Origin of the sequence: Caldivirga maquilingensis IC-167 (assembly GCF_000018305.1) — an archaeon.
In the GTDB taxonomy this organism is placed as follows: Archaea; Thermoproteota; Thermoprotei; order Thermoproteales; family Thermocladiaceae; genus Caldivirga; species Caldivirga maquilingensis.
Genome location: NC_009954.1, coordinates 1960829 through 2018499 on the forward strand (window position 1 = coordinate 1960829; position 57671 = coordinate 2018499).

General features: G+C 44.1%; 59 protein-coding genes (3 of these 59 only partly in view). 25 read left to right on the forward strand and 34 right to left on the reverse strand.

Annotated features, from left to right (window positions below; genetic code table 11):
* Positions 1 to 10, forward strand: the 3' end of a protein-coding gene (locus tag CMAQ_RS09695) for a hypothetical protein (RefSeq protein WP_012186919.1). The gene continues 659 nt to the left of window position 1, outside the view; the window shows 10 of its 669 coding nt (coding positions 660-669); the start codon falls outside the window, past its left edge; the stop codon is at positions 8 to 10.
* Positions 1 to 236 carry the 3' portion of a KEOPS complex subunit Pcc1 gene (locus tag CMAQ_RS09700; RefSeq protein ID WP_012186920.1) on the forward strand. 13 nt of this gene lie to the left of the window's left edge, so the window shows 236 of its 249 coding nt (coding positions 14-249); the start codon falls outside the window, past its left edge; its stop codon occupies positions 234 to 236. Before CMAQ_RS09695 ends, CMAQ_RS09700 begins: the two co-directional genes overlap by 23 nt.
* A gap of 91 nt (positions 237 to 327) precedes the next feature.
* Positions 328 to 1626, forward strand: a complete 1299-nt coding sequence (asnS, locus tag CMAQ_RS09705) for an asparagine--tRNA ligase (RefSeq protein ID WP_012186921.1) — start codon at positions 328 to 330, stop codon at positions 1624 to 1626.
* Positions 1627 to 1795: 169 nt separating this feature from the next.
* Here asnS and CMAQ_RS09710 read toward each other — a convergent pair whose 3' ends face one another.
* The 6 genes from CMAQ_RS09710 to CMAQ_RS09735 all read right to left on the reverse strand — a co-directional run bounded on the left by CMAQ_RS09710 (position 1796) and on the right by CMAQ_RS09735 (position 8057).
* Entirely contained in the window at positions 1796 to 2149 is a 354-nt protein-coding gene (locus CMAQ_RS09710) for a hypothetical protein (RefSeq protein ID WP_012186922.1), read from the reverse strand.
* Positions 2150 to 2191: 42 nt separating this feature from the next.
* Positions 2192 to 2884 (reverse strand): endonuclease III domain-containing protein, encoded by a 693-nt coding sequence (locus tag CMAQ_RS09715; protein ID WP_012186923.1) that lies wholly within the window; start codon positions 2882 to 2884, stop codon positions 2192 to 2194.
* Positions 2885 to 2968: 84 nt separating this feature from the next.
* Complete coding sequence (locus CMAQ_RS09720; protein ID WP_012186924.1) at positions 2969 to 3172, reverse strand: hypothetical protein; 204 nt, start codon at positions 3170 to 3172, stop codon at positions 2969 to 2971.
* Between the two features lie 111 nt (positions 3173 to 3283).
* Positions 3284 to 4117 carry an ABC transporter ATP-binding protein gene (locus CMAQ_RS09725; RefSeq protein WP_012186925.1) on the reverse strand — a complete coding sequence of 278 codons (834 nt, stop codon included), beginning with the start codon at positions 4115 to 4117 and terminating at the stop codon, positions 3284 to 3286.
* The gene (locus tag CMAQ_RS09730) at positions 4107 to 5072 is read right to left on the reverse strand and encodes an ABC transporter ATP-binding protein (RefSeq protein ID WP_012186926.1); all 966 of its coding nucleotides are present in this window, start codon (positions 5070 to 5072) and stop codon (positions 4107 to 4109) included. The genes CMAQ_RS09725 and CMAQ_RS09730 overlap by 11 nt, the downstream gene beginning before the upstream one ends.
* Positions 5073 to 5150: 78 nt before the next feature.
* The gene (locus tag CMAQ_RS09735; protein ID WP_012186927.1) at positions 5151 to 8057 is read right to left on the reverse strand and encodes a heparinase II/III domain-containing protein; all 2907 of its coding nucleotides are present in this window, start codon (positions 8055 to 8057) and stop codon (positions 5151 to 5153) included.
* 127 nt (positions 8058 to 8184) lie between these two features.
* On the opposite strand from CMAQ_RS09735, the gene CMAQ_RS09740 reads away from it, so the two are divergent.
* The gene (locus CMAQ_RS09740) at positions 8185 to 8742 is read left to right on the forward strand and encodes a 50S ribosomal protein L15e (RefSeq protein WP_012186928.1); all 558 of its coding nucleotides are present in this window, start codon (positions 8185 to 8187) and stop codon (positions 8740 to 8742) included.
* A gap of 57 nt (positions 8743 to 8799) precedes the next feature.
* Positions 8800 to 10212 (forward strand): phosphoglucomutase/phosphomannomutase family protein, encoded by a 1413-nt coding sequence (locus CMAQ_RS09745; RefSeq protein ID WP_156769897.1) that lies wholly within the window; start codon positions 8800 to 8802, stop codon positions 10210 to 10212.
* Here CMAQ_RS09745 and CMAQ_RS09750 read toward each other — a convergent pair.
* Together CMAQ_RS09750 and CMAQ_RS09755 are read right to left on the reverse strand one after the other, a co-directional pair.
* A complete protein-coding gene (locus CMAQ_RS09750; RefSeq protein WP_012186930.1) occupies positions 10209 to 10790 on the reverse strand; it encodes an endonuclease dU in 582 nt (193 codons plus the stop codon). The two genes, CMAQ_RS09745 and CMAQ_RS09750, sit on opposite strands and share 4 nt — an antisense overlap.
* Positions 10780 to 11892, reverse strand: a complete 1113-nt coding sequence (locus tag CMAQ_RS09755; RefSeq protein ID WP_012186931.1) for a hypothetical protein — start codon at positions 11890 to 11892, stop codon at positions 10780 to 10782. Before CMAQ_RS09755 ends, CMAQ_RS09750 begins: the two co-directional genes overlap by 11 nt.
* A 110-nt stretch (positions 11893 to 12002) precedes the next feature.
* Between CMAQ_RS09755 and CMAQ_RS09760 the strand changes: the two genes are divergently transcribed.
* Together CMAQ_RS09760 and CMAQ_RS09765 are read left to right on the forward strand one after the other, a co-directional pair.
* Positions 12003 to 12746 carry an SIS domain-containing protein gene (locus tag CMAQ_RS09760; protein WP_012186932.1) on the forward strand — a complete coding sequence of 248 codons (744 nt, stop codon included), beginning with the start codon at positions 12003 to 12005 and terminating at the stop codon, positions 12744 to 12746.
* A 17-nt stretch (positions 12747 to 12763) separates the two neighbouring features.
* Complete coding sequence (locus tag CMAQ_RS09765; RefSeq protein WP_012186933.1) at positions 12764 to 13921, forward strand: exo-beta-N-acetylmuramidase NamZ family protein; 1158 nt, start codon at positions 12764 to 12766, stop codon at positions 13919 to 13921.
* Here the strand turns inward: CMAQ_RS09765 and alaS are convergent.
* Complete coding sequence (gene alaS / locus CMAQ_RS09770; RefSeq protein WP_012186934.1) at positions 13915 to 16614, reverse strand: alanine--tRNA ligase; 2700 nt, start codon at positions 16612 to 16614, stop codon at positions 13915 to 13917. The genes CMAQ_RS09765 and alaS overlap by 7 nt on opposite strands.
* A gap of 130 nt (positions 16615 to 16744) precedes the next feature.
* Between alaS and CMAQ_RS09775 the strand changes: the two genes are divergently transcribed.
* The gene (locus tag CMAQ_RS09775) at positions 16745 to 17044 is read left to right on the forward strand and encodes an AbrB/MazE/SpoVT family DNA-binding domain-containing protein (RefSeq protein WP_012186935.1); all 300 of its coding nucleotides are present in this window, start codon (positions 16745 to 16747) and stop codon (positions 17042 to 17044) included.
* A 212-nt stretch (positions 17045 to 17256) separates the two neighbouring features.
* On the opposite strand, the gene CMAQ_RS09780 is transcribed toward CMAQ_RS09775, so the two are convergent.
* Complete coding sequence (locus CMAQ_RS09780; RefSeq protein ID WP_012186936.1) at positions 17257 to 18405, reverse strand: TIGR04053 family radical SAM/SPASM domain-containing protein; 1149 nt, start codon at positions 18403 to 18405, stop codon at positions 17257 to 17259.
* A 78-nt stretch (positions 18406 to 18483) separates the two neighbouring features.
* Entirely contained in the window at positions 18484 to 19188 is a 705-nt protein-coding gene (locus CMAQ_RS09785) for a uroporphyrinogen-III synthase (protein ID WP_012186937.1), read from the reverse strand.
* Positions 19189 to 19245: 57 nt separating this feature from the next.
* On the opposite strand from CMAQ_RS09785, the gene CMAQ_RS09790 reads away from it, so the two are divergent.
* Together CMAQ_RS09790 and CMAQ_RS09795 are read left to right on the forward strand one after the other, a co-directional pair.
* Complete coding sequence (locus CMAQ_RS09790) at positions 19246 to 19518, forward strand: hypothetical protein (protein WP_048062813.1); 273 nt, start codon at positions 19246 to 19248, stop codon at positions 19516 to 19518.
* Positions 19519 to 19765: 247 nt separating this feature from the next.
* Entirely contained in the window at positions 19766 to 20209 is a 444-nt protein-coding gene (locus tag CMAQ_RS09795; RefSeq protein ID WP_012186939.1) for a hypothetical protein, read from the forward strand.
* A gap of 22 nt (positions 20210 to 20231) precedes the next feature.
* On the opposite strand, the gene CMAQ_RS09800 is transcribed toward CMAQ_RS09795, so the two are convergent.
* The 3 genes from CMAQ_RS09800 to CMAQ_RS10605 all read right to left on the reverse strand — a co-directional run bounded on the left by CMAQ_RS09800 (position 20232) and on the right by CMAQ_RS10605 (position 22062).
* A complete protein-coding gene (locus tag CMAQ_RS09800) occupies positions 20232 to 20900 on the reverse strand; it encodes a YkgJ family cysteine cluster protein (RefSeq protein ID WP_012186940.1) in 669 nt (222 codons plus the stop codon).
* A gap of 3 nt (positions 20901 to 20903) precedes the next feature.
* Positions 20904 to 21755 (reverse strand): hypothetical protein, encoded by an 852-nt coding sequence (locus CMAQ_RS09805; RefSeq protein ID WP_156769898.1) that lies wholly within the window; start codon positions 21753 to 21755, stop codon positions 20904 to 20906.
* Between the two features lie 139 nt (positions 21756 to 21894).
* Entirely contained in the window at positions 21895 to 22062 is a 168-nt protein-coding gene (locus CMAQ_RS10605; protein WP_012186942.1) for a 30S ribosomal protein S30e, read from the reverse strand.
* 116 nt (positions 22063 to 22178) lie between these two features.
* Between CMAQ_RS10605 and CMAQ_RS09810 the strand changes: the two genes are divergently transcribed.
* Both CMAQ_RS09810 and CMAQ_RS09815 read left to right on the forward strand, forming a co-directional pair.
* Positions 22179 to 23090: a hypothetical protein gene (locus tag CMAQ_RS09810; protein ID WP_012186943.1), complete on the forward strand. Its 912-nt coding sequence runs from the start codon at positions 22179 to 22181 to the stop codon at positions 23088 to 23090.
* A gap of 117 nt (positions 23091 to 23207) precedes the next feature.
* Positions 23208 to 25028, forward strand: coding sequence for a hypothetical protein (locus tag CMAQ_RS09815; protein WP_012186944.1), 1821 nt, complete (start codon positions 23208 to 23210; stop codon positions 25026 to 25028).
* Here the strand turns inward: CMAQ_RS09815 and CMAQ_RS09820 are convergent.
* Entirely contained in the window at positions 25015 to 25971 is a 957-nt protein-coding gene (locus CMAQ_RS09820) for a hypothetical protein (protein WP_012186945.1), read from the reverse strand. The genes CMAQ_RS09815 and CMAQ_RS09820 overlap by 14 nt on opposite strands.
* 8 nt (positions 25972 to 25979) lie before the next feature.
* Positions 25980 to 27332 (reverse strand): ethylbenzene dehydrogenase-related protein, encoded by a 1353-nt coding sequence (locus CMAQ_RS09825; protein WP_012186946.1) that lies wholly within the window; start codon positions 27330 to 27332, stop codon positions 25980 to 25982.
* A 161-nt stretch (positions 27333 to 27493) separates the two neighbouring features.
* Here CMAQ_RS09825 and CMAQ_RS09830 point away from each other — a divergent pair, with 161 nt between their 5' ends.
* From CMAQ_RS09830 to CMAQ_RS09845, 4 genes are all read left to right on the forward strand, one after another.
* The gene (locus tag CMAQ_RS09830; protein WP_012186947.1) at positions 27494 to 28255 is read left to right on the forward strand and encodes a Rieske 2Fe-2S domain-containing protein; all 762 of its coding nucleotides are present in this window, start codon (positions 27494 to 27496) and stop codon (positions 28253 to 28255) included.
* 10 nt (positions 28256 to 28265) lie between these two features.
* Positions 28266 to 29681, forward strand: coding sequence for a cytochrome b (locus CMAQ_RS09835; protein ID WP_012186948.1), 1416 nt, complete (start codon positions 28266 to 28268; stop codon positions 29679 to 29681).
* Positions 29682 to 29716: 35 nt separating this feature from the next.
* Complete coding sequence (locus CMAQ_RS09840) at positions 29717 to 30478, forward strand: enoyl-CoA hydratase/isomerase family protein (RefSeq protein WP_012186949.1); 762 nt, start codon at positions 29717 to 29719, stop codon at positions 30476 to 30478.
* Between the two features lie 97 nt (positions 30479 to 30575).
* Positions 30576 to 31094, forward strand: a complete 519-nt coding sequence (locus tag CMAQ_RS09845; protein WP_156769899.1) for a DUF4382 domain-containing protein — start codon at positions 30576 to 30578, stop codon at positions 31092 to 31094.
* Between the two features lie 61 nt (positions 31095 to 31155).
* On the opposite strand, the gene CMAQ_RS09850 is transcribed toward CMAQ_RS09845, so the two are convergent.
* From CMAQ_RS09850 to CMAQ_RS09860, 3 genes are all read right to left on the reverse strand, one after another.
* On the reverse strand, positions 31156 to 31860 hold the full coding sequence (locus CMAQ_RS09850) for a queuosine precursor transporter (protein ID WP_012186951.1): 705 nt from the start codon (positions 31858 to 31860) through the stop codon (positions 31156 to 31158).
* A gap of 60 nt (positions 31861 to 31920) precedes the next feature.
* Complete coding sequence (ppcA, locus tag CMAQ_RS09855) at positions 31921 to 33459, reverse strand: phosphoenolpyruvate carboxylase (RefSeq protein ID WP_012186952.1); 1539 nt, start codon at positions 33457 to 33459, stop codon at positions 31921 to 31923.
* A 95-nt stretch (positions 33460 to 33554) separates the two neighbouring features.
* Entirely contained in the window at positions 33555 to 34814 is a 1260-nt protein-coding gene (locus tag CMAQ_RS09860) for a homocitrate synthase/isopropylmalate synthase family protein (protein WP_012186953.1), read from the reverse strand.
* A gap of 226 nt (positions 34815 to 35040) precedes the next feature.
* Here CMAQ_RS09860 and CMAQ_RS09865 point away from each other — a divergent pair, with 226 nt between their 5' ends.
* Complete coding sequence (locus CMAQ_RS09865) at positions 35041 to 36180, forward strand: acyl-CoA dehydrogenase family protein (RefSeq protein WP_012186954.1); 1140 nt, start codon at positions 35041 to 35043, stop codon at positions 36178 to 36180.
* A gap of 44 nt (positions 36181 to 36224) precedes the next feature.
* On the opposite strand, the gene CMAQ_RS09870 is transcribed toward CMAQ_RS09865, so the two are convergent.
* The 4 genes from CMAQ_RS09870 to CMAQ_RS09885 all read right to left on the reverse strand — a co-directional run bounded on the left by CMAQ_RS09870 (position 36225) and on the right by CMAQ_RS09885 (position 39177).
* Entirely contained in the window at positions 36225 to 36725 is a 501-nt protein-coding gene (locus tag CMAQ_RS09870) for an archaellin/type IV pilin N-terminal domain-containing protein (protein ID WP_012186955.1), read from the reverse strand.
* A gap of 172 nt (positions 36726 to 36897) precedes the next feature.
* Entirely contained in the window at positions 36898 to 37554 is a 657-nt protein-coding gene (locus tag CMAQ_RS09875; protein WP_012186956.1) for a hypothetical protein, read from the reverse strand.
* A gap of 24 nt (positions 37555 to 37578) precedes the next feature.
* Positions 37579 to 38214: a restriction endonuclease gene (locus CMAQ_RS09880; protein WP_012186957.1), complete on the reverse strand. Its 636-nt coding sequence runs from the start codon at positions 38212 to 38214 to the stop codon at positions 37579 to 37581.
* Between the two features lie 636 nt (positions 38215 to 38850).
* On the reverse strand, positions 38851 to 39177 hold the full coding sequence (locus CMAQ_RS09885; RefSeq protein ID WP_012186958.1) for a hypothetical protein: 327 nt from the start codon (positions 39175 to 39177) through the stop codon (positions 38851 to 38853).
* Between the two features lie 148 nt (positions 39178 to 39325).
* Between CMAQ_RS09885 and CMAQ_RS09890 the strand changes: the two genes are divergently transcribed.
* Complete coding sequence (locus CMAQ_RS09890; protein ID WP_012186959.1) at positions 39326 to 39991, forward strand: hypothetical protein; 666 nt, start codon at positions 39326 to 39328, stop codon at positions 39989 to 39991.
* Positions 39992 to 40368: 377 nt separating this feature from the next.
* Here CMAQ_RS09890 and pgsA read toward each other — a convergent pair whose 3' ends face one another.
* The gene (pgsA, locus tag CMAQ_RS09895) at positions 40369 to 40968 is read right to left on the reverse strand and encodes an archaetidylinositol phosphate synthase (RefSeq protein ID WP_012186960.1); all 600 of its coding nucleotides are present in this window, start codon (positions 40966 to 40968) and stop codon (positions 40369 to 40371) included.
* A 50-nt stretch (positions 40969 to 41018) separates the two neighbouring features.
* Between pgsA and CMAQ_RS09900 the strand changes: the two genes are divergently transcribed.
* Positions 41019 to 41366, forward strand: a complete 348-nt coding sequence (locus CMAQ_RS09900) for a PadR family transcriptional regulator (RefSeq protein WP_232203767.1) — start codon at positions 41019 to 41021, stop codon at positions 41364 to 41366.
* Here CMAQ_RS09900 and CMAQ_RS09905 read toward each other — a convergent pair.
* The 4 genes from CMAQ_RS09905 to CMAQ_RS09920 form a co-directional block, all read right to left on the reverse strand.
* Positions 41347 to 41802 (reverse strand): 30S ribosomal protein S19e, encoded by a 456-nt coding sequence (locus CMAQ_RS09905; protein WP_012186962.1) that lies wholly within the window; start codon positions 41800 to 41802, stop codon positions 41347 to 41349. The genes CMAQ_RS09900 and CMAQ_RS09905 overlap by 20 nt on opposite strands.
* A 102-nt stretch (positions 41803 to 41904) precedes the next feature.
* Positions 41905 to 42369 carry a YbhB/YbcL family Raf kinase inhibitor-like protein gene (locus tag CMAQ_RS09910; RefSeq protein WP_012186963.1) on the reverse strand — a complete coding sequence of 155 codons (465 nt, stop codon included), beginning with the start codon at positions 42367 to 42369 and terminating at the stop codon, positions 41905 to 41907.
* A 50-nt stretch (positions 42370 to 42419) separates the two neighbouring features.
* The gene (locus CMAQ_RS09915; RefSeq protein WP_012186964.1) at positions 42420 to 43070 is read right to left on the reverse strand and encodes a 50S ribosomal protein L1; all 651 of its coding nucleotides are present in this window, start codon (positions 43068 to 43070) and stop codon (positions 42420 to 42422) included.
* 43 nt (positions 43071 to 43113) lie between these two features.
* Entirely contained in the window at positions 43114 to 43743 is a 630-nt protein-coding gene (locus CMAQ_RS09920) for a trimeric intracellular cation channel family protein (protein WP_012186965.1), read from the reverse strand.
* A 103-nt stretch (positions 43744 to 43846) separates the two neighbouring features.
* Here CMAQ_RS09920 and CMAQ_RS09925 point away from each other — a divergent pair, with 103 nt between their 5' ends.
* The gene (locus tag CMAQ_RS09925; RefSeq protein WP_012186966.1) at positions 43847 to 44404 is read left to right on the forward strand and encodes a 50S ribosomal protein L22; all 558 of its coding nucleotides are present in this window, start codon (positions 43847 to 43849) and stop codon (positions 44402 to 44404) included.
* A 149-nt stretch (positions 44405 to 44553) separates the two neighbouring features.
* Here CMAQ_RS09925 and CMAQ_RS09930 read toward each other — a convergent pair whose 3' ends face one another.
* On the reverse strand, positions 44554 to 45228 hold the full coding sequence (locus tag CMAQ_RS09930; RefSeq protein ID WP_048062815.1) for a 30S ribosomal protein S7: 675 nt from the start codon (positions 45226 to 45228) through the stop codon (positions 44554 to 44556).
* A gap of 114 nt (positions 45229 to 45342) precedes the next feature.
* Between CMAQ_RS09930 and CMAQ_RS09935 the strand changes: the two genes are divergently transcribed.
* Positions 45343 to 46308 (forward strand): metallophosphoesterase family protein, encoded by a 966-nt coding sequence (locus CMAQ_RS09935; RefSeq protein WP_012186968.1) that lies wholly within the window; start codon positions 45343 to 45345, stop codon positions 46306 to 46308.
* Between the two features lie 159 nt (positions 46309 to 46467).
* On the opposite strand, the gene CMAQ_RS09940 is transcribed toward CMAQ_RS09935, so the two are convergent.
* From CMAQ_RS09940 to CMAQ_RS10495, 4 genes are all read right to left on the reverse strand, one after another.
* The gene (locus CMAQ_RS09940; RefSeq protein WP_012186969.1) at positions 46468 to 47538 is read right to left on the reverse strand and encodes an AAA family ATPase; all 1071 of its coding nucleotides are present in this window, start codon (positions 47536 to 47538) and stop codon (positions 46468 to 46470) included.
* A 165-nt stretch (positions 47539 to 47703) separates the two neighbouring features.
* Positions 47704 to 48738 (reverse strand): hypothetical protein, encoded by a 1035-nt coding sequence (locus tag CMAQ_RS09945; RefSeq protein WP_012186970.1) that lies wholly within the window; start codon positions 48736 to 48738, stop codon positions 47704 to 47706.
* A 5-nt stretch (positions 48739 to 48743) separates the two neighbouring features.
* The gene (locus CMAQ_RS09950) at positions 48744 to 49520 is read right to left on the reverse strand and encodes a sulfocyanin-like copper-binding protein (RefSeq protein ID WP_012186971.1); all 777 of its coding nucleotides are present in this window, start codon (positions 49518 to 49520) and stop codon (positions 48744 to 48746) included.
* Positions 49521 to 49530: 10 nt separating this feature from the next.
* Positions 49531 to 50262, reverse strand: a complete 732-nt coding sequence (locus tag CMAQ_RS10495) for a cupredoxin domain-containing protein (RefSeq protein WP_012186972.1) — start codon at positions 50260 to 50262, stop codon at positions 49531 to 49533.
* A 101-nt stretch (positions 50263 to 50363) separates the two neighbouring features.
* On the opposite strand from CMAQ_RS10495, the gene CMAQ_RS09960 reads away from it, so the two are divergent.
* From CMAQ_RS09960 to CMAQ_RS09975, 4 genes are read left to right on the forward strand one after another with little or no spacing between them, the layout of a single operon-like run.
* Positions 50364 to 51953 (forward strand): cbb3-type cytochrome c oxidase subunit I, encoded by a 1590-nt coding sequence (locus CMAQ_RS09960; RefSeq protein ID WP_012186973.1) that lies wholly within the window; start codon positions 50364 to 50366, stop codon positions 51951 to 51953.
* Positions 51950 to 52732, forward strand: a complete 783-nt coding sequence (locus tag CMAQ_RS09965; RefSeq protein ID WP_012186974.1) for a Rieske 2Fe-2S domain-containing protein — start codon at positions 51950 to 51952, stop codon at positions 52730 to 52732. The genes CMAQ_RS09960 and CMAQ_RS09965 overlap by 4 nt, the downstream gene beginning before the upstream one ends.
* A 5-nt stretch (positions 52733 to 52737) precedes the next feature.
* A complete protein-coding gene (locus tag CMAQ_RS09970) occupies positions 52738 to 54282 on the forward strand; it encodes a cytochrome b (RefSeq protein WP_012186975.1) in 1545 nt (514 codons plus the stop codon).
* The gene (locus CMAQ_RS09975; protein WP_012186976.1) at positions 54279 to 56234 is read left to right on the forward strand and encodes a 4Fe-4S binding protein; all 1956 of its coding nucleotides are present in this window, start codon (positions 54279 to 54281) and stop codon (positions 56232 to 56234) included. Before CMAQ_RS09970 ends, CMAQ_RS09975 begins: the two co-directional genes overlap by 4 nt.
* A 335-nt stretch (positions 56235 to 56569) precedes the next feature.
* Here the strand turns inward: CMAQ_RS09975 and CMAQ_RS09980 are convergent, their stop codons facing one another.
* Positions 56570 to 57671, reverse strand: partial view of a thiolase family protein gene (locus CMAQ_RS09980; protein ID WP_012186977.1) — the 3' portion only. Its footprint extends 89 nt past the window's final position; the window shows 1102 of its 1191 coding nt (coding positions 90-1191); the start codon falls outside the window, past its right edge; the stop codon is at positions 56570 to 56572.

Consider the following 57671-nt stretch of genomic DNA (forward strand, 5'->3'; position numbering starts at 1 on the left):
TAATAGTTAATGTTAAGGTAAGAACCAGCGATTGTTTGAACATTCTTAAGGCCCTTAAGGTTGATGAAGTAGGGTTACCTGAAGGGATTAAAACAAGTATTAACTGCATTAACGATGAAATCAACTACACTGTATCAGCAGTGGTCACTGACCCTAAAGTTACTTTATCAGTCTGGAACACTATTGATGATTTCTTAAGAAACTTGAAGGCAGTACTACTGGTTGAGGATTCTTAAACCCCCATTATTAACGTAAATACATTAACCTAACTAATCCTAGCTGATTCAGTTAAAGAATTAAAACACTTATTAAGGTAGCTATAGGAGTATGCAGGGCTTCACATACGTTAAGGATGTTGCAAAGGCTGGGGAAGGGAGTTTAGTTAATGTGAGGGGTTGGGTGTATAGGAAGAGGGTGACGGGGGGTAAAATATTCATAGTTATCAGGGATTCAACTGGAGTAATACAGGCTGTGGTGAGTAGGGATAATGAGTCTGTTTTTAAGAAGGCTGAGCAACTTAACATAGAGTCATCACTAATTGCGACAGGGTATGTTAGGAAGGAGCCTAGGGCACCAGGTGGTTTCGAGATACAGGTCACTGACATACCGTGGAGCTTTGTGGGTTGGCAATTCCCGATAAATGAGGATGCAGCCAAGGCTGATTCAGAGTACTTACTGGACATGAGGCACCTATGGGTTAGGAGCAGGAGAATGCAGGCTGTGTTGAAGATTAGGAGCACAATATTTGGGGCTATACATGAGTGGTTTAGGAGTAATGGCTACTATGAGGTTCAAGCCCCAATGTTCATAACATCAGCCGTGGAGGGTGGTTCAACACTCTTCGAGGTTAATTACTTCGGTGAGAAGGCTTACTTAACCCAGTCCTCCCAATTCTACCTTGAGGCCCTCATATTCTCACTGGAGAAGGTCTACACCATCGCCCCAAGCTTCAGGGCTGAGAAGTCAAGAACCCGTAGGCACTTAACCGAGTTCTGGCATGCTGAGGCTGAGGTTGCTTGGGCGGGGCTTGAAGACATGTTCACAGTCACTGAGAATTTAATAAGCCACATTGTTAAGAGAGTTCTTGAATCAAACCTAGAGGACTTAAGCCTACTGGGTAGGAAAACCGAGCCCCTTGAGAATGTTAAGCCACCATTCCCCAGGGTACCTTACGATGAGGCCATCAACATCCTCAATAAGAAGGGGTTTAACTTAAAGTGGGGGGATGATATTGGTGCCGATGAGGAGAGGGTATTAACTCTTGAGTTTACTCAACCAATCCACCTCCACCACTTCCCAGAGAACGTTAAGGCGTTCTACCATAGGAATGACCCAAGTAAACCATCCACAACCCTGAGTGTTGATGTTTTAGCACCGGAGGGTTATGGTGAGGTAGTGGGTGGTGGTGAACGTATATACGATTATGATGAGTTAATTAATAAGATTAAGAGATTTAACCTAAACCCTGAGGATTACCAATGGTACATTGATTTAAGGAAATACGGTTCAGTACCGCACGCTGGCTTCGGCCTTGGGGTTGATAGGTTGGTTATGTGGATTTGCGGTTTAGATCACATAAGGGATGCGTTACCTTTCCCAAGGGATATGAGGAGGCTTAAGCCATAATGAGTTTAGTTAATTATCGGCATGTGATTTCCTTTATTTAAACTAGCCTTATGCACATAGAGGATTAATGGGCTGCGGCATTATCTTCAAGGTAATAACAGTACTCAATGGTGTTGAAGCTGGGATAACGCATATTCACAGTAGTAGGCGTGGCATTAGGTTGCTGATCCTAAATCACTGAGGCTATGGCTATCAACACCATGATTATTGATATTGATGAGAACGCAATACCCATAAACGCCATAACCCTCCTCATCCTTGCCATAACCTCCTCATGTACGTATATTGATGTTGCAACATCCAGGAAACTTTCCTTAACCACGAATACTGATGCAGTGAAGGTAGCTATGTCAAGTATGGCTATACCGACGAGCTCATACACTAGTTTACTTGAGTATGTTGAGTGTTCAAGCTTCATGAATAATTCATTTATACCTAGGTAACTATGCACCATAGCTATGGTTGAGAGGAGTATCGATAGTAGGCTTAATCCAAGCACCACGTAAACAGGCTTTATGGGCATTATACTCGGTGACTCATAATGATTTAAATAAATTACGTTACATTAACCATGTGGTTGATTGGATTTGCTAATACTTAAGTAATACTTGCACTTAACCCTAAGGGGGCAATGTTCACATAATGGCCTTCTACTCCTACATATTGCCCTACCGAAGGCTATTAAACCAAGGTGAACCATTAAGTACTCATTAGGCTTCAGTAACTTAATCCAGAAGGCGCTAACCTTCTCATAACCACCCATTACACCTAACCTATGACTAATCCTCATTATGTGAGTATCCACTGGGAAAACGGGTTTACCTAAATTAAGTAGAACCACGTCGGCTGTTTTAGGTCCAACACCAGGCAGGTTCATGAGTGTTCTCCTAGCCTCATCAGTACCCATACCCCTAATGAACTCCAGTGAGCCGTTGTATTTCTCATTAACAGTATTGGCTAATTCAATCAGCCTCCTGGCCCTTTGCCTAAAGGAGCCAATGGGCCTCAATATATTCTCCAACTCACTTTTACTTAAGCTTAATATAGTGTTGGGTGTTATTGAACCGAGCCTCTCCTTGAGCCTCTCATAAACCCTAGTGGCCACTTTATCACTGGTGTTTTGCGTAAGCATAACAGCCACTAAACCCTCAAACACTGATGCATTATTAGTGAAAACCCACCTACCTAGGAATTCCCTCTCATTAACTGTAACTAATGATAAGGCCTTAAACACGTCATCCCTTGTTAAACCCTCCATTCACTTAAGGGTCCTTAACCATGTTTAAAAGCATGCTTCCTTAACTAAACCATGGTTAACATGTGTCATTAATTTTAAATATAGCTAGAACTCTACTACTCTCTTACCCTTACTCCTATACTCCTCAATAAGCTTAGTGGCTACATCCTCAGGTAACTTAATGGTGACTAGGCTGGCCTTTGTCCTAGCCTTCAATTTAACAACGTTACCATTCTTCTTAACCCTAATCTCCTCCGCATTATCCGCATACCTCCTCCACAGATCCACTAGGAAAACCTCCTTAGGCATGTGTTGGGGTTTACCCCACTGCTCTTTAATATTTTCTCCCTGAACCGACCCTTAGCTTAATCGCCATTGTGAAAAATAATTATTATTTATCATTAATGAGAAACTTAACGTTCACTGTTTCTCATATGCCTTAAGCCACTTCTTTAAGTCTGGTGCCGCATTTATCAGTATCTTAGTGTACTCATCCTTAGGGTTACTTATTATTTCATTTATATCACCCTCCTCCACTATCCTCCCATCCTTAAGTATCACCACCCTACCTTTACCTGACTTTAATAGCAGTATTCTGGCTAATGCAATATCATGCGTTATGAATATTAGGCTTAAGTTAACAACACGCATTAAATCAATGAAAGTGTTTATGAAGCCTATCCTCAGTGAGGAGTCAATCATTGTGACTGGCTCATCAGCAATAATGAGCTTTGGATTAGAGGCCAGTGACCTAGCTATGGCTATTCTCTGCCTTTGACCACCTGATAATTGATGAGGGTACTTATTCATGTAGAATGAGGGGGGAATTAAACCAACTAGCCTAAGTAATTCCTGGGCCCTTGCTGATGCGTCAATTTTAGGGTTCCACTTCCTTATGGGGGCCATTAATTGTTCACCAATGGTTAACGACGGGTCAAGGCTTGAGTATGGGTCCTGGGGAACCCATTGAACACTCCTCCTAAACTCCTCAAAATCCCTACCCCTCAGTGAGTAAATGTCCTTACCCCTGAATAAGGCGACTCCACTGGTTGGTTTCTGGAGGCCAAGGATAACCCTACCCATTGTTGTTTTACCTGCACCACTCTCACCAACCACTGCAATTACATCACCATCACTTACCTTTAAGTTAACGTGGTCAAGCGCCTTAGTAATCCTCTTACCCAGTAGGCCAACCCTCTCAGTGAAGTAGACGCATACATCCCTTAGCTCAATAAGGTACTCGTTACTTCTCATACAGGTAACACCTCACTATTCTTCCATTAACATTATACTCACCGGGTTTATCAGTTTTACACACATCCATTACGTATGGGCAACGGGGCCAGAATGGGCAACCTTGAATATCCTCAAGTGGATTAGGAGGCTCACCTGGTATTGGCTTAACCTCATCAGCGCTTGAGGATAATGATGGTGTTGATTGAACCAGGGCCTTAGTGTACGGGTGCTTTGGATCAATTATAATATCCTCCATTGGCCCCACCTCCATGACTTCACCATTATATAGCACAACCACTGATGAAGCTATTACAGGTATTATAGATATGTCATGTGTAATGAAGATTATTGTTGTGCCTAACTTCTCGTTAATTGACTTAACTAGGTTAAGGATATCCATTTGAGTAACCACATCTAAGGCAGCCGTGGGTTCATCCATAATAACCAACTCTGGGTTTAGGAATAATGCCAGGGATATGGCAACCCTCTGCTTCATACCTCCTGATAATTGATGTGGATATAGGTTAAAGACCCTGGCTGGATTAAGTTTAGTGAATTCAAGCATTTCACTAGCCTTCTTCAGTACCTCGTTCTCATTAGTTATGCCATGTGCCTTAGCGGTATCAAGGAAATGATCCTTAATCCTCATGGTTGGGTTAAATATGTTTTGGCTTGCTTGAGGAACCATCGACACCTTAACCCACCTATACTTAGAGTTAAACTCATGTTCACTAAGCGCCAGTAAATCAACGCCATTAAAGTAAATGCTGCCGCTCCTAATTATGGCCGGCGGCTTAAGCATGCGCATTATAGCTAAGGCAAGTGTTGACTTACCTGAACCACTCTCCCCAACAACTCCAACAATATCACCCTTATTAACATCAATGTTAACCCCCTTAAGGGCCTTAACGGCAATCTTCAAGTCAGGTAACCTATACTCCACGTTCAGATTCCTAATACTCAACAACGGCATACTGCGGTCAGGTAAGTGATTGCTTTATTATTAAAACTTTTCTCAAAATAGCATTAGGTGAGTAAAAATAGTTTAAGTTCAATATAAGTTATTGAATAATGAATTATAGAGCTCAAGCGGTCTCACTATATAGTTAAGGCCCCCATTACTTATGACTACTTCACTACCGTTAAAGCTTACTTCAGCCTTGAAGGGTATGATAATGCCCCACATGGTTAACTCACCATCACTGTAATCCTCGTAATACATGTACACGGTTCTAATACTATGGCCTCTCCACCCATACGTCACCTCAGGTGTCTTTGGTAATGCGATAACGTAATCAGTGCTCCCTGTGGTTAATGCAATACTGTTCTTCCTCATGTAGACTACATCACCCATGCAGTGTATACTCCATCTGAATTTACCTACCCCATTAATCTTGTCTAATACCACGTATATTAATTTACCTAAGGCAACCACCCCCCTCTTATGATTAACACCTGGGTATGTATTAGCCTCAAACACCGCGTAGACGTCATTACCATTAACCCAATACCTCACTAACCTCCCCCTAGTCTCTAATTGATCCTTATCCTCCAGGGTCACAGTATTGTGAGCTATGCTCCTCCTACTCCACTTCCAGTGAAGATCAGAGTAGTATCCACCTGAACCAGCGTCAACAATGAGTGGTTCCCCGTTTGAGTGTAGTTCGAAGCTTAACTTATCTGGGTGACCATGCCATGCACCGTGAGGGCCGTAGTCAAGTATGAAGTAGGTTGCGTTAGGTTCATCACTACTCCTTACTATGAATCTACCTGAGTCATCAAGCACAGTGACTTGTTCATGCCTGGGTTCAATGGGGGATTTAATTAAATCATGGCCGTCGGCTAAGGCTAATGCGCTGAATAGTGATGTTGGCCTTGAGCCAAGTTCCATAAGCCTTAAACCAACTTTAAGGAGCACTGGGTCATTATACCTAACCCCACCCACTATGAATGGGTCTGGGTTAGGTATATCATCGCCACTATCCTCAAGGGCCGGTGTCCTGTAGCGTGGGTCGAGTACATTCCAAAGCCAGTACGCAGCCTTCTTAATCACTGGTTCACCATTACTCGTAATTGAGTATAGGTCAATCCCATTAAGCCTAAGTAACTCAGCCCCCCAGGTAACCATGTTTAATACTGCATTATGGTATCCCGCTGACTCCTCAAGCCAACCACCATCATTAAGGAAGTAATTCAACGTGCTCCTTAACACTGATTCAGCCTTAATGAGCCCTAGTTTAGAGTTATTGAAGTTGAATTTACTTGAAATAGCCAGTAATGCTAAAGCTTCCGTTAATTCCCAATTACCAGCCCAGGCGTTGGTTAATTTAATTAATTCACCCTGAGCCCACCTGAACATTAGCTTTAACCTAGTTTTCAATTCCTCAGGGAGCTCATCCTCAATTAAGTCGTAGGCTAGGATTAATTGAAGCATGCCTGCTGAACCAGCTCCACCGTGAATACCATTAAACCAGTGAATTAACTCACCCCTCTCATACGCTGAAGCCACCATTTCTAAACCCTTTAAGGCATCATTAATCGGTGAACCTAGGAATACGTGGCTTGAGGCTGATTTAAGAATCATGTCGGCTAAGGCTGAGGTAACGTAACCATCCCTAGTAGCCTTACTTAAGTCAAGGAATATCGCTGGGTAAACCTTAACATCACCGCTTAAATACTCCTTAAGAACCCGGACAGCCCACTCAGGTAATTGCCTCACCTTAATTAGCCTACGGGATGTTGAGAAATCCTCAGCAGCCAACTCATATATGGGTATTGAGGCTGACTTATCATCATAGAATCCCTCAACCTCATCACTCCAATCACCAACATGATTCACCAACCCGGGATTCCTTCTCCCTAATGCATTAAGGGCCGCTGCGTAATCTGGGTTAATTGAGAATGCCCTTGAAGCCACCTTCCCATTAATGTTAAACTCAAGGTAAGGCACCTCGTATAGGGTGTCCTCCATGCTCCACCTCATGGGCTCTGTGGTGAATCCTACTGTTGATACTTCACCAGGCTTGAGATTAATAGTATCATGCTCCAGGGTTAACCCAAGTCTTGATTCACCAACCCTAACCCTATCAACATCATAACCCCTCCTGCCTAGTGTTGGCATTGATTTAACCAACTTAACGTAACCATTAATACTGAAGCCTCCACTGCCCGTTAACGAGTAGACGCTCAATGAACCATTAATAGTGTCCCCAGGCTTAACTACACTGGGTGAGTTAATCCCTATTATTAACTCATCATCAACGTAATCAACCCTACTTAACCCGTTAAACAGCGTTAACTCATACTTTAGGCTCACCTCACCCTCACCATTAGCCACTAGGTTAAGCTCAGTGTTGAAGAATTGATCCTCAACAATACCGTAACAGGGTGATAGGCACTTAACCAGTAAGCCGGTGAGCCTACCCTCATTAATGAAGGCAATCCACTTAAGCTCAGGGAAATACCTATCACTGTACGAGTGTTTACTAAACCTGAAGCCGGAGACTGGTGGTTTAAGGCCCACTGAGGAGAAGCTGTTGGGTGGTTCAGTGAAGCCGAATTTCACGAAATACCTGCAATTATACATTGCACCCAATGCCTCACCCCAGTAGCCACCGTTACCGCAGGCCACGTGGATTAATTCCCTAACCCTACTCACCCCAGTGGCCTTAATTGTGATTAAGGCGCCTTGCCTCATTAACTTCACCTCCTTAATTAAAACCCTACCCTCCTCCTCAACCCTCAATGTTACTGAGTCATCGCTTAAATTAACTATGCTCCTTCTACTCTTAATGAATGGTTCAATCTCCAGTATCCCCATACCTGGCTCCATGAGCTCCAGCTCAGGCTTCCTGGCCAGCAAGTGTTGAGCATTACTACGCTTATCAAGTAGCTCAACTACTGTACCTGAGGCTTCATGGATAATGAGTCTAATGTTATTATTCTCCAGGGTTATCATACTTAGCCTTAACCCCTAATGCTATTAAGCATTTAGATCCCTAATACTGTGTACCGCTGCGGAAGCTGCATTAGGTTCATTAATGTTTACGGAATATTTTAATAGGGGGTTGGGTTAAGAGGGGCGTATGGGTACGTTACGCTATGTTGCTGATATTTGGAAGAAACCGTATGAGGATCCGTTGAGGCAGGTGATTAAGGCTAGGTTAATTAAGTGGCGTAGGGAACCTGCAATACTTAGGGTTGATAAACCAACAAGGATTGATAAGGCTAGGAAGTACGGGTATAAGGCTAAGCAGGGTGTGGTGGTGGTGAGGGTTAGGGTGAGGAGGGGTCCATTTAATAGGCGTAGGCCTAATACTGGTAGGAGACCTAAGAGAATGGGGGTTTATGGTGTTGCATTATCCACTAACCTACAGGTGGTTGCCGAGCAGAGGGCGGCTAGGAGGTTCAGTAACCTGGAGGTTCTTGGGTCATACTGGGTTGGTGAGGATGCCATGTATAAGTGGTTTGAGGTTGTTATGATTGATCCAAGTCACCCAGCAATTAGGAATGACCCAGATTACGCCTGGGTGGTTGGTAAGGAGTATAGGGAGGGTAGAAGGATTAGGAGGATTAGGGAGAGGCAGAGGAAGCTAATTGAGAGGTTGAGGAAACAAGCCAGTGGGGGTTCAAGTCAACAGTAATTAACTTGAAGCACCACATTTGAATAATATTTTTAACTACTTACGCCTAAACCGCAGGTGGATAGGGTAACTGTGAAATTCGGTACTGATGGTGTTAGGGGTATTGTTGGTGAGTCTATAACTGACTTAGTTGTTGCGGTAATAGCTGAGGCAACGTTAAGGTACTGGGGTAGGAGGCATGGCGTATCAAGGGTTTTAGTGAGTCATGACACTAGACGAATGTCAAGGGATTTCGCAGTTATAATAGCCTCAGTGGCTAGGGAGCATGGGGTTGATGCTAACATAGTCTCCTCACCCACACCCACCCCTGTTGTTTCATGGGCTGTGTTGAAGTATAGGTATGACTTAGCCTTTCAAGTAACGGCAAGTCATAATCCACCAATGTATAATGGAGTCAAGGTAATAGGTGGTGACGGCGCACCGGCTAAGCCTGAGGACACTAACGGCATAGAGGAGGTGATTAACAGTGAGTATGATGATGTTTTAAGAAGCGTTAGGGATATTGAGTATACTCAAATTCCATCAATTAACGTTAGGGATGGTTACGTTGAGTACCTGGTTTCATGGTTCTCAAGCAGGTTTAAGCCTAGGAAACTTAAGGTGCTTGTTGACCCAATACATGGTGCTGCGGTTGGGTATACTGCCAGTATACTTAAGGGCCTCGGCTTCGATGCAGTGGAGGTTAATAGTGAACAGGACCCTGACTTTAAGGGTAAGTTACCTAACCCTGAGTATGATCAAATTAAGGACGATATTGACGCAGTCCTAAGCGGTAAGTATGATATGGCTATAGCCCATGATGGTGACAGTGATAGGGTAGCCATGGTTGTTAAGGGTTTAGGCTACTTGGATGCGAATAGGATAATACCTGTTTTCCTAAGGGCCCTTTGGGGAATGGGGATGGTTAAGAGAGGTGTGGCTAGGACAGTGGCTACAACGCATCTGATTGATGACATTGCCCTTGACCTCAATATTAAAGTCACCGAGACACCTGTGGGCATAAAGTACATTGTTGATGCTATTAATAGGGGTGAGGCTGACATTGGGGGTGAGGAGAGTGGTGGATTAGCCTACTCCTGGCATATTCCTGAGAAGGACGGCATATACAGTGGAGTAATGGGGGCCTGCATAGAGGGTACTGGTGGGGTATCAAGCATATACGGTGAATTAACCAGTAGGTATGGTGAACGCCACTTCAGGAGGATTGATATTAAGGCTAATGATGCCAAGACCCTTGTTAATAGGATTAAGCCTGAGTTAAGGAGGCAATTAACCTCAATGGGTGAATTAACGGGTTTCGTGGAGATTGATGGGTTTAAGGCTGTTTACAGGGATAAGTCATGGGTGTTAATTAGGGGTAGTGGAACTGAACCATTAATCAGGATCTACTCGGAGGCACTCAGTATGAGTAGGGTTAATGAATTATTAGGCTCAGTGGTGGACCTAGTTAATAGGTTGGTAAAGGGTTAATTACCGTAAATACTCTTGAAGATTGAGGCGGATATTAATCTACTAACCCTAAGGGGTTCCGGCCTCCTTCCATCCCTCTGATACTTAGTTATAAGAACCCTAGCCTCACTGTAGCTTAAACCCCTGTACCTAACCCAGATTGGGCCGTACTTAGTGTTAACCAACTCTGGTTCCCCAATCTTACTCAATACACTTAACCTAGTCTCATAATCCTTGAATAATTTAACTATGGCTGCCCTTGGATTACCCCTATTCCTACTGAAGGCTAGGCACATTGCTGGTAAGCCTAATTCCTCATGAAGCCTATCTATGTCGACAATATTATAGAAGGATATTATGCACCCATCAATCATTACAGCGTGTACATCCGGTCTATTCAACTCCTTAAACATACTTATTATTGAGTCAGTAACATCCATACCGCCCACCGTGGAGTACGAGTTCACTACACCATCAATTATGAAGTCACTCCTCATTACAACCCCAGTTAATATTGACTTAGGGTGCGTTAGCTTGAAGCTCTCAGCTATACCGAGAACCCTAATGGCTCTCTTGCTTATTAATGATTCATGACCCATTCGCCGACACCTGCCTTCTAAGGAAGCTCAGTAACTCATCCACGTTATCGAAGTACTCGTGCACGTATTCAAATGGGTTTTCAGCAATATCACCATCCTCAAGGGGCCAGTAGACGTAGACGGGCTTACCCATGTTAACAGCAATGGTTACTTCAGAAAACACCCCCCTGCTTAATGTACCACCGTACCTGGGCCTATAGGCTATAACCATGTCAGACTGCTCAATGTACCTAAAGTCCCTCCTCATTATTTGATCCTGAATAAGACTCCTCTTGGTTACTGGATTCCTTGAAGATACCTCAATAATCTCATCCTCCTTAAGCTTAATTGGGTAATCACTGTCATCGTTATCCGTGGGCCACCTGTCCTCCTTATTGATCACTGCCCTATGTTCACTTAACCAATTCCTCTCTATTATTAATTCATCAATTGTAGTTGGTTCAAAAAGCACTACAATTTCCCTAAGCCTCTTGGCGAATTCATTAATCTCACCCACAGCCTTACCATCACCCCTCACGTGGCTTATTGGGTGGGATAAGTAGGCTTTAGGTAGCTTAGTGAATATTATCTTGTAGAAGGTTTCCACAGGGTGCTTAATAGCCATAACGTAATTCCTCACCCCAAGGACGGTGGCCAACATGTCAGCCATCATTATCTCCACCGTCCTCCAAACAAACACATCCCTCAACCTAATGTAAACCCCATGCCTCTCCTTAGATTCCCTACTGGTTATCCTATTCCACACTGAGTAGGCGTCATCAATGAGTGTTAGTATCATGTCGAACTTAAACTCCTTAAGGGCATTAGCGTCAATAAGGCTCCAATACGTGTTATGCCGGAAGTACGTTAAATGCATACTGATTATAACGTGGTCAGGCTGCTCCTTCTCAATGCGGCTTAGGATTTGGTTAACGGTCTCATACCACTTATTCCTCTGCTTCTCAAGGTAACTATCAAGGAAGTACGGCATTGATTCAGATAACATTGAGTCGAAGTCCAGGGTTAAGACTTTACCAACCCTATTACCCATGTAACTGTTTAATGCGTTAATCCACCTATGCTTATCTAATCCACTATGACCAGCCACTAAAACCCTTACCATACCTCACTTGAATTACTATTTCATTATTTTTAAAGCATTCCTGTAGCGTATAGCATTAATATTCATTAAAATAAGCTAATGCTTAATTACCTTAATGCTTAAGCATAGTTATGAGTGGGGGCTTGGATTACGTTAATGAGTATAAGGCTACCGTGGTGAGGTTAATTGACGATGTTTTAAAGGACCAGTGGAGTAACATTAAGTCAGCCGCGGACCTATGCGTCGATTCATTAAGTAAGGGTGGGTTAATTTACGTCTTCGGTACCGGTCACTCAATGTTAATGGTGCTTGAGGTATTCTATAGGTCAGGGGGATTAGCGTCAATTTACCCGATACTTGACCCGAATCTACTTGGGTTAAACGGCATGTCCCTCTCAAGTAGCCTTGAGAGGCTACCCGGCTACGCAAGTAATCTCCTTAATTCACAGAGAATAGTACCAAACTCAGTAATGATCATAGTGTCTAATTCAGGTAAAAATGCCGCACCCGTGGAAATGGCCTACGAGGCTAAGAGGAGGGGGTTAAGGGTTATTGCATTAACGTCAATCAACTACTCAAGGAGTCTTCAACCAGATAACCCACTTGGTAAGAGACTTTTCGAGCTGGCTGACGTCACCATTGATAATAAGGTACCGCCAGGGGAGGCTGCATTGGAGATTGAGGGCACTAGGGTTGCCGCAGTATCAACTATAGTAAACGCATTTATACTACATAGCCTTGAATTAACGATAATGAGTGAATTAAGGAGGAGGGGTATTGAACCCGAGGTCTGGGTTAGCGTTAACGTACCAGGTGGTAGGGAGCGTAATGAATCCTTATTAAGCAAGTATAGGCAGATCGTGAGGTATTTGTAGTAATTGGTGAAGATTAAATGAGGGCGGTTGTTAGGAATGGGGTTCAGGTATTCATTGATGATGGTTACGTGAATGATTTAAGAGACAGGAAAGTGGGTGTAGTAACAAACCACAGTGGCTACTACCCAGGTAGGGGGCATTTAATAGACTTATTGATTGAAAACGGTGTTAAAGTTGAGGCAATCTTCACACCTGAGCATGGGTTAAGGGGTCTTTTACCTGCAGGTGAATCCTACAGTGATGAATCATATAAGGGTATTCCAGTGTATAGCCTATATGGACCCAGGCGTAAACCACCAGTAAACATCCTTAAGGAACTTAACGCAGTAATCTACAGTATTCAGGATGTTGGCGTCAGATTCTACACATACATATCCACACTCTACTATACCCTTGAGGCCGCTGGTGAGGCTGGTGTTAAGGTTATTGTACTTGATAACCCCAATCCATTAACCGGCACGGTGGTTGAGGGTCCTATACTTGAGGCTGCGTTAAGGTCCTTCGTGGGTATTTGGAGTATACCAATTAGGTATGGTTTAACCGCGGGTGAATTAGCCATGTTATTTAATAATGAGGCTAACCTTAAGGCGGAGGTTGAGGTTATTAAACTTGATGACTGGAGGAGGGGGATGTGGTTTGATGAGACTGGTTTACCGTGGGTGAAGCCGTCCCCGGCTATTGTTGATTTAAACAGTGCATTAATGTATCCTGGCATTGGCTTATTCGAGGGCACTAACGTTAATGAAGGTAGGGGGACTGATGAACCCTTTAGGGTTATTGGTGCACCTTGGCTAAATAACGTTAAGTTAATTGATGAGGCTTCTCAATTAGGATTAAGGGGCGTGGATTTAACCCCAATTGAGTATAGGCCATTGGGAACTGGGGTTAAGTATAATGGTGAGGAATGCAGGGGTGTTGAAATAACAGTGAAGGATAGGGAGTCCCTGAGGCCTGTTAAACTGGCGTTTACATTAATTTATTTACTAAGCAGAATTCACCCCAGGGAGTTTAAGTTCCTTGAACATGACGGTGTATACCACTTCGATTACCTGGTGGGTAGACGGGGTGTTAGGGAATTATTAATGGGTGGGAAGCTTGATGAAGCGTTGAGTATTATTGATGAGGGCATTAGCGAGTACATGAAGGGTATTAGGGGTTACTTAATGTATTATTGAGTTAAAGTTAACTTACGCTTAATGGTGTTAACCACGTCATCCTGCTTAACTGGGTTGTTGAAAACCCCCTGCGCAAATGTACCACTGCCACCACCCTTCCCTCCTAATTCATTCAACACCTTAGCCACATCAATGGCCTTAACCTTACCATTAGTGTATACTTGGTATTCATTACCATGGATTAATACCAATACGTCCCCTGGGTACTTACTGGCTAATTCCTGCAGGTAATCCCTAACCCAGTAATCCTCATAATATACAGCAACCTTGAATCCACTCACCGTGATCATTGACTTCACTATGTTTGCTAAATCAGCCTCAATAGCCTTTCTAGCCAATACCCTACTCCTCTCCTCAGCATTATTAAGCTCCTTAATTAACCTATCCACCGCCTCATCAACCTCATCCCTACCAACCCTCAGTTTACTGGCTGCTGAATCAAGCTTACCCTCCAGGTTCCTAACATAGTCAAGCGCGTACTTTCCCGTGGTGAAGATGAACCTAATTACGCCCTCCTGTATCTTATCAACCTTAACAATCTTAATTAAACCAATCCTACTTGTCCTATCCAGGTGAGTGCCTCCACATGCCTCAACATCATACGTATCATTACCTTCACCCACCTTAACAATCCTAACCTCACCACCCGGTACCACGCCGCCTTGGTATATTATGAAGCCGTACTTAGCCTCAGCCTCATTCCTCGGCATTAACTCAGCCTTAACCGGTAGGTCGCTTAAAACCACTTCATTGGCTAACTCCTCAATCCTCTTAACCTCATCTGGGGTCGGTAACCTATAGTGGGTTACATCAAGCCTACTTAACGGTATATCCTTCTGAGCACCTGCCTGCCAAACATGCTTACCCAGAACCCTTCTTATGCTTTGAAGCAGTATATGGGTACCAGTGTGCATTCTCATTAAGCCAAGCCTCCTTTCCGAGTCAATCCTCATCTCAACCACATCACCAACCCCTGGGGTTGGTCCATCAATCACATGCACTATCACTGGCCCAACCCTCTGCACGTCCACAACCTTAGCCTCAACGCCATTAAACCTCAACACACCTCTATCGGCTGGTTGACCACCACCCTCTGGGTAGAATATTGTTGAGTCAAGTACAATGTACTTACCTTTAATAACCTTCAACACCTTAGCCTTACCCTCAAATGCGTAGGTATCCTCATAGAATAATTCCCTAGTGGGTGGTAGGTCTATTACATCATCCGCTGTTACATCAAGCCTATTACCCTCCTCACCCTTAGCTGGCTTCTGATGCCTGGCAGCTAGCATTTCATAGAAGTTATCTGGAACATTAACCTTCACCCCCCTCTTAGCTGCCTCATCCCTAACAACCTCAGGGGGTATGCCGTGGGAGTCGTATAGGTTTATGAGGTCATTAATAGTTAATTCACCCTTAATTCTGCTTATTAATTTAGGTAATTGACTAATAGCGGACTTATACTTAGCCTCCTCTAAATCAACCAAGTCTAGTATTAACTGCATGCTCTCCTTTAACTCGGGGTAATCATTAATTAGGTAATTGAGATGCGTGTTGAAGATTTCAGTTAATGGAACTTGGGCACCGATAACATGCATGTACTTAAGCATCCTCCTTATGAGTAACCTGGCCAAGTACCCTACACCTGAGTTGGATGGTATTACACCATCATTAATCATCCAGGACACTGTCCTTGAATGATCAGCAAGCACGTATAACGCCTCCTGAGGCTTAATGAAGTTAATTAACTCGCTTGAATCAATCCCTATCCTCTTAGCCACCTCAACGTAGGCTTTATCAAGCGCCAGGACCTCAGGATCAAGTTGACCCATGTGTATGGCTAATGAGGCAAGAACCTTCTCATCAGGCTTAGGTAAACCGAGGAGTTGCCTAGCCTTATTGAGGAAACCCTCGAATACAGCCTCATAAATCGTTGGCTTACCTGTTAAAACCCAGTATATTCTTTCAAGACCGTAACCAGTGTCCACGATCCTAATGGGCATTTCCCTATACTCATCCCCAATCACCCTATAGTGCATGAAGACTAATGTAGCTAATTCAAGTCCTCTAACCAGGACTTCGAAGGATTCACCGGCATTGCCTCCACCCTCCCATATGTTCTCCTTATAAGTCACCTCATCATCCCTGAAACCCAGTTCCCTTGTGAAGAATTCGTGAGCATACTCCACTGTCTCATTAATCCAGTAAATCTCCTTACCGGGGAAGTTGAAGGCGTGGTGAGCCATCATTTCAAAACCAGTTAAATGCCTACCACTTCTACCAACCTTATCCACGTCAGTAAGCCTTATACTTGGTTGAGATATTGTAAGTGGGTTAGCCGGCGGTGGTACTACGCCCTCAGTGACCCAGGGCTGGAAGTCATATATTGAGGCGCCGACTAGGTAAACGTCATTCCTCCACCTGGCAACCACAGGATACCTAGCCACCCTAGTGTGCCCCCTCTTCTCGAAGAATGATAGGAAACGTTCCCTAACATCCTTAATTGACTCAGGCCTATATGTTCCCGGTGGGTTACCTATGAAGCCGTATGGTGTGCAGGGTTGGTCACCGCAATTATCTTGACTCGGATTAAGCGTCCAGTAGTGGTGGCCGCAGTACGGGCACCTACTCCTCCTAAACCCCCTACCTATGAATATCCTAGTCCTAAGTAGACTCTCATTAAGTATAGGCACTCCACTTAGCCTTACTGGGGTTTAATTACTCTTTTGCCTCCAGTAAAGGTAATGAGAATACTGTCACGGCCTCCTTTCATTGGTGGTTTTAAGGGTTAGTGTTTTTAATTTCGCGCGCTAGCCAATAATCATGCGTAGGAGGGGGGCCGTGGGGTTCCTGGTTACTGAATTACCATATAGGGTTAAGGTGTATTCGAATTTTCAAGTACTGATCCCAGCTAGCCTAGTTAGGGCACTTGATATAGTTAATTTAAGGTACGTCAACATTACGTTTAGGTTCAATGGTGTTACTGAAACCATTGAGGGCGCTAGGTTACTTAGAACCAGGCATACTGACTCAAGGCAATTCACAATACCTAAGGAGCTTAGGGAAAAGTATGGTATACGGCCTGGGGATTACATTGAGATTATATCCATTAAACCCCTTTAATTAATTAACCCAATTTAATTAAGTGTATAATTAAGCTAAGTCAAGGGTTAGGAAATGATATTCCTCAGAATAAGGGGAGGGCATTGGAATCAGTTGAAACGCCGTGTTATCATTTACTCATTGTAACTCTGATTCATCACCTAGATTAGCAATTCCCCCTCTTTAATAAGCATTGCGTTAACTCAATACCCGCATGAATTCTTCATTAGCCTTTAAGGGCTTAGTGTTGATTCAGGAAGCCTAATGGTACCAGGACTGTAAACGCACGCTGGGTCCTCGGCTAATGGATCCCCATACTCAGCGTAGGCCCTAGCCCTAGAGCCCCCGCATATGAAGCGGAACTCGCATAAACCACACCTACCACCATACTCCCCCCTCCTTATCCTCAACAGTACTGGGTTCTCTCTATATATCTTAACCAAGCTCTCCTCCTTAACATTACCCAGTTTAATTGGTAGGAAACCGCTTGGTGATACGTCACCATTGTAGGCTACGAATATTATCCCATCCCCATCCCTAGTCCTAGCAACCATAGGTCTCTTAGTGAGTTTAGGTGGTTCATTCCCCATGACTTTAATCAAACCCTCATATAATTGCCTGTATAATGGACCAAGGTTTGGCTTTATGTTAATTTCATTATTCTCAAAGGCGTACCTATGCAGTACAACTCTCCTATAAAATGGGGCCTCAACAGTCCTCACTGTGAAGCCGTACTTAGATACATCGTAGAGTACATTAACCACATCCTCAGTCTCCTCTGGTGTTAATGCCTCAAGCTCAATACCCCTACCCACGTGTATTAGGAAGAACACCTCCCAGGTGTAGACTCCTAGGTCCTTAAGCACCTTAACTATTAACGGTAATTCATGCACGTTAAGCTTCATGAACGTTGTGTTAACTTGAACCTTAACCCCAGCCTTAAGGAGACTTGATATTGCCTTTAACGTTAACTCAAATACACCATTCCTATTCCTAATGTACTCATGAGTAGTCGGTGACGCACCATCAAGACTCACTGAAACTGAACTCACCCTCCTCAACTCATCAATAACATTATCACTAAGCAACTTCTCAGAAACCGTTGGTGATACAGCTACCGGTACATTCAATGATTTAGCGTAGTCAATTAACTCAAATATGTCCTCCCTCATTAATGGGTCACCACCAGTCAATATTAATACTGGGGTTGGTTTACCGAATTCAGGTAATTGCTCAATAAGCCTCTTACCCTCATCCGTGCTTAATTCACCGGGTAGTGGCTTTAATATTGCATTAGCCCTACAGTGCCTGCAGCTTAATGGGCATGCCTTAGTGGTCTCCCAGAAGACTAGGAGTGGTCTTTGGGAATAATCCAACGGCATGCGTAACGCCTAACTTTAACGGCGTATAATCGTTTCGCGCCTATTAAGTATAAATGGGGGTAAGTACCTTAATCCTGTTTAAATTCGATCCCCACCTCCACTTAATGCATGCTTAGCCTCATTAACTGCACCATCTATTGTGTAAACCTTAGCAATACTGTGAGGAATATTAAGCATGCTTAATTCCTTAGCCGTGGTAGGTCCTATTGCCACAATTAGAGCTCGCCTTAAGTTAAGTAAGATACCGCTAACTTCACGTGCAACCCTTGGGCTTGTGATAATTAATGCATAGGGGGATCCTGCAGCCTCCCTTTCATTAATCAGCGCCTTAAGTTTACTTAACTCATCCTCATTAACACTAAGCCTATATAACCCAATCTCAGTTACCCCACCTAATTCATTAAATAGACTATTACTGTACTCCATTGACCTAATCACCAGTATGCTTCCATTAAAGCCCCTGAGCATTCTCAGTAAGCCCATGCTTGAGTACTCACTTGGTATCAAGCATTCATTATTATAGAGCCTCCTCACTGCCGCCGCCGTGGATGGGCCAACCGCCATGCACCTGACCCAGCATGGATCCTTGACCACACTGTAAGTGTACTCAACGGCAACCGTACTCATGAAGACCACTACATCCCACCTCCTTGAGCATAATTCCTCCAGTCTCCTTAAGGCATTTTGATCAGGAATAGGCTTAAGCACGGGAACTTCAATAACACCCTCCCCCCTAATGCCTTCCTCACCCTTAGCCCTAATAACTATTATTGACTCCTGCATTGTAGTTAAGTGACGTTAATGCTTAAAAGCGTATACGCTAACGGCTATTTGATCCATATGAACAAGTGGGTTGCAGTAGCACTAATGATCTTAATGTCAACGCTACCGGTGTTGAATGCGCAGGCCACGGGTCAATCATATAATTACCTAGGGGCAGGGTTAGCCTTCGGTCTAGCGGCGGGTGGTGCAGGAATTGGTATGGGTATTGCAGGCGCAGCCATAGCCTCAGCATCAATTGAGAAGAGGGACCTCTTAATATTCTTCCTGGTCCTAGCCTTCGTGGAGACCATAGCCCTCTACGGCTTTGTGGCACTAATACTGCTTAGGTAAGGTTAAAGCCCTTCATTGTAAAAATTAATACATTTTTGATTAACTTAATGAAAGTCAGTGCGTGGAATTCTAATCACCAAGTCCTTTACCGTCCCCGTCTCATCATTAATGGAGAACGCACCACCCGCGCGGCAGGCCGCCCTTAGGAAGGGGCTGGGGGGCTATTGACTTAATTCCCCTGGTGCTTATAAGCGTTTCCTCACATTCACCATAAACGTTTATTAGCTTGCACCTCACTAGGTGTATTATGGAGAAGAGGCTTAGGCTGCCTCCTAGGATTAAGGTGCTGGAGGCTCTTTCAGCTATTGCCGATGGGAGGGTTAGGAGGGAGGGGGATCATTACGTTATTGTGTCCAGTGACGGGTCAAGGAGCTACACAGTGTACCTTGATGAGGCTAAGGGGTTGGTTTACAGTAATGATAATGGGACAGTCTATAGGGGTTACGTGGGTTACCCAATAATGGCGGTACTCATGATGCTTGGCTTACTAAGCTTCAGTAAGGAGCTTAGTGAGGGTTTAAGGGGGATTCCCTGGAGGGAATTGAATGAGAAGTACAAGAACTACAGCATGGTTATGGATATTATAAGGAGGAGGATTGGGGAGGATAAGTGGCCACTCTACGAGAAGTTCATTGACGAGGTCCTGGGTGAATTAAGGAAACTCAACCTGAGGCTAATGGATAAGAAGTAGAATCATGCGTAAGGGGTTTCATTCACGTAACCCCCACTGTCCTGCTTAAAACACCCCACTCACCCAGTAACCCACTCAACTTGAATTCACTGATGCATGAGTCCTGGGGGTTAATGAATGACTCCACTGCGCAGTCCAGGTAATTCATGAAGGTTCCCACATCACCGTTAACTAACCCTCCATTAACCATGGTGTTCCAATGATTAACGAAGGCCCTGAACCTCTCCTTAGCAGCCTTAGACCCAACAGCGTACTCACTCTCCTTAGTTAAGTCAACAATGGATCCATTACCCACCCCAGGGCAGTAGCCCACAGCCTTATCATAAAGCTCAAAGTGCAGTACCTCCCCACTCCAGTGGTATATGAATGGGTAAAATCTGCATGTTAATGGTTTGAAGGAGTTTATACTACATATCATTTTACCATCCCTCCATTCATTGAATATGCATGAACCATCAATCCTCTTCCTAAGCACTAGGTAATACTGCCCATCCTTAAGCCTAATCCTAGGTGATTGCCAGTCCCCGGCAACATTAGCGTTGTATAGGGCTGTTACTTGACTTGGCTTAAGCTTAGTATTAATGAATATTTCAACCAAATCATCCAAAGTCACGGTTATCCAATACCTCCTACAGCATTCACCGCAAAGCGTGCATTTGAACCTTACCTTTGGTTGAGTGAATGATACCATAATTCACTTAACCATGAAGTACCTTAAACACCCATTACTCTGCCTCTTACCAATCACTAATACACCATCCTCACTGGCATTCAACACGTAATCCTCCCCCTCCCCTCCAGTGCATTGGAGGCCTAGGAGCATTAATGATGGGGCCTCCTCGGATACAGCTGACTTAAGCCTACTGGCCAAGGCCTTAACAGGCTCCATTAGGCTTAGGCTAAGCGGTAGGTCAACACCCACTGAGCCCTCATCAATCTCCACAACCTCAGCTGGCTCAAGGCCGAAGGATTCACTGAATGATTTAACTAAGTCACTGTGACTCTCCCTAAACTCCCTACAAGCCTTAGCCGCCTCCTTAACCAAATCCTCACCATTAACATTAACCCCACTGGTTAAGTTACCTGGCTTAACAATAACCCTCCTGGCGCAGTAAAGCTTCAAGTCACCCACCACGCCAGCCTCACTGAACCCAGAGACGAAGTATAGGGCACCATCCTCAACACCAGGCCCCTCCCCCTGGTAACTCACCGACTCCTGGGAAGGCATGCAGAGTAAGCCTAAACTAACAGTAAATGGGTAAGTGGAGCCCTCACTGGGATTAAGCCCAATAAACCTGATTAATGGGTTGAGAGACTCATTACCAGTACCCTTAGACTGGGAGCAAACGGACTCAAGAACAATTAATCCACCTTCACTTAAATCAACATAACTAGTATTAAAACCGTAAGTATCCTTAAACAAGGTAAAGGCACCGGATAAATCCCTCACAATACCTTGAAAAGAACCCCTAACCTCATCATTAACAATTCTAAGAAGATCCTCCACAAGTTTAACCTTACTCCCACTATCATCCTTTTCTTCCATTACTACCACGTGAGTAACAAACCCACACTTATAAATGTTTACATCAAGATAACAACCAACGAAACAACTAGTAATAAATCAAAATCAGCCAATAGCCCGTCGATCACCAATCACACCTCTCAAAAAACATCATCAAAAATTAACCACTAACTCCCTGACTCTGGCTGCGTTCAGCAAAAAGCACTCTACGCCTATAATTACGCCAATTCCTTAACCTAGGAACAGGACTCCTCCTAGGCTTGGCGGGAATCTTAGGTGTCTGGCTCCTAACTTTACCTGCCTTGGTAAGGCTGCCGTGGCTTGGAATTGAAAATCACCTCTAACCTATGGTATCCTACCTAGAGTTTTTAAGCTTTACCCCCACCAGGAATAATCTTGGGTTGCGTAAGGTTTATTTAGTTTAGTTTTGTTTTTTTGGTTGGGATGGGTCTTAGTCCTGAGGAGGTGAGGAGGTTTTTGAGGGCTTTGGATGAGGATGAGGAGTTTAGGCTTGCTGTTGCTGCTAAGCTTGGTATTAGTGATGTTAAGGCTTCTATTGATAGGCTTACTGAGATTGTTGGTGGTGTTGTTAATGTCATTAACTCAATGCTTAATATACTTAAGGACTCATTAAGTAAGCAGGATAAGGTACTGGAGGAGTTGAAGGCATTGAGGGAGGGTGAGAATAAGCTTTGGGAGGAGGTTAAGGCAATAAGAGAAACAGAGCAGAGGCATGAGGAGGAATTAAAGGCATTAAGGGAAGAGAATAATAAAATATGGGAAGAGATCAAAGCAATAAAAGAGGAGAATAATAAAATATGGCAAGAAATAAAGGCGTTAAGAGAAGTGGAACAAAGGCATGAAGAGGAATTAAAGGCATTAAGGAGGGACTTTAATGCATTTGTGGAGTTGGAGGAGAAGCGTTGGGAGGAGCAGTTTAAGTTTAACAAGTGGATTACGAATGCATTAATGGAGATAAGGGATTCGCTTGGTGGCTTGTACGAATACTACACTGCCAGTTGGATAAGGGAGTGGCTTAGGGCTAAGGGTTTTAATTGTGATGTTAGGGTTAACGTGACTTTACCAGTTGATGGGTCAAGGGAGGTGGATGCGTTATGCTATGATCCATTGGTGGTTGGTGAGGCTACTGTTAAGTTGACTTCCATTGAGGATGCTGATAGGGAGATTGAGAAGCTGATACTGAATATTAAGGCCGCTGAGAAGTTAACTGGGAGGAAGTTGTACGCTGCTGTTCTTGCAGTGGAGACTTTACCTAATGAGATTGCCCAGTACTTGAGAACTAAGACTAAGGAATTGGGGATAATTCTAGTGTTGGGGAGGGAATATACGTGGTGAATTGACCAATCTTCCCCACCCTAAATGGTGAGTCTTTCGGTTGTGAATGTGAGTTTTAATGAGTTTACGCAGTGTAGTGGATTTAATGCTTAAAAATAAGCTAATGCCTTAGGATTAATGGCTGATTTAAAGTTTTCAATATACATGACTGCACATGCTGCTAGAGATTTCCTTAATAATGATGAATTATTCAAGAGATTCATTAATGTTGCCAAGTCACTTGGCGTTAGTAAGGTGTATGTTGAGAATTATAGGGATGGTCAATTACTAAGTGATGATGAGGTTGATGCAATGGTTAAGAGGCTTAGTGGGGATTTTGAGTTGGCTGGTGGTACGGCTATAGGGACTTGGGGTAGTGGTTGGTTTAGTTATGAGGATTATGGGTTTAAGGTGGCGTGTATAAGTGATGATAATAATAAGAGGCTAATAGCAGATGCAATGAGGCACCTGGCCGGTCACTTTAATGAGGTTCTTATTGATGACTTCTGGGCTCAATGGTGCCATGGTGAACATGATGTTGAGTTATTCAACAGAATGCATGGCTTAGCCTTAAGTAGGGGTGAGTTAATGAGGGGTATTAGGAATAATGATAGGAGGATACTTGACCTATGGACAAACTACTCAGCCAGCGTACTGCTTGATGTTTCAGAGAACTTTGTTGTTAAACCTGCCAGGGAGGTTAATAAGGGTATTAGGGTTAACCTTAAGGTTGCTGAATGGAGGGAGGACTTCCCACATAGGGGGTTGATCCTAAGTAAGCTTGCGCAATTATTCGACAGCATCTACGTGGGTACGGAATCCAGGGAGGGTACTGAGCAGTATGGCTCCTTCCTAATAACTGAGTACGTTAGGGCAATAGTTGGTGATAAGCTTGGTGGTGTTTGGTTTGATACCTTTAATGGACTCTACAGTGGTTCATTAATAAGCCTAAGCATTTACCTTAAGCAACTATGGTTTAGTGCATTAACTAGTGTTAATGAAGTAGTGTTCTTCGACGCCTACTCCCTAACATTGGGGAATAGGGCTAAGTACATTGATGCGGTTAAGGCTGAGGAACCCATGCTTAAGTCAATGCACAGTAATCAAACAGTTGATAAATTAGGCGTATTAATGCCGGGTATTCAGGTTAATGGTGCGGTGATTGATAGGTATGTGCACGATTACTTAGGGATGATTGGTGTACCCTTAAGGCCAATTAACGTTAACAGTATTAAGAGGGGTGATTACGTTTTAATCACTGAGCATGCTGTTGGGTCGATTGATATTATTGAATTAGCAAGGAGGGGTGTTAACCTTATTGTTACCTCAGGGGCTGCTGAACTTATTGCCGAAGGGGCCTTGGGTTATGAGGGTTTTGAACTACTGGGCCTGGTTAGGGATAATCCATTAATGAGCCCAGTAATAGATGCCCTATACCTCATTAGCGGTAACCACACTGCCTCCTACACGCATAGGAGGCCCGGCGCCTTCCCAATAGGCCCAATACTGAATACTACTGATGTTAAGGTTCTGCTTGAGGCCAGTGATGGTGTGGGTAAGTACCCTGTGGTTTACGTTAATGAGTTTAATGGTGCTAAGGTTTACGTTGTTAATTTAACCAAGTATCCACCGTACCTGAAGGATTACTACCCTGAATTAGCTAGGCGCATTATTAGGGATATTGCCTTCGAGTACGTTGGTGTAAGGGTTGATCCAGAGGCTTCAATGGCAAGTAACTTCTCACTAATACCATACGCCAATAAGCATCTTGTGATCTACAATATGAATGAACACCCAATTAACGCCCTAGTAACTGTGGATGCCGCTAGGTTTAATGCATCCTCAGTGAGGGTGATTGAGGGTAGAGGTAATGTTAAGGATTTTGAGCTTGCTAACGGTAACCTTAGGGTTAGGGTAGGTATTGAGGGTGAATCACCATTAATGATTAAGTTAACTTAACCCTACCCATGTGATTAACAGCTAACGATGATGCAATCACTGAGGCGAAGTAAATTGATAATACATGTGGTGTAAGAGCTGTGGAAACATAGGTTACTGCTAATGCGGCTAGGTAAAGGTATCTCCTATGAAATGCTCCATTAATTATTAGCGCCAGGACTGCGAAAACATACAACCCCAGTATTATTGACATTAATGGGACTGATGCTGGCGGTGCAAGTACCCCAAAGCCCATGGCGAACACCATATCCATTATATGCTGCATGAAGAAGCTGTTCACTGTTAATTGGTAAAGGGGTAGTGAGATTGATGCTGAGGCAATAATAGCTAAGACGTACCCGGTAATGCTCCATTTATTAACCTTAACTTCAATTAATGCCAATGCAGTTAGCGTTAATGCACCAATAATAATCAGTAACAGTGTTGGGTAGACTAATGCGGTTGATGGAACCATGACTGGTATTAAGTAATACTCGGTTACTAGGTTAAGTATGTAGCTTACCAGTGAGGTTAATTGAAGAAGTATGACTGGGGCCAGTAGTGTTAATTCAATGGCTCTAAGTGATGTAATGGCAAGGATAATAGACATTATTGTTAAACCCCAAAGTATGATACTTAGTATTATCCAGGGCCATGTAAGGTAGTATGACGGGTATATGTAGCTTAACAATACCCCACCCCATAATGCGGTAATGATTACTATTAAGTAAAGTGTCTTAAGGGGTATCGGTACCTTAAATTCATAAATTAGGAATGGTATTATTACTGATAAGGCAGCCACACTAAATGTTCCAGCAAGCCCCATTGTATTTAATACATTGGCTGGGGCTGGTGTGAATGGTATTATGGGCTGTAGGAATTGCCTTAGAGCGAATTGGGCTATGAAGAATCCTAGGAAGATGGAGAGTAATGTATCGTAGTATTTAATGTTTAACTCACTCACCTTAATAATCACCTATGCTTAATTGAGTAGAAGATTAAACCAATGGCCACTAAGGCAATCACAATACCCACAACTGCAACTATTATGACTGGGGCAGGTATTGGTGGTGTAACGGATGGTGTTGATGTGGATATGGTTAATGGTATGAAGCTGGCTGATATGGACTTATCCCAACTGGTTTCACCAGCCTTACCCAACCAAACCCCGAAGGCCACATCGTATGTTTGACCAGGTGTTAAGTTTACTGTATACGGCATTGGGGCTTTCAACGGCCTAACGAATTCCACAATCCAGTACCCATCCTCATACTTGGCGCCGGCGTAGTTACTGAAGTAGCCTGGTTCAGGCCCTGTGGCATTCGGGTACCATATTCCACCATCTCCAATATCATATAGGCCAGTTTCATTGGTTAATAGGTCAATGAAGAAGCCGTGGGGACTTTGGGAGAAGACTGAGGCAGCGGCTTCATCAATACCGTTCTCCACATCCCATGTTACATTAGTGAAGTAGTTGAAGTTCTGACCCTCAGGGTAAGTGGCTCCACTTATCCACTCCCAAATGTCAGCCGCCCCTGAGCTTAATGAACCACCAGTGTACTGTATTGTGCTGCTGCCTGTATAGGGTATCATTAATTGACCTAACTCACTCTTAACAACGAAGTTTGGGTGTCCTGCACCAATATTCATGCAGTCACTTGGACTTTGTTCACTACCCATGTACCACATTATAGCCACCCTATCAGGATAATAGTGACCTGAGGTTAAGTTAACGTAGTAACCGTAGAAGTATACCCCGTAATGCGGTGCGACATAAGCCAGTACATACTCCATTGGTCTTGGTGAACCCTTAATCACCGCGAAGCTTGAGTTAATCATGAAATACTTCTTACCAAACGTACTAGTCATTAGTTTAAGGAATGTTACGTTTAATGGACCATTGGGATTATAAACCATTGTCCAATGCCCAGGACCAGCTATGGCTGCTGGACCAACTAGGCTTGGGCCATATGGGTCAGGCCACTTCACGAGAATGAATATGTAGCTTCCATTCCACGCAGCCTTAACCATAATATAAGGCACCTCCCCGGAGGTGGGTACATTAGCCGGTATTGGGAGCATTTGAGTGGATAAATTGGGTACTAGGGATACGTTGAACCAAGGTATCTTACTCCAAAATGCTTCACTACCTGGATTCTGCAGGTTAGCGCTACCAACCACCTTATAAGCCATTATACCGGCTGGTGTTTGAGCTAGTGGGATTGGGTAAATCATGTAGATTAACCCAGCTGTAATAGCCACTGCAATTACTATAATCAGTTTTAGGGGTATTTTACCATTATTTAACACGCTTCCCTTACCCATGTACTAACTTTGGCTCGGCTCCGATTTTTAAGCTTTACCTAATATTAAATACTATATTTACTTGGAATTAAACTAGAATAAATCTGGAATTAAACTACACTTTACTTCCTACTTATTCATAGTTGAATATTTTTAAACCCCTAGGCTACAAGCTAATAATCATGAGTGGGGGTAATGTTAATGAGAGTAGGAGGAATTTCCTGAAGGCTATGGTTACAATTGCTGGGTTAAGTATTGTGGCTGGGGCGTTAAGGGGCCTTGAGGTGCTTATGCCTCCTGAAGTGAGTATAAGCGGCTTCCCTAGGCTTCTCCTCGTGGATGAGAATGGTAACCCAATTAAGGCTTCAAGCATACCGATTAATGGTAAGCAAATCGCCTTATTCCCCTACCCCCTTAGTAATGAGCCTAATATGTTGTTGGCTTTAGGTGACTCCTCCGGTAGTCCTGTGGAGGTTCCCCCGACTACTGTTGTTGTTCCTCAGACTGGTGCATCATATGAATTCCCAGGTGGTGTTGGGCCGAATAAGAATATAGTTGCCTACAGTGCCCTTTGCCAGCACCTGGGCTGCACCTTCCCTGAATTAACCTTCTATCCACCTGGTGTTAAGGCTATTACCGTTAATGGACCCATGGATAAGGTTATTCACTGCTCCTGCCATGGTTCTACGTTTGATCCGTATAAGGGTGGTGCTGTGGTTACTGGGCCAACAGTAAGGCCTTTACCGGCTGTGGTTCTTGAATGGGATTCAAACACTGATGAATTATACGCAGTGAAAATGATAGGACCAGTAATATACGGGCACCCAGGCTTCAACACACCCACAAACAACACAATAAACAACCCAACAGGTGATTTAACAGGGGGATCACCAATAAGTGGTACAAGTACTGTGGTTAAGTATTACAGTAATCCAGCATCATGAGGTGGTGGCTATGAGTAGTACTAGCTTCTGGGATAGGGTTGCGGAAATCTTTCACTTAAAGGATGTACCTTTCATGGGTGTTCCAGATTACATGTTCAGTATAGAGTATTGGTTGGGTGCTATAGCTACATCGGCCTTGGCTTGGCAGGCCTTAACGGGATTAGTACTATTACTGTATTACCAGCCTAGTAATGCGTATGATTCAACAATGGCCATAATACATAATGTACCCTTCGGTTCAATAATACTCTCAAGCCACCTCTATGGGGCTTACGTAATGATACTTGCGGTGTACGTCCATGGGCTTGAAGTCTTCTTCAGGGGTGCTTATAAGAGGCCTAGGGGTGCTCAATGGGTTTTAGGTGTATTGCTCTTCGCCATGACTCTTGGTGCAGCCTTCGTTGGTTACTCATTAACGGGTGATGTGCTTTCAGCGGATGCTGTCGGTGTTGGTAAGGGTATTTTAACGGCATTGGGCTTGTCTCAAGTAATACCAGTATTCTTCGGTAATGGTACTCAATTGGACTTGTTTACAAGATTCCTGGGTTGGCATATTATACTGGCATCAGCGTTAATACTGTTCTTCTTCATACACTTCTACCTGGCTGAGCAGAACGGCTTCATGCCTGACCCAAGGGAGACTAATTACAGGGCTCCTGCCTTATTGAGTAAGAATGATGCTAGGCTTAAGCCTTGGTGGCCTAGGAATTTCGTCTACATGGTTAGCATAGTGTTGTTCACGTGGGGAATCATACTCGTAATTCCATCAATACTGGCTATACCGAGTATACTAGGCAGGATACCAATACTCTTCTCACCCTACCCAGGTCCCTCACCAACAAGCCCACAGGCCAGTAGTGTGCCGGCTTATCCACCCTGGTTCTTCCTATTCATGTATAAGATGGCTGATATGCCCTTCGGCCTAAGTACCGATATTTTAATGGGCATATTCATACCACTTATCGTATTATTAATAGTACCATTACTGGATAGGAGTGATTTACTGCATCCATTGGATAGACCATGGATAACCGCATTATTCATAACTGGGTTAACCTGGGTTATTGAGTTAAGCATATGGAGTGCTATTCAACCCGGTGTTCCAGTGGAGTTAACCTGGTTCGCATTAACAATAGTACCACCGGTTGTGATAGCCTTTGGTGGAGTTTACGCGGTTAGCAGGGTTTGGGTTAGGGTTAAGGCTAAACCCAGTGGTAATGGTAAGGGGGCTGGCTTTAAATTGAGTAAGAATACCGCATTATCCCTAGGCTACGTAACATCACTGCTAGCCATAATAGCCATAGCAGTCTCCTTCACCCTCAACCCAATATCCGATGGACCATACGTAGGCGTAATGTGGGGGACAGCCCTAATATCATTTGCAGCATCCCTATTAGCCTACTTCTACGTTGAGTACATTCAGTGATAATAGTCTTAAACCTCTATTAAGGGGTGTTATTAATGATGCTGAATAAGGTTAAGGTGTGGAATGAGGATGGGGTTGGGGTTATCGCCATTGATAATGGGTTAGAGAATCCACTTGACTTAGACGCCTTAATTCAATTAATGACAGCGTTAACCACGGCTAATAGGGATGCTGGGGTTAATTGGGTGGCATTAACAGCAACAGGGTCATCATTCTTCACAACGGGCATTGACTGGGATTCAGTGGGTGAGGATTATGATTCAGTTAGGGAACTGGTCAGGGTGATTAAGGCACTGGTATCCTTCATGGTAACCCTTGATAAACCCATAGTAACCATACTTAACGGCTCAGCCCTAGGCCTAGGCCTTGAATTAGCTGTCTTAAGTGACTTAACCATAGCCCCACCTGACGTTTACCTATGCTACCCGGAGGGGGCCATTGGCATACCCCCCGTCTTCTCAATGCCTAGGCTTCAACAAGCCTTACCCAGAATGACCCTAGTAAAGTTACTCTCAGGTAACGCATTAAGTTCAAGTGAGGCTGAGAAATACGGTTTAATTCACCTTGTACCCAGGGGGAATTTACTTGGGGATGCTAAGTCAATAATAAGGGGCATTAGGTTTAATTCCTTGGCTAGGAGAATAATGAATGAACCAGTGAGGGGGATTATTGATGAGGCTGAGGCAGTGCTGCTTGATGCATTAATGTCACGGTGCCTAACCCACTCCTCAAGGGAGGAGTTAATTAAGGTCACTAAGGAGGCTAAGGTTAAGTGTAGGAGCAGTTACTTAACCTAATGAAGGTGAAACCCCTTGAAACCGAACTGGAACCAAGGCTGAAATTAGGCTGATGATTAATTATCCTTAAAAGGGATTAATGCAAATACACTGTGGTATGAGACCTATTACTATTGCGGTAATAGTGGTTGTGATTGCAGTAGCCATTGCGGTGGGGTATGTTGCTGTTAAGTTAACTGGACCTGCATCTGTGTATGTTTACATTAGTGATAAGCCAATGCAGGTGCAGCACCTTTACGTAACAGTATCATCAATAATGCTTCACAATGAGGTATCAGGCTCATGGTACACCTGCAGTAACGCATCAGTGAGGCTTGATTTAACACAGTTAACGTCAACATCACAGTTAGTGGCTAAGTGCAATCCACCTAATGGCACCTATAATTTAATCTTCCTGCAGGTATCCAGTGTTCAAGCGGTGGTTAATGGGCAGAATTACGATTGCACAGTACCCAGTGGCATAATTAAGGTTCCCCTTGAGCCTCAGCCAATTGCGGTTAATGGAACAAGCTATAGTATTAACGTTGACATGGGTATGGTTAATAACGTTAACTTAACCGGTAATGGTAAATGCATTGTTAAACCCGTTGTTAAGGCCACAATCACTAGGCATTGAGTACTCTAGGTTTAACTCAGTATGTTAAAATAAGGAAATCATGTGTTTAAGCTAATTAGCCTTACTTACGGACTTGAATCACCGGGGCGTACTTTAATGCACTTCTATTAGCGGCCACGGCGCCTATGGTTAAGGGTACTAGGGTTAATTTACCCAGTATTAAGCCTAGCATGGTGCTTAATAATGCTGGTAACGGCATTACACCGTAGAAGGCTATCGGTACAAAGACTAAACTATCCACAGTCATACTGATTGGGTCTGATACACCAACCCTCTTGAACACATTACCCATAATCCTACTCACCAGATGAACGTCAAGGGATTCAGCGGTGAAGAACGCTGTAACACTAGCTACGGCTATTCTAGCTGATTCACCAACAATACTTGCGAAGGCGTTCTGCATGCTCCAGAAGGGGGCTGGTGGGGCGTATATTGCTAGTTGAATGATTGCCCAAAGCCCGAGTTGAAGCAGTGCAGCAATCCTAACAACCCAGTAACCGGTTCTCCTACCGAATTTAAGGGTTAATACATCTAATGTGGCCACAGTGGCTGAGTAGGTTACTGTGCCGCTGGGTAGGTTGGCGTAGCCAATGTACATTATTTTACTGGCTAGGAACTGACTAACGGTTAGGAGCATTAGGTATGATGATATTGCTGAAGCCAATAACACATCATCACCCCCCATTCTCCATGACACGTACATTATCACAGCCACCAACACATACACCACGGCTGCCTCAAGTAGGAAGTATAGTACAGGGTACATTGAGCCCTGCCCTGTGGGGCAGGTTTATAAGCATACCTGTTCATTAATATTAAGGATGCGTCACCCAATAGCCCTCCTGACCTTAGCCATATCCAGTAGATACGCCTTAGCATCATTAATGTAACTGTTATTGACGCTTTCAAGGAATAGCTTAGTGAGTAGTGCATGCTTCCTCTGTTCAAAGCCTGGTGACGACACCTTAACCCCTAATTCATCAATTGCCTTAATATCCTCAAGAACCATTGCAATAGTCTCCTTACTAACCCTCAATTCACTCTTCATACTTGGTAACTGCTCGATACACTCCATGCATATGTATTGTGCAGCGTCGCTTAAGTCACTCCATAGGTTAACGTAATTCCCCTCCAATACACCCCACTGTCTCTCATTAAGCTTAAGTAATGTTGAGAGACCTAGGATCTCAGGGGGTATGCCTATTGAGTATAAGGCTCCAACGAAGGCTATCGCCCTAGGTAACGTAACCCCCCTGAAACCCCTCCCGTAACCGAATAACCCAATGTGCAGCCTCCTAGTTCTCCTTGGAGGTAGGAGTTGGGCAATGTAGTTTACTGCGTTTGCTAATCCCTCAACCTCAGCCTGATACCTATCAGTGTACTGCCTAATTATGGTTAAGGCTAATTCCTCCTCATCACTACTCAATATCACTGGTTCAGTGGGTTTTGAATTATTAATGAGGTTAATAGCATCCTTAGCATTATCCACCGGGTAATCGTACCTGAAGGCTGATTGAACAGTGAACGTGTACACCCCCGGGTACTCCTTGAGCGTGTTATTGACGTTACGTGGGTTGAAATTACCTCTGAAGGGGGTTGGGCCAACGCCTATTATTGGGTATATGCTTAAACCCAATGAGTTACCAATTGCGTACACCCTTGATAAGGCTATCTTAGCCAGTAGAACAGCTGGGATTAGGCCATAGTTCATTGCTGGGTCGGATCTGGCTATGAATACCCTAAGGTACTGGGGCTTAGCCACCTTAACGTAACCCTCTATTATTGAGTCAATCCTCACTAGTGATTCCATATCCTCAACCAGTGGGATCACCTCAATGGTCTTCGGCTCAACCTCCCCAATAACGTCACTGACCTTAAGCCCATCATCAAGCTCAACACTGCATTTACCTGCTACAATCCTTTCATAGTACCTCAGCGTCATTATTAAGTCCCTTGAACTGGAGGTTAATGGGAAGATGACTTCAAATATTGCCTTAACTGGCTTACCGTAGAAGACCCTGGCTAAATCATAGGCCATTGGTATTGTTTCAAGGGCCTCAGCGAAAATCTTCCTATCAGAGGCCTCAACATTAGGGTTAGGTAACCTGTAGGTTAGGTAAATATCCTCCCCAAGCACCTTATTAATGAAGAATCCCCCGTAATTCTCAAGGAGCTTCCTAACCACGTAAATATCCACGTCCTTACCCTCGAAGTCCCACATGGTTTCCTGACAATCGTAAATACTGTAATTCATGTAGGCTTCATAAACCTCATCATCACCCTTAATGAAGTCGTTAACAACCCATTGAGGCACATTGGCGTAGTCAGGGTGCTGCGTACACATTGTCCTCGGTATAATCCTCACATCCAAGCCCCCTGCACCTAGCCTTATTAAGCTCAGTGGTTTAGGTATATAGGCAATTGATTAATACGGATACGCCTCAGTAGCCTATTGCTGCATTAAGTCTCATTAAACTTCACTGATTCCCCATTAATTAACCCACTCATTGACTTAATGAACTCCTCCTCACTCATTGGTTCCCTTAAACGGCCCTCGTCGTAAAGCCTAACTACTGCCCTATAAACCCTCTCCACGGTCTCATCATTCTTACCGGCATTAACCCCAATACCCTTAAGCACATGCGCAATCCCAGACCTACCCGTGTATGGGCCTATTAGAATAGTCTCCCTCATACCGACCAGTGAGGGATCCATGGATAGGTAGGTTTCAGGGTCCTTGGATTGAGCATCAATGTGAATACCCGCAGCCGTGGCGTAGGCGTTACTACCCACTATTGGTTGATGCCTAGGTACACTATACCCCATGCCCTTAAAGTACTCCACGATCCTTGAAATAACCCTAGGCTCCATACCGTCGAAGGAGCCCTTAAGCCTACTGTACCAAACCACAAGGGCCTCAATGGGTACGTTACCCGCCCTCTCCCCAATACCCAGTAGTGTCCCATTATTAATCCCCGCCCCGTAAACCCAAGCAGCCACTGCGTTGGCTACAGCCATGTGGTAGTCCCCATGTCCATGAAACTCCAAGGCATTGCTGGGTATCTTGAGTAGGCTCCTCATTACCCATATTAACTTAGGTATACTGTAGGGTAGTGAGGCTGTGGGGTATGGTACACCCACGCCTGTTGTGTCAGGGAGCTTAATTACTAGGGATGCACCGTACTTATCCCTAAGCCTAAGCAACTTATTAACGAAGGGTACTACGAATCCTAATACATCAGCCCTGGTTACATCCTCTAGACTGCATCTTAAGGCTATGCCGCTCCTCATGGCCTCCTCAGCGGCTTCAAGGTACTTCTCAACCACCCTAGCCCTAGTGGTGTTGAACTTGGCCTTAATGTGGATGTCTGATATTGACATTAACATAACCATTTCATCTAACCCACTCTCCTTAACCAACCTAACATCCTCAACCCTAGCCCTACCCCATCCAATAACCTTAGGGTACTTTAAGCCAAGGCCCTTAACAGCATTAACAATCCTCCTATCCCTCTCAGTGTATAGGAAGAACTCACTCCTACTCAACCTCCCACTACCGTTATCAAGCTCTGAGAGTAGTTTGAAAAGCCCCTTAACGTCACTTGGGCTGTATGCGTAGAAGGCCTGCTGCCCATCCCTGAAGGTTGTGTCGGTTATGTATAATTCACTTGGTGTATTCGGTTCAACGCTTATACCGTCGAAGATTAGTCTCGGGGGCATTGGCCAATTAGTGGGCCTATACTCAACCTCACTGTAGTCTAGGCCCTCCTCCCTTAGGATTTTTAATAATCCATCCCGGGATTCCCTAACCCGTGCTTCAATAACAATCCCCGAAACGCTAAGCTACCTGGACTATATAAGCATTACGTACACTTCCAGAAGCCGTCGAGAAGCCTATATTCACTTTTAAGCGTAAAGCGAATTAAGGACGCTGAGCCTTAAACCCATGCATCCGCTTCTTGAGGAGGTTCATGAATTATTAAGGAGGAGTACAGTGGAGTTCGCGGAGGCTAGGGTTGAGCCATTGGCTAAGGCCATTGAGGTTAATGGTGAGTACCCAAGGCAACTAATGGGGGAGTTGGGTAAGCAGGGCTTACTTGCCCCCATGGCTCCACCAGAGTACGGTGGGGGTGGCTTAGACTTTAGGGGTGAGGTGATTATTATTGAGGAGGTTGCTAAGCACTCCCCAACCCTGGCAACATTAATGGAGGTTCAGGGAGCCTTAATAATTGATTCACTTTTAAGCCATGGTAGCCGGGAGGTGAGGGAGAGGTTCCTTGAGGGTTTAGTTAAGGGTGATTTAATAGCCTCCTTCGCCTTAACCGAACCCTGCTGCGGTAGTGATGCTGGGGCTATTGAGACAAGGGCTGTTAAGGATGGGGGTGAGTGGGTTATTAATGGGCGTAAGGCATGGGTAACCAGCGGCCAATACGCCGACCTATACCTAGTCTTCGCCAGAACCGGTAGTATTGAGGAGAGGCATAGGGCTATTACAGCATTCCTAGTGCCTAGGGGTGGTTGCATTGAGGTTAACCCCATGGGTGTAATGGGGATTAGGGGCGGCGGCACCGCTGAGGTTTCCCTAAGGGACTGCAGGGTGCCTGATGAGTACAGGGTTGGGGAGGTTAATAGGGGTTTTTACTTAGCCATGGAGAAGCTTAACCTGGGTAGGACTTGTGTTGGGGCTATTGGCTTAGGTATAGCTGAGAGAGCCTTCACTGAGGCTTATGATTACGCTCAGGTTAGGCGAATCTACGGGGGTACGTTGGCTGAATTGGGTGTTATTCAAGGCTACCTAGCTCAAATGTATACTCAAGTTGAGGCGCTTAGGGGCTTAATCTACTTGACTGCCTACATGAGGGATAAGGGGTTGAGTGAATTCACTAAGTATGCTCAAGCGGCTAAATACCTAGGATCAAGCACAGCGGTTAATGTTACTAGGACTGCAATACAGGTAATGGGGGCTGTTGGCTTATCCACTGAATCACCATTAGAGTACCTTTACAGGGATGCCAAGGCCACTGAGGTTTACGAGGGATCCAATGAAGTTATCCTATACTCATTATTCAAAATGTTAAGGAAATAGAAATAAGCTATATTTTAAATTATGATATTTTTATTACCCTTCGCTTAACTTATTGACTGAGCAGTTACAGTGAAGGGTATGTTTGAACCACTGGCTAAGTATATAGTACCATCATAAGATACGCCTGGAGTATATGAACCACTGCATGTGTAAACTAAGTAAGCTATTGTACCACCAGTAATGCCAACCATATTGTTCGTGGGGGTAACCCCGGTGATAGTACTTGATAAACCACCAGAAGTTAAACCAGCGGCACTTGGAGCACTGGCTGAAGCTCCTTGGTAAGTGCAAGTATTACCATTGAGTGTTACACTGGCTATGTTCTGTGTGGTACCACCTGGATTACTTACATAAAGTACTAGATAGGCAGTACCAGTACTACTATCAATATATAAGTCTTGGCTTATTGAGCTTAATGTCCCGGCATGTGCATTACTCCTGAATAAGCCGAAGGCCCATATTGCCACCGCCACGGCTAGTGCTATGGCTACTGCTATCAGTATTATTGTTGCTATTACGTTGGATATACCCCTCCTGTTAGTCATGCTTACCAATAGTTATTTTAAGCGCTATATTTTTAAGTATTACTCTAAGCTTTATTCATGTCATATATAGATACTCAACTTTAATTACACTAATAATATAATGAATCATGCGTAGAAATCATCATTAAGCCTACCGCTAAATTAATTCTACATTAATTAATACGCAATGTGGCTAATTCACTGGTATTATGTATGTTAATCTCCCATTCCTATACACTAGGATAGCCCTCCCCCTCCACTGCACATTAGCAGCCTCCTCCCCCCTGTTCTTACTCTTATTGATCAGTAACTGGGTTAATTCCTCTAATTCACCTATTGTTGAGACCACCTTGATCATTGCCTTATCACTCTCCCTACCCACCTTAACCCTAATGACTTGTCCATTCTTAAGCAGATTCACTGCAACCCTAGTTAAAGATGCTAAGGCCGCTGTGGCCTCATTAATAGGCCCCCTATCCACTACTGATGGTGCATTACCGCCATTGAGTAACCTAATCTCAATAACATCAGCACCACCCCTAACCCCCTTAACCCCTGCCTCAGCGGCCAGTAGGCCAATTACCCCAACCCCCTTCTCCTCCCTCCTACTCCTCATTAGGTCCTTTACCAGTGATGCCGTTAAGCCTGCCACGTAGCCTAGATCCATTATTATTACGTAAACCCCCACTGAGGTTAAGGCTCCAAGAACCACGGCTAGGCCTAGGGCTAGTACGGCTACGGCTATTAGGAGTAGGGCTGATATAAGTAATGGTGGCCTCTTAAGGCCTATTACTAGGGCTAGGGCCACGCCCATTGCAATTGATGCTAATTCGCCGAGTGGCAGTGGCATTACGTTAAGTTTCCTGGCTTATTATTAAGCGTTAGCCCTTAGCATGCCTTGGAGTAGTCTATATAATTTAACCACTGCCCTAAGGGTTCTTATTGAGGATACCCTAAGCCCTAATTCACTCCTTAATTCATTAATCCACCTACCGCACTCCCCTTCACTTAACCCAAGCCTACCGCATACGCAACTCCAGTCGCTGCATTGGGCTACGGCATCCATAACCTCACCCACGCCTCTTTGATTACTCATTAATGCGGTTAATGCATCAGCAACCTCCTCAATTAACCCGTATATGGCTGATTCAACCGCTGTCCTTAATTCATCAGGCTTAAGGACAATGGCCTCCTCAAGATCAATAACCCTAACCCCAAGCTCCTCGGCAAGGACCCTACTGGAGTCATTACTAAACCCCCTAGCCACAATTAGGGGCTTAGCGTTAATTAACTTAGCATTAGTGTATGCCTGCCTAACCCCACTCACATCAACCTTACCTGACTTAACCTCAACGGAGTACTTATTACCACACTCATCCTCAACTATTAAATCCACCTCACCAACCTCAACACCATTACTAGTAACCTTAACCCTCCTATCCATTACCCTGAACCCAAGCCTGCTAAGCAATTCAGCAACATAATCCTCAAACCTAACCCCACTACTCACTACTACTCAACGGGACTCTGGTTGAAATACTTAACACCATGAAATCAACAACCAATAATACTCATGCATCACTAATCATGGCACCCGCAGTATTAATTCACCTTACGGGGCAGATTATTGAAGGATTTAAGTTAAGAAAACACATATTTAAGAATCAATATTATTGAAAATCCTTTGAAACCAACCCATCAATTAGCCCACACACCTTCCTTAAACCTTTAATTAACTCCCCCCATAACCTTAACCAGATACATGAATCACTTAAATCAAATTACACACTCACCCTTATTCACCAACACCATTATTAAACACCCAGGCTTTAATCCCTTTAATCCCTGCTGAGTGATTTTAGGCTCCTTAATTTTTGGAGCGCCAGAGTAGCAATAATATTAATACTGAGTAATGTGGGGTGATTTATTAATGGTGTTGGTTCAGTGATGCTTACTTTCCCCTTAATTTTTTGGACTGCCAGAGTAGCGATAGTATTAATATTACCGTTACTCTGGCGCTCCAAAACTCAATGAGGGTGAAAACCATAAAACTAATACGATTAAATAATCATTGCACGCAGTATTAATATTATCGCTACTCTGGCTGTCCAAACTTAATCACTCGCATTAGTGTTGCTGAGTCTGTTTAATTCTCGTTACCCTTCTTAATAGTGTATTCCTGTGTTGTTGGTCTTAGCATTATGACTGTTACTTCATCATTATTGTTTAGGTTTAGTGCTTCTATGGTTCTTCTTGGTAGGGTTACGCCGTATCTTGTTGATGATAATCTCCTCAGGGTTGCTTCATAAATATGATATAATCCACCTTTAATCACTATTACTTGAGCCTTATCATCGAAGCCTAGGTATCTGGCGAAGGATGGTATTGGTATGTATGAGTTCGTTGGCCCATATATCCTCACCCTAGTCCTAACCTCAATGCCCTGTAGTATTTTGAAGGATTCTATTGACACGTTTATCCGTCTGCGGGTTCCTAATAAGCTTTGCCTTATGTATTCATTAATTAATGATTAATATTGCTAAAATTCAACGTTTATTTTTACTTAATTATTTATTTTATAATGAATAATCTTTATAAACCCCCTGAACCAGTGAGTAACCATGTACGCAGTGGTGGGTAAGACTGCAGGCTACTCATCAAGAAGCTTTGAGGGGGAGTATAAGGGGCGGGATGACGTTAAGGATGTTCACGTAGTTAACTGGCCTAAATTGAGTAATGGGTTAATCAACTTCATTCTAAGTAATGATGCGGATGACTTAATACTAATCTCCTTCGACATACCTGGTGGCGGGGATAGGGTTTACTCGAGGATTAAGGAAACAGCCACCTGGTTATTATCACCGAGAATAGACAATACAACTTACCTAACCCCCAGTCATACTATTAAACTCATCCTACTGGGGCAAATACCGGAGGAAGCCAATACAGTGGAGTACCTCGTTAAACCAATTAACAATAATCAAGTTAACCTAATCCTCAGGGAAACCATGGAGACCCTAATTAAATACGCCAGAGCCCGCCTAATTAACCTAATGAACGCCAGGGGTAAAGCCGCCGCCTCGATAAGCAATGCATTAACATCATTAGCAGAGGCTACTCTAGCGTCGGCTAAGGAATGGACAAGGAGAAGCTTTGAATTAAACTTAAGCATGATTAATAACCTAGTGGAAACCATTAATGATGCTGTTGAATTCAAGCTCAGTAAAAACAAACCACAAATACAACGACCTAATCAAGGCATCACCCATGCATGGTTTAAGGAATAGAAAATAAAGCAATACTTAAACTCCAGTTCATTAAAAATCCAAGTTGAATAATACTTAAGGAATACAGGCATCTACGTAAAAGTCATAAATTTTGGGACGCCAGAGTAACGGTAATATTAATACTGGAATGTACGGTTAATGCGATTACCTGCATTACTTAAGTGATGGTTTTCTTAACTTCATTAGAATTTGGACTGCTAGAGTCGAGGTAGTATTAATATTATCGCTACTCTGGCGCTCCAAAATTTATGATGCTTGGTGATTTTCCATGTATTCTTTGCTTGAGTGTGGGTTAAGTTTAATAGTTAATGTGGTGGGTCTGGGTGAGGGGTTGTCCCAGTGATAGTGGTCTGGAGCACTGATGTGGTGATGAGTGGTTATTGGTTTTTGTCTTTATTGAGGAGTCTGTATGCTATTATTGTGCGTTGGATGGCTGTGGCTAGGGTTATTAGTGCGAATAGTCCCATGCCGTAGATTAGTATGGTGTTGCTTCTAATTAGTGCGTAGATTAATGTTAATGCGAATAAGTATATTAGTCGTTCCGGTCTCTCGAAGAAGCCTACTCCAAGCATTCTTAAGCCGAGGGATTCAGCCCTAGCCCTCATGTAGCTTGTTAGTAATGAACCTACAACGGCTATGTAAGCCTCCAGCATTATGGTGGTGTTGAGTCCACTTAATACTGCAACAGCCATTATTATTGCTGAGTCCTCAAACCTATCTAGGGCTGAGTCTAGGAATGCGCCTGAATTAGTAACCATTTTATTGAATCTTGCTGATAACCCATCCACTGCATCGAAGAATCCTGAGGCTAGTATAACAATGGGTAGTAGTATTGGGTATTGTTTAATTAGGGCTATGGGTATTGATAATAATGATACCAGTAGGCCAATTACCGTTAATAGGTTTGGGTTCCTAGGTAGCATGGGTGCAATCCTCTCTAGGATATGCTCCAGCGTGCTCTTAATCCTACCAATCATTACGCATTATGCTGGGGGATAAGTTAAAAGCTTAACCAAGGATGGGTAATGTGGGTAAGGCGTTAAGCAGGTTCATTAGTAAGATAACTAAGGAGAACCTGTGGATCTACGTGATTAATACTCTAGCTAATGGGCCTAAGACTGGTTACGAGATAGTTAAGGAGATTAAGGGTAGGTACATGATAAACGTAACCACGGTATCTGTTTACGTAGTCTTATACAAGATGGAGAGGGATGGTTTACTCGAGAGTTTTGATAAGGATGGTAAGAAGTACTATAGGGTTACTGAGGAGGGGTTGAGGGAGTATGGTGACGCCATTAAGGCCCTCGTTGATTTACTGTCTAGATTCAACTGCACCTTAAAGTGCAGTGGTGATGCTACTGGGGGAAGACCTTAACATTAATTTTAAGTTCCTTAAAGAGCTCTGAGGCTAACTTATCCATCAGTGACCTACCCTTAGGTGTGATGACTCTTCCAGCGCTAGTCCTCTCAATTAGGCCAGCGGCCTCAAGCTGATGCAGAATATTCCTAATCACAGCCCCACCCGCCTTAGCAGTCCTCTCACTCCTAGCCTTCGGCCCTATCTTAGCCCTGTAACTGAATGATGACCTAAGACTCCCCAAGCCAACTGGACCATTTAAGTAAACCCTCCTCAACACTGCAGCCGCCCTAAAATACCACCAGTCATCATTCTGAGGCGGCCTATCCTTATTCCTACCAGTCTTAACGTAAATCGCCCACTGGGGAGGCTTAACCTGAGGTACATTATCCTTAAGGTACTTGGCAATCCTCTCCACCAGCTTATCCTGCGGTACATCCTTAATGCTAACCATTCTATACACCGCTTAATGCAAACCTTTTAAAGATTTCCAACCTTAAAACACTCACTAATAATAGGGGTATTTAAGGAAATAAGCCTAAGCATCCGGTGGCCATTACCTCCTCCTACCGTACCTACCCATTACGTAGGCCTCAGCAATAACGTGACCATTCATAGCCCTCTTAACCTCACTGAGGCCTGCACCTGGCTTAAGGTTAAGCATTGAGTCTAAGGCGTAGAGCCTAAAGTAATACCTGTGGGGTGGGTGGGTTTTAGGTGGGCATGGTCCACCGTAACCAATTCTACCGAAGTCATTAACACCCTGCATACCTATACCCTGAACCTCAGGTCTCTTGGGGATATTCTCAGGGAGTTCACTTAGGCTTGGTGGAATATTGTAAAGTATCCAGTGGGTGAAGGTTCCCATGGGTGCATCAGGGTCCTCCATTATTAACACGAAGCCCTTCACGTTGGGTGGGGGGTCGAACCACCTTAAGGCTGGTGAAACATCATCCCCATCACACGTGTATTTAACCGGGATAGTGTCCTCGTTCCTAAAGGCTGGGCTCTCAATCCTCATAAGCGTAGTGTAGGTGGTTGCTTTTATTATTTAACCCATTAAGTGGTTAATCACTGGGCAGTTATGTTAACCTTAACTGGTGGACTCATTGTTAGCTTTAACTCAACCTCCTTAATCTTATCCCAACCATACTTCCTAGCCACCTCCTCAAGCACTGCTAATGCGTTTTCAGCGATCTTAGATGGATCCATATCCTCGGTACCAACCTTAACCATTATCTGGGGCTGATCCCTAAGCCTAACCCTAACACTCCTCCTATACCTATCTATAAGGGCCTTAACATCAGCATTGGGTGGGATTACGTCAGGCATCTTACCCCTAGGCCCCAGTATAGGCCCCATGGTCCTACCTATCTGAACCATTAAGTCCGGTGTAGCCAGGAAGAAGTCATACTGCTGAGCCAGCTTCCTAACACTCTTCTTATCACTGTACTTACCTAAATCATCCCTAGTTATCACTAAGTCGGCTCCAGCATCCCTAGCCGCTGTTATTGTGGCTCCACTGGCTATTACACATACCTTAGTCTGCTTACTCAATGGGTTAGGTAACGGGACTGTTACACTTATCCTGTTTTCAGGCTTCTTAACGTCAACATCCCTAAGCTTAATAATTAAGTCCACTGATTGATTAAACCTACGCCTCTTAGCCCTACTCTTAACATTCCTATAAGCCTCCTCAATAGGCCTAACGTAACTACTCATTACCAACCTAAAACAGGGTGGATTTATAAGATTTTATACTCAATTAAGCCTTAACGGCATCCTCATTAATAATCCTCCTAGGTAACTCCCACTTAAGCCTCAACGCCATGAACCTAAGGGTAATGGTGATGATCATTGATGCTAAGGCTGATGAAGCATCATTAACACCAATGAACCTAAGCAGAAAGTAAACCAGTGAACCAAGTATGGCTGCTGATGCGTAAAACTCCCTAGTCAATACAACCGGCACCTCATTAGCCAGGAGATCCCTAACCACACCACCTCCAACCGCCGTTATTGAACCCACAAGCACCACTAACAGTGGATTATGGGAAATGGAGTAGGCTAAGGAGGCACCGGAGGCTGAGAAGGCTCCTAAACCCACTGCATCAGCATACATGAGTGGCTTACCAACGTTACTGAAGACCCTGTAGAAAATGAATGTGGCCAAGCCCGCTGAAATTGCGGTAAGGGGGTATGGTAGGTATGTTAAGTTCACTGGTGGGTAAATACCAAGCATAACATCAGATATAATACCCCCACCCAGGGCAGTGGTGAACCCAAGCACAATGACTCCCAGTAAATCCATACCCTTCCTAATAGCCTTCATTGAGCCTGATATGGCGAAGGCAACTATACCCACGTAGTTGGTTACCGTGAGCGCAATGTTCATTAAAGGTAATTAACCCGGTCCTTAATCAATATTACTTCAAGATTAACCTTAACGCCTAGGGCTTAGAAATGCTTAAATATTCTTTAATGCATGGGTTTGATTAATGAGGTATTGGTCTATAAGGGATGAGGATGTGATTGATTTAGTTAAGAGGAGGTATAACGTAACCATTAGCGCTGACCAGATAGCTAAGGCTAGGGGCTTTGAGTTTAGGATTAGTTGGAAGAAGGCTATTGAAACCGCCAGGGCCATTAGGTTCCTTACAATTAAGCAGGCTGAGGACTACATGGAGAAGGTTAAGGACTTAAAGGCCCCGATACCCATTAAGGAGTTCACTAGGAAGCAGGCTCACCATAATGTTCCCTGGGATGGTTGGCCAGTGGCTAAGTGGCCTGTTAAGGTAGCTGACTCCTTCCTCCAGGTTTTAAGAAACCTTGAGAGTAATGCAAGCTACAGGGGTTTAAACATTGATAACACAGTTATAGTTCATGCATCCGCAAGCAGGGGTATGAGGATTAGGAATTACATGCCCAGGGCCCTTGGTAGGGCTACCCCATGGTTCCAGGACACGGTTAACATTGAGCTTGTGGCTGTTGAATTACCCGCTGAATTAGTTCCCAAGAAGTTCAGTTGGGCTAGGGTTCTTAAAGCCATTAAATGAATCAACCCAAAATTCAATTTAAGGAAGGGAATAGGATTAGTGAATCACCTAACCCCTTCCTCACCCTAATGAGTAAGGTTTTTAAGGCCAATGAAAAAGAATTATTAATGCAGTATTCAAGCCTGGGTGTAATTTATGGCTTATTAACCTTACCTTGCAGTTGCGGCAACCCTCTCCATTTCATCCCTCCTCCTGAGGGCGTAACTTGCTGGATCATTATTGGCTGCGGCAATTATCTCATTAGCTAAACACTCCTCTATTGGTCTTGGGTTATTGAAGGAGCATGCCCTAGCCCCCTCTGCAATCCACCTTATCGCTAAGTCAAGCCTCCTGGTTGGGCCAACATCAACTGAGACTGGGTAGGCTATACCACCGTATATGACCCTTGTAATCTCCTCCCTCGGCGCCACGTTAACCACAGCGTCAACAAATACCTGGACGGGATTCTTACCTGTGGCTACGTATATTATGTCGAAGGCCGTCTTAAGTATCTTATATGCCTTCTGCTTCTTCCCAGCATTCCTCCCAGGCTTCATGAGTTGATTCATCATTCTCTCAATTATCGGTATCATTGCCTTACCGAACTTCCTATTCTGGTACTTACCCTCAGTGTGGGGTAGTAGCATTGGTTTAAGGCACATGTACCTCCTTAGGCCTGGATCCCTAATGACCACGTCATTCACGTTCCATTTACCGAAGAGTAGAATCGGGCTACCGTCAAGGGCCTTAATATCCCTTGGACACTCCTCAATTATCTCTATGCCAGGCGCCAACTCCTCAACCCTAGTGGTCTTAGATAACTGCTGAGCCACAGTGGGGTTCATGCGTTGGGTTTTTAAAACTCCCGCGGTCATTAAATTTAATTAAATATCTTAAATTCTTAAAATAAATTGTGAAATCCATAGATAGGTTTTTAAACAAACCCTTGAAGGAGGTTTGTGAGTAAACTAAAGCTACTACTCATATCAGATCTCCATGGATCAGAGACAGCCTACAGGAAGTTAGCCAACGCTATTAAGTACTATAAGGTTGATGCAGTTGTGTTCGCAGGAGATCTGGCAGGCAAGGTCCTAGTACCCGTGATTAAGGTCGGTGACTCATACAGGATACCGTTGATTAATGAGGATAAGTTACTTAAGCCCAGTGAGGCTGAGGGTAAGATTAAGGAGTTAAGGGGTTCAGGTTACCATGTTAGGATAGTCACTGAGGAGGAGTATGAGAGGATGAGGAATGATAAGGATTACTTAAACAAAGTATTCAATGAAACCCTAACCAACGACATAGTGGAGTACCTCAACATAATTGATGAAAGGTATAGGCAGCAGGGAATTAAAATGTACATAATACCGGGTAACGATGACCCAGTTGATGTGATTAACGGCGTTAATAGTAGGCAGTGGAGTAGTATAATTCCATTCGATGAGAATACCGTTAACCTAAACAGTCATGTGCTAGTTGGCTTAGGGTACTCAAACATAACCCCATGGAGAACCCACAGGGAGTTGAGCGAAGAGGAGATGTATGAGAGGTTAAGTAAATTAATGAATAAGCTGGATAAGGGGGAGTACTCAAGGACAATATTGGTAGTTCACGTACCACCATATGGTACAGTAATAGACCAAGCACCAATGCTAACCAGCGACTTTAAGGTTGTTAGGAGGGGTGGGGAGGCTGTTCTAACCCATGTTGGTAGTACGAGCGTTAAGAGGATTATTGAGGAGTATAAACCATTAATGAGCCTGCACGGCCACATCCATGAGTCTGGTGGTGTTGATGCCATTAAGGTTGATGGAGTTAAGATACCTGTCTTCAACGCCGGCAGTGAATACCAGTATGGTGTACTCAGGGGAATTATAATAAGCATTGATGGTAGTAAGGTTAATTACATACCCGTAAGGGGTTAATTTAATCACAGTCATCAACAATGATAATGCCTGGAAGTTAATGGTAGACACATGCATTAAGACTGGGGGAATTAGATTAATCATTGAAAGATTTAGACGTGCGGGGTAGTGTTTATGCGTTAATAATCATTTATCTAAGGATCTGTGAATATTAGTGAATTAGGTGGCGACTTTGATTACTGCATACCTGATCATTGGATCCTGAATCATGTAGTAATCACCATTCTTAATTACAAAGCCCATTTTAATCAAGTTATTTAAGTTCCTAGACAGGGTAGCGTTCGTAGGCCTCCTACCAACCTTAGCTGTTACGTATCTATTCACATCAACCCACCTGGCCCTACCCAGGGTGGCTATGGCCTCCATTATATACTTGTAATACTGACTCCTATTGAATAACTCCTCAACCTCGCGCATAACCATCTTGGCACCCATCTCCTTAACCTCATAAATAGCATCAACACCCCTATCCAGGTAGAGCTTACCGAAGTAAACAAGCCAACCCACTATGCCGTCCAATTCATCCACAGCCTTGACTATGATTGAGTCATCAACGGATACATTCAATTCCTTAAACCCACGCTTGAGGAATTCAATGGACTGATCCCTAGTGAAGGGCTTAAGTTCAATACTTAGGTAGTATCTACCGTAAAGCTCCGAGGATGGGTCATCCATCCCCAGGAAGTCATGAAGGAGCCCAACCTCACTACCTGTTAGCACCAGTGTTATGTTACTAAGGTGATCGTAAGTATATGCTAGTATTGATCTAAGACCAATAGTGGAGTATCTGAGGTACTGGGCTTCATCAAAAACAAGCACAATCCTCCTACCAAGGCTGTTAAGCGCCTCGAGAATACTAGTAATAGTACCCCTAATCTCAGCCATGGAAAGTCTAACACCCACCGTACCCAGTGATAGGTTAATGCTGCTCAAGACCCCCCTAACCCTCTCACTAAGGCTCATTCTACTTAAGGCTATTCTCAACTCCTCGTATAATCTTTCACCTGGTATTTTCTTAGAAACCTCATCAAATAACTTCCTAACATCTATGAATACATAGTCAATGCCCATGGAATTTAGTACGGAAAGTATGAGACTAGACTTACCAACCCTTCTTAAACCTAAAACCAGAACAAGCCTTTCATTAATTCCCATCCTAAACCTTTCAATCTCCATCTCCCTATCAAACAATTCACTAAGCGACGTCTTGGGCTCTGTGCTGAATAACATAGTATCACCCCAGATACTAAGTATCACCCCCGGTACTTAAGCATTTAATGACTGAATTCCCAATGAATCAACAGAGCCACGAATTCAGGCTTCAAACTAGTCATGAAGACGTAAATAGGGAATTAATCTAGTAGGGGGCAGGATGGAATCGTTGCATTTTTAAGTTTACTTAATGGTTATTGTTCTCACTATCATAATTGCGAGCGGTATGTAGAATAATGGAGACGCCACGGCGCTAATAATCACTGGTACTATTGGTGATGCAGGGTTTGCCGCCTCTATTACTGATGCCGTGTATGCTAGGGCTGTAATAATGTACATTATTGGTGTTATCCAAGTACTGGTACTCACAGTCTTGTTTAACCTGTTTTGTAACGCCATTGATAATATGACTATTATGATTACTAGTATGAATAATGTCCTCACAATCATGGAGAGCAGCGTGAAGTAAACTAAGTCACCCACAGCACTTAAGAGTGCTGTGACTAGTATTAGGTAATCATTGATGGTTGGCCTATTCATTAACCTAGGTAATATTAATAAAGTTACTACCACTGTCACTGCATAATTTACGTATACGGTAATAGTCTTTAGGTTCACTATCATGTAGGCTATGGTAGCCCCGGGGCCCTTATAGGGTGATATTAAAAGCGCTACTATGGGTAATGTGGGTAAGTCTACCCAATCCCCCGGATTCAGTAGTAATGCCAGGAATAATGCCGCAATTAAGTACTTACTTATCCTATCCCTTATAGGTATTAGGGTTATTAATGCCATTAGTATGAACATTAGTGAATTCACACCCTCACTCAACACACCCACGGCATTGGCAATTGGATTATTCACATACCAGTAACCCAACTGAACCTGAGGTACTATTAACAGTAATCCGCTTATTGACCCAAAGAGAACCTCCAGATACACCACATTCATCATAGCCTCACTAAGAGTCACCATGATGGATCTACCCCAGGGATTACATGATTTAATAAACACCGATAGCGTGATTAACGGCGCCGTAAGGAGCGCCACCAGTGGGTTTACGAAGAATAAGGCGGTGGTTATTGAGGAGATGAGGGAGGCGTATATAATGCTGCATAGCCTTTCATTGGAAATCACGAATACGTATAATACGGTTACACCCAACTCCAATACTACCACTGATGCTGTTACGATTTGAGGCAGTGGTGTTGAAATCATGATGCTTATCCAAGCACAATGAACTTACCGTACATTCCTGAGGCAGCGTGACCCGGCACGAAGCAAATGTACCAGTACACGCCTGGTGTTGTGGCATTAAACTCAATAACGTAACCACTAATACTACTTGAGGATGCTGGTGTTAAGCCATTAACAAGTATTGATTGAGGCATCTGTGACCCTGGGAATGGTGGTGGATACTGGTCAGGTGTTATGGATGCTGAGTAGGGTGGCCCCTTGGATACTAAGCCAAAGCTATGCGGCAGGACACTAACATCAAGTACAGTTATCTTAACTGTAGCACCCTTGGGAACCACTATGGTTGGGTTAGTTAGGTTGAATACCTGGAATGAGAGGTAGTTGCTTGATGGACCAGCCAGAACCAGTATGTAGACTGTTGTTGAGTTAAACACTATAGTGTTATTAGATGATATAACCTTAACATTAGGCGGCATGTAGGACTCCAGTTGAGTAACTTGACTCGGGCTTAACGTCACAGGCCCCACTGGGGTTGATTGAAAGAATTGAACGTAAGGATTAAGTGAAACAGTGGAGGTTGTTGTGCTCGTTGAGGTAACAGTGGTTGTTGAAGTTGTTAAAGTAGTAGTACTCGTAGTAGTGGTTACTGTGGTTGTTGATGTGCTACTGGATACTGTTACTGCAGTTGACTTATGGGGCATGTAGAGGTAAAGCATGGGTATTAGGCCAACTATCACGGCTACAACAGCCACAAGTATAATGTAAACCACGGTCCTACTTACACCAGGCCTGGGATTAAACATGATTAACCACCTATACCACATTCACAGTGAATTGCGAGACCATGGCCCAATGACCTGGACCACAGTACTCAAGGCACCTAACTATTATAGGTTCAGGAATATTGAACACATACGTGAACACTGACACGTAATCCGGTGACACCTGGTACTGGAAGAGTAGGTTACCGTTCTCATCATAGGCGCCGAAGTCATGATTAACATCAACAGAGGTCATGAGGAACACCACTGGCTTCCCAGCTGGAACAGTTAAATTACTGGTGAACACTAGGCTACCATTGGGGGCTACTGTGTAGAAATGCCAATACCACTGCCCAGCAATCACCACAACAATCATAATCTTACCCTCATTCTGTAGAGGTAATAATTGCTGAATATCGCTCTGCAATGTGCTTGTACAGGCATTCTGATAATTACCCGGGGGTACTGTGGGGCATGCTGTCTTAAGGGCACTCATATTAACCCCTAGACCAGCCAGTGTGTTGCCGGTTACCACCTGTGGTGTGTATTGGAAGGTTATTACATTAGGTATTATTAATGCTACTATTACTAAAACAACCCAAATCTTCTCCAGCCTCTCTATCCTATGCCTATAGGCGGCGTACTCCTCATCACTCATATTCCTCTTAGCATTCCTAGCAACCCACACTATGAAGAATAGTGAAACTAAGAGTGCCGCAATGAATATACCGGCAATGGTATCTGGACCAAGCCCCACATTACCAGCGTATGTGGGTATAGTCATATCACCGATAATCATCACACTGCTTTAAGCCTTTTCCCGGTTTCCATACTGCAAGTAACAGACGTGTACGTGTTTTTAAGTAGACGCCATTAAATCACGACATGTCTATGGGTCAAGAAGTATCCAGCAGTATGGATCCTGAGACTAGGGCAGCTAGAGTATCACTTAAGTACTTATTCACATGGCTCGGTGTATTCCTTGCAGGTGGTTTACTTGGCTTAACCATGAGGAGTCAGCAAGCTAACTTGGTTAACGTTGGTGACTCAGCCTTCTACACTATGATGACTGTGCATGGTCAATTCATGTTCCTAGGCCTAGGCACCTTCGGTGCCTTTGGCCTAACCTGGTATGTGTTAGCTAAGGCGCTTAGGAGGGATCTTCACTACAGGTTCATTAACGTTATTTACTGGCTCCTAGTACTGGGGTTTGCATTAATAGGCATTAGTGGGCTTTACGGGAACTTTGGGGCTGGTTGGTACTTCCTATACCCCCTACCACTCTACTCTGTGCAAGACCAGTGGACTAATTGGAGTGTTGCAGCCTTCTCACTTGGGGAATTATTACTTGGATTAGCATTAATATTCTACTGTATTGAGGTCATAGCAGTCCTAGTTCAATGGGGTGGAGGCGGTGTTAGGTCATGGTCCTCCATTAAGAAGGGATTCATGGCTATGGCCAGGGGTATTGGACTTGATGGATTGGGTGTAGTTAAGGCTAATCCACATAGGCTTGACGCCTCAGTATTCCCATTAATAGCCAACGCCATTGATATGCTGGTTGCCACACCACCATTGGCAGCGCTACTACTGGTCATGTTCATTGGCTCCACCGTTAACCCTAACTTCGGCATTAACGTGGGGCTTGCCGATAACATGTTTTGGTTCTTCGGCCACCCAATAGTATACCAATTACTATTCCCGGCTGTTGCAGCACTGTATCTACTCTTCGAGCTAGGTAGCAATAGGGATTGGCTTGGATACACTGTTACCGGGGCTATTTGGGTACTGGCTACAGTCACGAATCTACTCGTATGGGTTCACCACCTATACCTATACCCATTTGAACCACTCCCAGTGAATTTAATGAGCCAGCTGTCAACAATGGGCATATCCATAGTGTCTGCTGTTTCAGTTTTCGCGTTATTAGCAATGATGTGGAGGAGTGGTATTAAGATGACTCCCCCATACATGTTCAGTCTAATCGCCATGTTCGCCTGGCTTGAGGCTGGTTACTCCGGTGTGGCTCAGGCTATTGTGGCATGGAACCTATACCTACATAATACCCTATGGGTCGTGGCTCACTTCCACACAATGGCGCTTTTAAACATAGCCATGGTGGCCATAGCCCTCATATACTACCTAGTGCCTAAGGCATACCCATGGGTTAACCTGTACGATAAGTGGAGTAAGGTTCACTTCTGGATGACCTTGGTGGGTGGGTTTGGGTTCGTTAACACGTGGTTCGCTGAGGGTGTGTTAGGTGTACCTAGGAGGTACGCCTACCACTACATGCTTACCGTGTACGGGATACCGGTGACAAACCTTGACTTAATCGGGGTAATCTTCGCAATAATACTTGGCATTGCCCAGGGGATCTTTGCCGTTAAACTATTCAATGAACTTGTGATTAAGCGCATTAGAATAATGGCTGAGCAGGAGGCTGAACGCATTGTGGCATCGGGTGGTCAATGATGGGGGATAATGTTAACCAAGGTAGGAGGAATTTCCTAAAAGTCCTAGTAACCCTAGCCGGTGTGGCGATGCTGGCAAGCGCCCTACCACCGGTGGTGGAGCAGATAATACCACCTGAAACCGGCCTCACATCATTCCCAAGACTACTGCTGGTGGATGAGAACGGTAACCCTGTTAAGGCCTCCCAAATACCCGTGAATACTCAAGTCATCCTATCATTTCCCTACCCCCTTAGTAATGAGCCTAATATGCTGCTTAATCTCGGCGACTCCTCTGGTAGGCCTGTGGAGGTTCCTCCCACTACTGTTGTTGTTCCTCAGACTGGTGCATCATATGAATTCCCAGGTGGAGTAGGTCCATATAAGTCAATTGTTGCATATAGTGGAATATGTCAGCACTTGGGTTGCCAAATGCCATTAATGAGCTTCTACCCAAATGCATCAAACTGTCAACCAGCAGCAACATCAGCCGGTAACCTTAAGGGTGTCATCCACTGCCTATGCCACGGATCCACATACGACCCATATAAGGGTGGTGCTGTGGTTACTGGGCCAACAGTAAGGCCTTTACCGGCTGTGGTTCTTGAATGGGATTCAAGCACTGATGAATTATACGCAGTGAAAATGATAGGACCAGTAATATACGGGCACCCAGGCTTCAACACACCCACAAACAACACAATAAACAACCCAATAGGGGACCTACAGGGTGGTAGTGCGGCTGGTTCAGTATCAACCATTGTTTCTAATCTAGGTAAGTTAACCCAGTGTTCAGGGTGATGGGTATGGGTCTTCGTGATGCAGTGAATAATGCTAGTAATAGGATTAGAAGCATTATAAATAGCGTTAGAGGCTTTAGTATTGAGAAGTGGCTTGAGGAGAGAACTAGGTTAAGTGAGTTACCGTTGGTTGGTGTTCCTGATTACATGCTTAGTTTAAGGTATTGGACCGGTGGCCTAGTGGCCTCAGCCTTCTTCTGGCAGGTGGTAACCGGTTTAATACTACTACTCTACTACCAGCCCAGTAATCCCTATGACTCAACCATGAGCCTAATAAACAACACGATATGGGGTAAGGTACTGCTGGCCTCTCACCTATACGGAGCCTATGTAATGATATTCCTAATGCTTGTTCACATGTTTAGGAACTACTTCGAGGGTTCTTATAAGAGGCCTAGGGAGCTTCAATGGTTCATTGGAGTAATAATGGGTGCAGTAACCTTCGGCATAGCCTTCTTCGGCTACTCACTCATCGGTGACACATTATCTGTCGATGGCGCTGATGTGGCTAAGGGTTTAATCCAAGGATTCCCAGGCGGCAGCACAATATTAACAATACTCTTCGGGACCGGTAGTGAGATTGAGCAGTATACCAGGGTCTTGGCCTGGCATATAATACTGGCAGCACTCCTAATGCTACTGCTCCTCCTTCACCTGGGTTTGGCTGAGCAGCATGGTATAATGCCAGACCCCAGGAGACATGGCTACAGGGCGCCGGCGCTTTACGATAAGTCTAAGGTACCGCCCTGGTGGCCTAGGAACTTCCTCTACACTGTGGCTATATTATTCTGGACATGGGGCTTCATAATACTGATACCATCAATACTACTAATGCTACCACCCAACTCAATACCAATACTCTTCTCACCACTACCTGGCCCACCACCAACAAGCCCACAGGCAGCCTCAATACCACCATACCCACTTTGGTTCTTCCTCTACGTCTACAAGATCGTTGACTTCGGAATACCGGCATTCTCAGGTACTCAGGGTGCGGCCGTGGCTGTTACGGTAGGTGGCATTATACCATTACTCTTCCTACTCCTACTACCGTTCCTAGACCGTAGTGATAAGCTTCATCCACTTGATAGAATAGGGTTCACCATAGTCATGGTTTGGCTGCTCGTCGTATGGTTAAGCCTATACTCTGTTCTAGGCGCATTAACACCAGGTGTTATTATACCGCCATCCATTGTGGCTTTAATAACACTACCACCCACAGTGGTGATAATAGGTGGTTTACTTGCTGTTAGGAGGATCTGGGTAAACCAGTTGAAGAGGTATAATGGCACGGTCACCGCGGGTACGGTCACTGATCTTAAGTCTAAGGCTAAGGAGATTGCTTTAAAGAGGGCTTACGCGACACTAGCCTTAATTGTTCTCACAGCCGTTGAGATAGCGATAATGGCTGTATTCTGGCGTATTGCACCATACCTAACCCCCAAGGATTCCCAGGTGGCTGGGGCATTGGTTGGCGTGGGCTTAATAGTGTTTGGTGAGGTAATTGCCCTCTACCGCTACATAGCTTACCCACCTAAGGTGACTGAATGAACCTATGGCTAGCCTACTTCACTTACGGTGGGGCAGCTGGAATGGTGTTAACCATAGCCGTAACACTACGCTTCTACAAGAACTTCATATTAAAGAATGAATTAAACCTGCATAGGTTACTATGGATCCTATACATATTAGTCTCAATGAGCCTAATGTATGGTTTAGCCCTCTACTACCTGTTGAATAAATCCATGTACTCATTGTTCACCGCCATTTTAGTCTCCAACGTGACCATGGTCTCTTGGCTTATTCTAATCACCACGGGCAGTGGTGGTAAACGCAACGTGTATTCGCCATTTGTTAATGCATTGGTTACTGGGTTGATTCTAATTGCAGAGTACCTAATGAGCCTAACATACGCCTACCTAACTGGGGTTACTAGGATGTTACCTGTGAATGCGTTGAATTCACCGTGGTTCACAATACCAATGACCATGGAGGCATTGTTAAGCTACACACTAATTAAGCCCAGGAACATAATTGGTAGGTTAGCCCCAGTCCTAATACTAAACATGGTGTTTAACCCATTATCATTCAACTTCAGTTATTGGCCAGCATTAAGCATATATGCCTCAGCGGTATTAATGACGATAGCCGTAGTGGTTATCCTTGATTACATGTATAGGAAAAGCATACTAACCCACTGGGATCTCGTCTTCTCATTGGGTTCAGTAACCATGATGGGCATCATGATGCTTATTCAATTCCTTGGACTACTAAACAACACCTACTGGCGGTACTACGGGTTATCACTATTAGTCGATATGGCATTCTACCTATACATGTACGTGCACTCTGAGGTTAATCCAAGGCCACTAGCCTGGATAACCAAACCCTATTCATTAACAGCACTACTGCTACTAGTATTCATATCCGAGGCTCTCATGGGTGGTGTCGTATCTATTCAAGCTGGTTGGTTGAACCCTATTGGTGTTGCTAGACTCCTTAGTATTAATAATTCACTGGGCGCATTAATAATAAACCTAATAACCCTAACCTCAGCATTAACACTATCACCAGGCTTTCTAATAATGATGGGTGCGGAGATGGGTTGGCTGGTATTAAGTAGGTTTAGGGAGCTTAAGCACCTTGAGAATAAGGTTAGGTTCATGCTCATGTTCCTGGCATACTGGTTATACACAGTCTACGTACCCAGCTTCCTACCAAGCTGGTTAATCAAGTACCCGTACCTATACTGGAGCATGGGTCTGGGTACAGCTGGCCCACTGTCTCCAATGCTACTTACCGCAATAATAGGCACATACGTTATTAATGCAGTGTTATCGTTATTATTCGGCTCCAGGCAATTATGCTCCGTAACCTGTTCAGCATCCTACATGTGGCAGGGCACATTCTACAATAAGTTGAAGACTAGCCCCATGAACCCATTAAGGGGTAGTAGACGTGGGTTAATTCACAGTGTTAGGATAATTAATGCAGTGTTAATATACGGTGCCTTGGGTGTTTTAGCATACTTGTCATTAATGGATCAATTAGGCCACTTGAGGTTTTACATTAATGGGGAAGACCCATTAATCTTCCTTTACCTACTCCTCTTCGGCTTCCTATGGTACATTTCCTTCGCACTGGCCCCAATACTGGGTACGTATAATTGCGTAACCTACGGCTGGTGCCACTGGGGCTTATTCAACCAGGCTGTGGGTAGGTTGGGGTTGTTTAAACTAGTGGTTAAGGATCCTGGATTATGCATCGAATGCAAGACTAAGGACTGCGCCAAGGCATGCCCAGTGGGTAACTCCAATATGCCTGGAAGCTTCATTAAGAAGGGTTACTATAAGTCATCAACATGCATTGGTGTTGGCGACTGCGTTGAGGCATGCCCATACAACAACATAATTTTCTACGATGCAAGAGCATACTTTAAGAATAAACTTACCCTAAGGCCCCTAAGGGTATTACTCAAGAAGCCATCGACTGATTACCAGTAATTACCCAATGCCGAATAAGGATGAATTTTGAGATATCAACCTAAAGGTATTTAATGGATGCTGGATGAGAACCATGGTGTATCACGTTATGGTAATTACATGGGTGAGTACAGTGAAATGATTAATAACTAGGATTACTGGGTAATACCCTTGGTGAATCATTAATGGGTAATGCGATAAACCACCTAGGTATTACTATGATGAGGGGTATAGGGAGTTAAGCTGTACGTAAACTGGTGGTGATGATTCATGGAGGATTATTAACAATGTTAATGAAGCAATATTGGTTGTTTAATGAGGAAATAATAATCCTAAATGAGTAAAGGGTAGTTTAATCACAGTCTCTCAACAACTAGTGCAGTGGCTCCCCCAGTGCCGTGGCATAGGGCAGCAACACCGATTCTACCACCAGTGTGCTCAAGGCCGGTTAACAGGGTAGTCACTATCCTAGCCCCACTGGCGCCTAGGGGGTGGCCGATGGCTATTGCGCCACCGAATATGTTCATCTTATCGTACGGTACACCAAGCCTCTTATTAACCAGTACGTTAACCACTGCGAAGGCTTCATTAACCTCAAAGTAGTCAACGGAGTTAATGCTTAGGTTGAGTTTCCTAAGTACCTTATCTATAACGTACGTCGGCGCCTCGGTGAACCTCCTTGGCTCAATCATGTACCATGCGTAACCAAGTATCTTAGCCACTGGCCTTAACCCCATTTCCTTGGCCTTATCCATTGTTGTTAATAATAATGCCGCAGCCCCGTCGCTCAACTGCGATGAGTTACCGGCTGTGTGGAATCCATTTGGGGTGAAGGCTGGTTTAAGGGCCTTAAGCTTCTCTAGGCTTGTATCAGGCCTTATTCCCTCATCGTGATCAAGCTTAACCCTCTCACCCTCTATTGTTGTGTCTATTGGCTCAATCTCCTTGAATAACTTACCCTCAGTGGCCTTAACAGCCCTCATGTGGCTCATGTAGGCGTAATTATCTAACTCATCCCTAGTTAACTCATTCTCCTTAGCCACTAAGTCAGCCTCCTGCCCCATAATCATCATTGTTACTGGATCTATTAAACCATCGTAAACCATTAGGTCTATTGGTTGAATAGTCTTAGCTATGAAGTGCTTAACACCCCACCTATACTCGCTGGGTAATGCTATTGGTTGAGTACTCATTGAGTCAACACCCCCAGCAATAATAAGTGATGCATCACCAAGCACTAATTCCCTGTAAGCATCAATAATTGCCTGCATACCTGATGAACAAACCCTATTAACCGTATAGGCACTGACTGAATTCGGTAAACCAGCCAGTAATGCTGCGTAGCGGGAAATATTCTGCCCCATCCCACCCTGTAATGTTGAGCCGAATATAACCTCATCAATCATACTTGAATCAACCTTAGTCCTCCTTAATAATGCCCTTATCGACTCAGCAGCC

Excerpts from the sequence above, each read along its gene's own strand:
- CMAQ_RS09970 (WP_012186975.1), top strand. The coding sequence starts at position 52,738 with ATGGGTCTTCGTGATGCAGTGAATAATGCTAGTAATAGGATTAGAAGC.
- CMAQ_RS09765 (WP_012186933.1), top strand. The coding sequence starts at position 12,764 with ATGAGGGCGGTTGTTAGGAATGGGGTTCAGGTATTCATTGATGATGGT.
- CMAQ_RS09710 (WP_012186922.1), bottom strand. The coding sequence starts at position 2,149 with ATGCCCATAAAGCCTGTTTACGTGGTGCTTGGATTAAGCCTACTATCG.
- CMAQ_RS09915 (WP_012186964.1), bottom strand. The coding sequence starts at position 43,070 with ATGAGTAGTTACGTTAGGCCTATTGAGGAGGCTTATAGGAATGTTAAG.
- CMAQ_RS09730 (WP_012186926.1), bottom strand. The coding sequence starts at position 5,072 with ATGCCGTTGTTGAGTATTAGGAATCTGAACGTGGAGTATAGGTTACCT.
- CMAQ_RS09760 (WP_012186932.1), top strand. The coding sequence starts at position 12,003 with ATGAGTGGGGGCTTGGATTACGTTAATGAGTATAAGGCTACCGTGGTG.
- CMAQ_RS09890 (WP_012186959.1), top strand. The coding sequence starts at position 39,326 with ATGTACGCAGTGGTGGGTAAGACTGCAGGCTACTCATCAAGAAGCTTT.
- CMAQ_RS09725 (WP_012186925.1), bottom strand. The coding sequence starts at position 4,117 with ATGAGAAGTAACGAGTACCTTATTGAGCTAAGGGATGTATGCGTCTAC.
- CMAQ_RS09840 (WP_012186949.1), top strand. The coding sequence starts at position 29,717 with ATGATGCTGAATAAGGTTAAGGTGTGGAATGAGGATGGGGTTGGGGTT.
- CMAQ_RS09905 (WP_012186962.1), bottom strand. The coding sequence starts at position 41,802 with ATGGTTAGCATTAAGGATGTACCGCAGGATAAGCTGGTGGAGAGGATT.
- CMAQ_RS09780 (WP_012186936.1), bottom strand. The coding sequence starts at position 18,405 with ATGCCGTTGGATTATTCCCAAAGACCACTCCTAGTCTTCTGGGAGACC.
- CMAQ_RS09945 (WP_012186970.1), bottom strand. The coding sequence starts at position 48,738 with ATGATTTCAACACCACTGCCTCAAATCGTAACAGCATCAGTGGTAGTA.
- CMAQ_RS09815 (WP_012186944.1), top strand. The coding sequence starts at position 23,208 with ATGGCTGATTTAAAGTTTTCAATATACATGACTGCACATGCTGCTAGA.
- CMAQ_RS09775 (WP_012186935.1), top strand. The coding sequence starts at position 16,745 with ATGCGTAGGAGGGGGGCCGTGGGGTTCCTGGTTACTGAATTACCATAT.
- CMAQ_RS09810 (WP_012186943.1), top strand. The coding sequence starts at position 22,179 with ATGGGTCTTAGTCCTGAGGAGGTGAGGAGGTTTTTGAGGGCTTTGGAT.
- CMAQ_RS10495 (WP_012186972.1), bottom strand. The coding sequence starts at position 50,262 with ATGACTATACCCACATACGCTGGTAATGTGGGGCTTGGTCCAGATACC.
- CMAQ_RS09920 (WP_012186965.1), bottom strand. The coding sequence starts at position 43,743 with ATGAACATTGCGCTCACGGTAACCAACTACGTGGGTATAGTTGCCTTC.
- CMAQ_RS09865 (WP_012186954.1), top strand. The coding sequence starts at position 35,041 with ATGCATCCGCTTCTTGAGGAGGTTCATGAATTATTAAGGAGGAGTACA.
- pgsA (WP_012186960.1), bottom strand. The coding sequence starts at position 40,968 with ATGATTGGTAGGATTAAGAGCACGCTGGAGCATATCCTAGAGAGGATT.
- CMAQ_RS09835 (WP_012186948.1), top strand. The coding sequence starts at position 28,266 with ATGAGTAGTACTAGCTTCTGGGATAGGGTTGCGGAAATCTTTCACTTA.
- CMAQ_RS09755 (WP_012186931.1), bottom strand. The coding sequence starts at position 11,892 with ATGGTAAGGGTTTTAGTGGCTGGTCATAGTGGATTAGATAAGCATAGG.
- CMAQ_RS09785 (WP_012186937.1), bottom strand. The coding sequence starts at position 19,188 with ATGCAGGAGTCAATAATAGTTATTAGGGCTAAGGGTGAGGAAGGCATT.
- CMAQ_RS09845 (WP_156769899.1), top strand. The coding sequence starts at position 30,576 with ATGAGACCTATTACTATTGCGGTAATAGTGGTTGTGATTGCAGTAGCC.
- CMAQ_RS09790 (WP_048062813.1), top strand. The coding sequence starts at position 19,246 with ATGAACAAGTGGGTTGCAGTAGCACTAATGATCTTAATGTCAACGCTA.
- CMAQ_RS09735 (WP_012186927.1), bottom strand. The coding sequence starts at position 8,057 with ATGATAACCCTGGAGAATAATAACATTAGACTCATTATCCATGAAGCC.
- CMAQ_RS09800 (WP_012186940.1), bottom strand. The coding sequence starts at position 20,900 with ATGGTATCATTCACTCAACCAAAGGTAAGGTTCAAATGCACGCTTTGC.
- CMAQ_RS09750 (WP_012186930.1), bottom strand. The coding sequence starts at position 10,790 with ATGGGTCATGAATCATTAATAAGCAAGAGAGCCATTAGGGTTCTCGGT.
- CMAQ_RS09910 (WP_012186963.1), bottom strand. The coding sequence starts at position 42,369 with ATGAGGATTGAGAGCCCAGCCTTTAGGAACGAGGACACTATCCCGGTT.
- CMAQ_RS09960 (WP_012186973.1), top strand. The coding sequence starts at position 50,364 with ATGTCTATGGGTCAAGAAGTATCCAGCAGTATGGATCCTGAGACTAGG.
- CMAQ_RS09830 (WP_012186947.1), top strand. The coding sequence starts at position 27,494 with ATGAGTGGGGGTAATGTTAATGAGAGTAGGAGGAATTTCCTGAAGGCT.
- CMAQ_RS09975 (WP_012186976.1), top strand. The coding sequence starts at position 54,279 with ATGAACCTATGGCTAGCCTACTTCACTTACGGTGGGGCAGCTGGAATG.
- CMAQ_RS09965 (WP_012186974.1), top strand. The coding sequence starts at position 51,950 with ATGATGGGGGATAATGTTAACCAAGGTAGGAGGAATTTCCTAAAAGTC.
- CMAQ_RS09930 (WP_048062815.1), bottom strand. The coding sequence starts at position 45,228 with ATGAACCCCACTGTGGCTCAGCAGTTATCTAAGACCACTAGGGTTGAG.
- CMAQ_RS09715 (WP_012186923.1), bottom strand. The coding sequence starts at position 2,884 with ATGGAGGGTTTAACAAGGGATGACGTGTTTAAGGCCTTATCATTAGTT.
- CMAQ_RS09940 (WP_012186969.1), bottom strand. The coding sequence starts at position 47,538 with ATGTTATTCAGCACAGAGCCCAAGACGTCGCTTAGTGAATTGTTTGAT.
- CMAQ_RS09870 (WP_012186955.1), bottom strand. The coding sequence starts at position 36,725 with ATGACTAACAGGAGGGGTATATCCAACGTAATAGCAACAATAATACTG.
- CMAQ_RS09860 (WP_012186953.1), bottom strand. The coding sequence starts at position 34,814 with ATGCCCCCGAGACTAATCTTCGACGGTATAAGCGTTGAACCGAATACA.
- CMAQ_RS09795 (WP_012186939.1), top strand. The coding sequence starts at position 19,766 with ATGGAGAAGAGGCTTAGGCTGCCTCCTAGGATTAAGGTGCTGGAGGCT.
- CMAQ_RS09740 (WP_012186928.1), top strand. The coding sequence starts at position 8,185 with ATGGGTACGTTACGCTATGTTGCTGATATTTGGAAGAAACCGTATGAG.
- asnS (WP_012186921.1), top strand. The coding sequence starts at position 328 with ATGCAGGGCTTCACATACGTTAAGGATGTTGCAAAGGCTGGGGAAGGG.
- CMAQ_RS09805 (WP_156769898.1), bottom strand. The coding sequence starts at position 21,755 with ATGGAAGAAAAGGATGATAGTGGGAGTAAGGTTAAACTTGTGGAGGAT.
- CMAQ_RS09720 (WP_012186924.1), bottom strand. The coding sequence starts at position 3,172 with ATGCCTAAGGAGGTTTTCCTAGTGGATCTGTGGAGGAGGTATGCGGAT.
- CMAQ_RS09950 (WP_012186971.1), bottom strand. The coding sequence starts at position 49,520 with ATGTTTAATCCCAGGCCTGGTGTAAGTAGGACCGTGGTTTACATTATA.
- CMAQ_RS09825 (WP_012186946.1), bottom strand. The coding sequence starts at position 27,332 with ATGGGTAAGGGAAGCGTGTTAAATAATGGTAAAATACCCCTAAAACTG.
- CMAQ_RS09875 (WP_012186956.1), bottom strand. The coding sequence starts at position 37,554 with ATGCCACTGCCACTCGGCGAATTAGCATCAATTGCAATGGGCGTGGCC.
- CMAQ_RS09925 (WP_012186966.1), top strand. The coding sequence starts at position 43,847 with ATGAGGTATTGGTCTATAAGGGATGAGGATGTGATTGATTTAGTTAAG.
- CMAQ_RS09850 (WP_012186951.1), bottom strand. The coding sequence starts at position 31,860 with ATGTACCCTGTACTATACTTCCTACTTGAGGCAGCCGTGGTGTATGTG.